This window comes from Nocardioides scoriae (genome assembly GCF_900104965.1).
Classification (GTDB): Bacteria; Actinomycetota; Actinomycetes; order Propionibacteriales; family Nocardioidaceae; genus Marmoricola; species Marmoricola scoriae.
The window spans coordinates 3,742,113-3,795,793 of record NZ_LT629757.1 but is presented as its reverse complement, the minus strand read 5'-3'; the positions used below and the strand labels follow the sequence as shown (position 1 = coordinate 3,795,793).

At 74.1% G+C, this 53,681-nt stretch carries 63 protein-coding genes (2 of these 63 cut by a window edge); 30 read left to right on the top strand and 33 right to left on the bottom strand.

The genetic code is table 11. The annotated features are described in order from the left end of the window. Together BLU55_RS18030 and BLU55_RS18025 are read right to left on the bottom strand one after the other, a co-directional pair. A protein-coding gene (locus BLU55_RS18030) for a fatty acid desaturase family protein (protein WP_091732602.1) crosses the window boundary here: on the bottom strand, positions 1-193 show its 5' end (the start). 926 nt of this gene lie to the left of the window's left edge; 193 of the gene's 1,119 nt are visible here — the first part of the coding sequence; it begins with the start codon at positions 191-193; its stop codon lies off the left edge, out of view. 50 nt (positions 194-243) lie between these two features. Then, positions 244-1,335 carry a flavin reductase family protein gene (locus BLU55_RS18025; protein WP_091732600.1) on the bottom strand — a complete coding sequence of 364 codons (1,092 nt, stop codon included), beginning with the start codon at positions 1,333-1,335 and terminating at the stop codon, positions 244-246. A 170-nt stretch (positions 1,336-1,505) separates the two neighbouring features. Here BLU55_RS18025 and BLU55_RS18020 point away from each other — a divergent pair, with 170 nt between their 5' ends. Beyond that, entirely contained in the window at positions 1,506-2,753 is a 1,248-nt protein-coding gene (locus BLU55_RS18020; RefSeq protein WP_091732596.1) for a metal-dependent hydrolase family protein, read from the top strand. An 11-nt stretch (positions 2,754-2,764) separates the two neighbouring features. Next, positions 2,765-3,493 carry a TetR family transcriptional regulator gene (locus BLU55_RS18015; protein WP_091732593.1) on the top strand — a complete coding sequence of 243 codons (729 nt, stop codon included), beginning with the start codon at positions 2,765-2,767 and terminating at the stop codon, positions 3,491-3,493. Here BLU55_RS18015 and BLU55_RS18010 read toward each other — a convergent pair. The 4 genes from BLU55_RS18010 to BLU55_RS17995 form a co-directional block, all read right to left on the bottom strand. After that, entirely contained in the window at positions 3,465-4,172 is a 708-nt protein-coding gene (locus tag BLU55_RS18010) for an SDR family oxidoreductase (protein ID WP_091732590.1), read from the bottom strand. The genes BLU55_RS18015 and BLU55_RS18010 overlap by 29 nt on opposite strands. Continuing rightward, on the bottom strand, positions 4,169-5,137 hold the full coding sequence (locus BLU55_RS18005) for a zinc-binding dehydrogenase (protein WP_091732588.1): 969 nt from the start codon (positions 5,135-5,137) through the stop codon (positions 4,169-4,171). Before BLU55_RS18005 ends, BLU55_RS18010 begins: the two co-directional genes overlap by 4 nt. A 20-nt stretch (positions 5,138-5,157) precedes the next feature. After that, positions 5,158-6,402: an NAD(P)-dependent malic enzyme gene (locus BLU55_RS18000; RefSeq protein ID WP_091732585.1), complete on the bottom strand. Its 1,245-nt coding sequence runs from the start codon at positions 6,400-6,402 to the stop codon at positions 5,158-5,160. A 158-nt stretch (positions 6,403-6,560) separates the two neighbouring features. Continuing rightward, on the bottom strand, positions 6,561-6,884 hold the full coding sequence (locus tag BLU55_RS17995) for a S24 family peptidase (protein WP_231916946.1): 324 nt from the start codon (positions 6,882-6,884) through the stop codon (positions 6,561-6,563). Positions 6,885-7,007: 123 nt separating this feature from the next. On the opposite strand from BLU55_RS17995, the gene sodN reads away from it, so the two are divergent. The 3 genes from sodN to BLU55_RS17980 all read left to right on the top strand — a co-directional run bounded on the left by sodN (position 7,008) and on the right by BLU55_RS17980 (position 8,831). Beyond that, on the top strand, positions 7,008-7,409 hold the full coding sequence (sodN, locus tag BLU55_RS17990) for a superoxide dismutase, Ni (RefSeq protein ID WP_091732579.1): 402 nt from the start codon (positions 7,008-7,010) through the stop codon (positions 7,407-7,409). 222 nt (positions 7,410-7,631) lie between these two features. Then, positions 7,632-8,012: an ATP-binding protein gene (locus BLU55_RS17985; RefSeq protein WP_091734222.1), complete on the top strand. Its 381-nt coding sequence runs from the start codon at positions 7,632-7,634 to the stop codon at positions 8,010-8,012. Positions 8,013-8,015: 3 nt separating this feature from the next. After that, positions 8,016-8,831 carry an RNA polymerase sigma factor SigF gene (locus tag BLU55_RS17980; RefSeq protein WP_231916945.1) on the top strand — a complete coding sequence of 272 codons (816 nt, stop codon included), beginning with the start codon at positions 8,016-8,018 and terminating at the stop codon, positions 8,829-8,831. A 58-nt stretch (positions 8,832-8,889) separates the two neighbouring features. Here the strand turns inward: BLU55_RS17980 and BLU55_RS17975 are convergent, their stop codons facing one another. Then, the gene (locus BLU55_RS17975) at positions 8,890-9,297 is read right to left on the bottom strand and encodes a hypothetical protein (RefSeq protein WP_091732577.1); all 408 of its coding nucleotides are present in this window, start codon (positions 9,295-9,297) and stop codon (positions 8,890-8,892) included. Between the two features lie 198 nt (positions 9,298-9,495). On the opposite strand from BLU55_RS17975, the gene BLU55_RS17970 reads away from it, so the two are divergent. Beyond that, positions 9,496-9,747, top strand: a complete 252-nt coding sequence (locus tag BLU55_RS17970; protein ID WP_091732574.1) for a WhiB family transcriptional regulator — start codon at positions 9,496-9,498, stop codon at positions 9,745-9,747. 34 nt (positions 9,748-9,781) lie between these two features. Here BLU55_RS17970 and BLU55_RS17965 read toward each other — a convergent pair whose 3' ends face one another. Next, positions 9,782-11,287: a sensor histidine kinase gene (locus tag BLU55_RS17965; protein ID WP_091734218.1), complete on the bottom strand. Its 1,506-nt coding sequence runs from the start codon at positions 11,285-11,287 to the stop codon at positions 9,782-9,784. Between the two features lie 55 nt (positions 11,288-11,342). Between BLU55_RS17965 and BLU55_RS17960 the strand changes: the two genes are divergently transcribed. Both BLU55_RS17960 and BLU55_RS17955 read left to right on the top strand, forming a co-directional pair. Further along, a complete protein-coding gene (locus tag BLU55_RS17960) occupies positions 11,343-13,043 on the top strand; it encodes an acetolactate synthase (RefSeq protein ID WP_091732572.1) in 1,701 nt (566 codons plus the stop codon). Between the two features lie 12 nt (positions 13,044-13,055). Further along, a complete protein-coding gene (locus BLU55_RS17955; protein ID WP_091732570.1) occupies positions 13,056-13,550 on the top strand; it encodes a GNAT family N-acetyltransferase in 495 nt (164 codons plus the stop codon). 94 nt (positions 13,551-13,644) lie between these two features. Here the strand turns inward: BLU55_RS17955 and BLU55_RS17950 are convergent, their stop codons facing one another. The 7 genes from BLU55_RS17950 to BLU55_RS17925 form a co-directional block, all read right to left on the bottom strand. Further along, positions 13,645-14,022, bottom strand: a complete 378-nt coding sequence (locus tag BLU55_RS17950; protein WP_091732567.1) for a thioesterase family protein — start codon at positions 14,020-14,022, stop codon at positions 13,645-13,647. Next, entirely contained in the window at positions 14,019-14,528 is a 510-nt protein-coding gene (locus BLU55_RS17945) for a DUF6882 domain-containing protein (RefSeq protein ID WP_091732564.1), read from the bottom strand. The genes BLU55_RS17950 and BLU55_RS17945 overlap by 4 nt, the downstream gene beginning before the upstream one ends. Positions 14,529-14,609: 81 nt before the next feature. Continuing rightward, the gene (locus tag BLU55_RS20170; RefSeq protein WP_369759046.1) at positions 14,610-14,684 is read right to left on the bottom strand and encodes a 50S ribosomal protein bL37; all 75 of its coding nucleotides are present in this window, start codon (positions 14,682-14,684) and stop codon (positions 14,610-14,612) included. 83 nt (positions 14,685-14,767) lie between these two features. After that, positions 14,768-15,076 (bottom strand): mycothiol system anti-sigma-R factor, encoded by a 309-nt coding sequence (rsrA, locus tag BLU55_RS17940; RefSeq protein ID WP_091732562.1) that lies wholly within the window; start codon positions 15,074-15,076, stop codon positions 14,768-14,770. Continuing rightward, entirely contained in the window at positions 15,073-15,756 is a 684-nt protein-coding gene (locus BLU55_RS17935) for a sigma-70 family RNA polymerase sigma factor (protein ID WP_091732559.1), read from the bottom strand. The genes rsrA and BLU55_RS17935 overlap by 4 nt, the downstream gene beginning before the upstream one ends. Before the next feature lie 141 nt (positions 15,757-15,897). Continuing rightward, complete coding sequence (locus BLU55_RS17930; RefSeq protein ID WP_091732556.1) at positions 15,898-16,539, bottom strand: alpha/beta hydrolase family protein; 642 nt, start codon at positions 16,537-16,539, stop codon at positions 15,898-15,900. After that, positions 16,539-17,336: an SOS response-associated peptidase gene (locus tag BLU55_RS17925; protein WP_091732554.1), complete on the bottom strand. Its 798-nt coding sequence runs from the start codon at positions 17,334-17,336 to the stop codon at positions 16,539-16,541. Before BLU55_RS17925 ends, BLU55_RS17930 begins: the two co-directional genes overlap by 1 nt. Positions 17,337-17,560: 224 nt before the next feature. On the opposite strand from BLU55_RS17925, the gene BLU55_RS17920 reads away from it, so the two are divergent. From BLU55_RS17920 to BLU55_RS17895, 6 genes are all read left to right on the top strand, one after another. Beyond that, positions 17,561-19,138, top strand: a complete 1,578-nt coding sequence (locus BLU55_RS17920) for a sigma-70 family RNA polymerase sigma factor (RefSeq protein ID WP_091732551.1) — start codon at positions 17,561-17,563, stop codon at positions 19,136-19,138. Positions 19,139-19,185: 47 nt separating this feature from the next. Further along, positions 19,186-19,719 carry a DoxX family membrane protein gene (locus tag BLU55_RS17915; RefSeq protein ID WP_091732549.1) on the top strand — a complete coding sequence of 178 codons (534 nt, stop codon included), beginning with the start codon at positions 19,186-19,188 and terminating at the stop codon, positions 19,717-19,719. Positions 19,720-19,738: 19 nt separating this feature from the next. Beyond that, a complete protein-coding gene (gene aroA, locus BLU55_RS17910; RefSeq protein WP_231916944.1) occupies positions 19,739-21,058 on the top strand; it encodes a 3-phosphoshikimate 1-carboxyvinyltransferase in 1,320 nt (439 codons plus the stop codon). Next, positions 21,055-22,065, top strand: coding sequence for a ribosome small subunit-dependent GTPase A (gene rsgA, locus BLU55_RS17905; RefSeq protein WP_091732546.1), 1,011 nt, complete (start codon positions 21,055-21,057; stop codon positions 22,063-22,065). Before aroA ends, rsgA begins: the two co-directional genes overlap by 4 nt. Positions 22,066-22,104: 39 nt before the next feature. Beyond that, the gene (gene hisN / locus BLU55_RS17900; RefSeq protein ID WP_091732544.1) at positions 22,105-22,974 is read left to right on the top strand and encodes a histidinol-phosphatase; all 870 of its coding nucleotides are present in this window, start codon (positions 22,105-22,107) and stop codon (positions 22,972-22,974) included. Between the two features lie 96 nt (positions 22,975-23,070). Continuing rightward, complete coding sequence (locus BLU55_RS17895; protein WP_091732542.1) at positions 23,071-23,502, top strand: CBS domain-containing protein; 432 nt, start codon at positions 23,071-23,073, stop codon at positions 23,500-23,502. A 7-nt stretch (positions 23,503-23,509) separates the two neighbouring features. Here BLU55_RS17895 and BLU55_RS17890 read toward each other — a convergent pair whose 3' ends face one another. Then, positions 23,510-23,914 carry a VOC family protein gene (locus tag BLU55_RS17890; protein ID WP_091732539.1) on the bottom strand — a complete coding sequence of 135 codons (405 nt, stop codon included), beginning with the start codon at positions 23,912-23,914 and terminating at the stop codon, positions 23,510-23,512. Positions 23,915-23,969: 55 nt separating this feature from the next. Here BLU55_RS17890 and BLU55_RS17885 point away from each other — a divergent pair, with 55 nt between their 5' ends. Further along, entirely contained in the window at positions 23,970-24,344 is a 375-nt protein-coding gene (locus BLU55_RS17885; protein WP_091732537.1) for an FKBP-type peptidyl-prolyl cis-trans isomerase, read from the top strand. Positions 24,345-24,375: 31 nt separating this feature from the next. On the opposite strand, the gene BLU55_RS17880 is transcribed toward BLU55_RS17885, so the two are convergent. Then, positions 24,376-24,597 (bottom strand): RNA-binding S4 domain-containing protein, encoded by a 222-nt coding sequence (locus BLU55_RS17880; protein ID WP_269457962.1) that lies wholly within the window; start codon positions 24,595-24,597, stop codon positions 24,376-24,378. Positions 24,598-24,659: 62 nt separating this feature from the next. Continuing rightward, entirely contained in the window at positions 24,660-25,916 is a 1,257-nt protein-coding gene (locus BLU55_RS17875; RefSeq protein ID WP_091732534.1) for a DUF445 domain-containing protein, read from the bottom strand. Positions 25,917-26,035: 119 nt separating this feature from the next. Between BLU55_RS17875 and BLU55_RS17870 the strand changes: the two genes are divergently transcribed. From BLU55_RS17870 to BLU55_RS17860, 3 genes are all read left to right on the top strand, one after another. After that, complete coding sequence (locus BLU55_RS17870; protein ID WP_091732531.1) at positions 26,036-26,518, top strand: glutathione peroxidase; 483 nt, start codon at positions 26,036-26,038, stop codon at positions 26,516-26,518. A gap of 71 nt (positions 26,519-26,589) precedes the next feature. Continuing rightward, positions 26,590-27,747, top strand: a complete 1,158-nt coding sequence (locus tag BLU55_RS17865; RefSeq protein ID WP_091732529.1) for an acyl-CoA dehydrogenase family protein — start codon at positions 26,590-26,592, stop codon at positions 27,745-27,747. A gap of 18 nt (positions 27,748-27,765) precedes the next feature. Then, on the top strand, positions 27,766-28,893 hold the full coding sequence (locus tag BLU55_RS17860) for an acyl-CoA dehydrogenase family protein (RefSeq protein WP_091732526.1): 1,128 nt from the start codon (positions 27,766-27,768) through the stop codon (positions 28,891-28,893). 103 nt (positions 28,894-28,996) lie between these two features. Here the strand turns inward: BLU55_RS17860 and BLU55_RS17855 are convergent, their stop codons facing one another. From BLU55_RS17855 to BLU55_RS17845, 3 genes are read right to left on the bottom strand one after another with little or no spacing between them, the layout of a single operon-like run. Next, positions 28,997-31,114 carry a vWA domain-containing protein gene (locus tag BLU55_RS17855; protein WP_172833934.1) on the bottom strand — a complete coding sequence of 706 codons (2,118 nt, stop codon included), beginning with the start codon at positions 31,112-31,114 and terminating at the stop codon, positions 28,997-28,999. Continuing rightward, entirely contained in the window at positions 31,107-31,502 is a 396-nt protein-coding gene (locus BLU55_RS17850) for an OsmC family protein (protein ID WP_091732523.1), read from the bottom strand. Before BLU55_RS17850 ends, BLU55_RS17855 begins: the two co-directional genes overlap by 8 nt. Next, the gene (locus BLU55_RS17845; protein ID WP_091734209.1) at positions 31,495-32,847 is read right to left on the bottom strand and encodes a magnesium chelatase; all 1,353 of its coding nucleotides are present in this window, start codon (positions 32,845-32,847) and stop codon (positions 31,495-31,497) included. Before BLU55_RS17845 ends, BLU55_RS17850 begins: the two co-directional genes overlap by 8 nt. A 165-nt stretch (positions 32,848-33,012) precedes the next feature. On the opposite strand from BLU55_RS17845, the gene BLU55_RS17840 reads away from it, so the two are divergent. The 5 genes from BLU55_RS17840 (at position 33,013) to BLU55_RS17820 (ending at position 35,588) form a co-directional block, all read left to right on the top strand. Beyond that, positions 33,013-33,399 carry a YchJ family protein gene (locus tag BLU55_RS17840; protein WP_231916943.1) on the top strand — a complete coding sequence of 129 codons (387 nt, stop codon included), beginning with the start codon at positions 33,013-33,015 and terminating at the stop codon, positions 33,397-33,399. Continuing rightward, entirely contained in the window at positions 33,396-33,920 is a 525-nt protein-coding gene (locus BLU55_RS17835) for a GNAT family N-acetyltransferase (RefSeq protein ID WP_197681039.1), read from the top strand. Before BLU55_RS17840 ends, BLU55_RS17835 begins: the two co-directional genes overlap by 4 nt. A 68-nt stretch (positions 33,921-33,988) precedes the next feature. Beyond that, positions 33,989-34,831: an adenylate/guanylate cyclase domain-containing protein gene (locus tag BLU55_RS17830; protein ID WP_091732520.1), complete on the top strand. Its 843-nt coding sequence runs from the start codon at positions 33,989-33,991 to the stop codon at positions 34,829-34,831. Continuing rightward, on the top strand, positions 34,828-35,217 hold the full coding sequence (locus tag BLU55_RS17825; protein WP_091732518.1) for an ankyrin repeat domain-containing protein: 390 nt from the start codon (positions 34,828-34,830) through the stop codon (positions 35,215-35,217). The genes BLU55_RS17830 and BLU55_RS17825 overlap by 4 nt, the downstream gene beginning before the upstream one ends. After that, positions 35,214-35,588: an NYN domain-containing protein gene (locus BLU55_RS17820; RefSeq protein WP_091732515.1), complete on the top strand. Its 375-nt coding sequence runs from the start codon at positions 35,214-35,216 to the stop codon at positions 35,586-35,588. The genes BLU55_RS17825 and BLU55_RS17820 overlap by 4 nt, the downstream gene beginning before the upstream one ends. A gap of 12 nt (positions 35,589-35,600) precedes the next feature. On the opposite strand, the gene BLU55_RS17815 is transcribed toward BLU55_RS17820, so the two are convergent. From BLU55_RS17815 to boxC, 8 genes are all read right to left on the bottom strand, one after another. Beyond that, entirely contained in the window at positions 35,601-36,188 is a 588-nt protein-coding gene (locus tag BLU55_RS17815; protein ID WP_091732512.1) for a dual specificity protein phosphatase family protein, read from the bottom strand. A 49-nt stretch (positions 36,189-36,237) separates the two neighbouring features. Beyond that, on the bottom strand, positions 36,238-38,184 hold the full coding sequence (locus tag BLU55_RS17810; RefSeq protein ID WP_091732511.1) for a hypothetical protein: 1,947 nt from the start codon (positions 38,182-38,184) through the stop codon (positions 36,238-36,240). Further along, positions 38,181-38,723, bottom strand: a complete 543-nt coding sequence (locus BLU55_RS17805) for an RNA polymerase sigma factor (RefSeq protein ID WP_091732508.1) — start codon at positions 38,721-38,723, stop codon at positions 38,181-38,183. The genes BLU55_RS17810 and BLU55_RS17805 overlap by 4 nt, the downstream gene beginning before the upstream one ends. 406 nt (positions 38,724-39,129) lie before the next feature. Then, on the bottom strand, positions 39,130-39,594 hold the full coding sequence (locus tag BLU55_RS17800; RefSeq protein ID WP_091732505.1) for a hypothetical protein: 465 nt from the start codon (positions 39,592-39,594) through the stop codon (positions 39,130-39,132). 123 nt (positions 39,595-39,717) lie between these two features. Then, positions 39,718-40,584 carry an amidohydrolase family protein gene (locus BLU55_RS17795; RefSeq protein WP_091732502.1) on the bottom strand — a complete coding sequence of 289 codons (867 nt, stop codon included), beginning with the start codon at positions 40,582-40,584 and terminating at the stop codon, positions 39,718-39,720. Positions 40,585-40,597: 13 nt separating this feature from the next. After that, positions 40,598-40,930, bottom strand: a complete 333-nt coding sequence (gene fdxA, locus BLU55_RS17790; RefSeq protein WP_091732500.1) for a ferredoxin — start codon at positions 40,928-40,930, stop codon at positions 40,598-40,600. Positions 40,931-40,997: 67 nt separating this feature from the next. Next, complete coding sequence (locus tag BLU55_RS17785) at positions 40,998-42,686, bottom strand: benzoate-CoA ligase family protein (protein ID WP_091734203.1); 1,689 nt, start codon at positions 42,684-42,686, stop codon at positions 40,998-41,000. A 10-nt stretch (positions 42,687-42,696) separates the two neighbouring features. Further along, positions 42,697-44,376, bottom strand: coding sequence for a 2,3-epoxybenzoyl-CoA dihydrolase (gene boxC, locus BLU55_RS17780; RefSeq protein WP_091732497.1), 1,680 nt, complete (start codon positions 44,374-44,376; stop codon positions 42,697-42,699). A gap of 101 nt (positions 44,377-44,477) precedes the next feature. Between boxC and BLU55_RS17775 the strand changes: the two genes are divergently transcribed. The 5 genes from BLU55_RS17775 (at position 44,478) to BLU55_RS17755 (ending at position 48,028) form a co-directional block, all read left to right on the top strand. Further along, a complete protein-coding gene (locus BLU55_RS17775; protein ID WP_091732494.1) occupies positions 44,478-45,332 on the top strand; it encodes a PaaX family transcriptional regulator in 855 nt (284 codons plus the stop codon). A gap of 91 nt (positions 45,333-45,423) precedes the next feature. Beyond that, the gene (locus tag BLU55_RS17770; protein ID WP_197681038.1) at positions 45,424-45,867 is read left to right on the top strand and encodes a potassium channel family protein; all 444 of its coding nucleotides are present in this window, start codon (positions 45,424-45,426) and stop codon (positions 45,865-45,867) included. Further along, a complete protein-coding gene (locus tag BLU55_RS17765; protein WP_091732491.1) occupies positions 45,864-46,274 on the top strand; it encodes a hypothetical protein in 411 nt (136 codons plus the stop codon). Before BLU55_RS17770 ends, BLU55_RS17765 begins: the two co-directional genes overlap by 4 nt. Positions 46,275-46,287: 13 nt before the next feature. Further along, positions 46,288-46,728, top strand: coding sequence for a DUF350 domain-containing protein (locus BLU55_RS17760; protein WP_091732488.1), 441 nt, complete (start codon positions 46,288-46,290; stop codon positions 46,726-46,728). A 13-nt stretch (positions 46,729-46,741) separates the two neighbouring features. Beyond that, positions 46,742-48,028 (top strand): glutathionylspermidine synthase family protein, encoded by a 1,287-nt coding sequence (locus tag BLU55_RS17755; protein WP_091732485.1) that lies wholly within the window; start codon positions 46,742-46,744, stop codon positions 48,026-48,028. Positions 48,029-48,106: 78 nt separating this feature from the next. On the opposite strand, the gene BLU55_RS17750 is transcribed toward BLU55_RS17755, so the two are convergent. Together BLU55_RS17750 and boxB are read right to left on the bottom strand one after the other, a co-directional pair. Beyond that, the gene (locus tag BLU55_RS17750) at positions 48,107-48,754 is read right to left on the bottom strand and encodes a GNAT family N-acetyltransferase (protein ID WP_157682936.1); all 648 of its coding nucleotides are present in this window, start codon (positions 48,752-48,754) and stop codon (positions 48,107-48,109) included. Then, on the bottom strand, positions 48,751-50,232 hold the full coding sequence (gene boxB, locus BLU55_RS17745; protein WP_091732482.1) for a benzoyl-CoA 2,3-epoxidase subunit BoxB: 1,482 nt from the start codon (positions 50,230-50,232) through the stop codon (positions 48,751-48,753). The genes BLU55_RS17750 and boxB overlap by 4 nt, the downstream gene beginning before the upstream one ends. A gap of 142 nt (positions 50,233-50,374) precedes the next feature. Between boxB and BLU55_RS17740 the strand changes: the two genes are divergently transcribed. Next, positions 50,375-51,241, top strand: coding sequence for an aldo/keto reductase (locus BLU55_RS17740; RefSeq protein WP_231916942.1), 867 nt, complete (start codon positions 50,375-50,377; stop codon positions 51,239-51,241). Positions 51,242-51,368: 127 nt separating this feature from the next. On the opposite strand, the gene BLU55_RS17735 is transcribed toward BLU55_RS17740, so the two are convergent. Then, positions 51,369-51,806: a PaaI family thioesterase gene (locus BLU55_RS17735; protein WP_091734198.1), complete on the bottom strand. Its 438-nt coding sequence runs from the start codon at positions 51,804-51,806 to the stop codon at positions 51,369-51,371. Between the two features lie 60 nt (positions 51,807-51,866). Here BLU55_RS17735 and BLU55_RS17730 point away from each other — a divergent pair, with 60 nt between their 5' ends. After that, positions 51,867-52,373: a 2'-5' RNA ligase family protein gene (locus tag BLU55_RS17730; RefSeq protein ID WP_091732476.1), complete on the top strand. Its 507-nt coding sequence runs from the start codon at positions 51,867-51,869 to the stop codon at positions 52,371-52,373. Positions 52,374-52,536: 163 nt separating this feature from the next. Here BLU55_RS17730 and BLU55_RS17725 read toward each other — a convergent pair whose 3' ends face one another. Then, positions 52,537-53,681, bottom strand: the 3' portion of a protein-coding gene (locus BLU55_RS17725) for an L-lactate permease (RefSeq protein ID WP_091732473.1). 601 nt of this gene lie beyond the right edge of the window; only the last 1,145 of its 1,746 coding nucleotides appear in the window; its start codon lies off the right edge, out of view — the gene reads right to left on this strand; it ends in the stop codon at positions 52,537-52,539.

Sequence of the window (53,681 nt, the reverse complement as noted above, 5' to 3'; positions counted from 1 at the left end):
GCGGGAGGTACATCAGCGCGCGGCCGGCGACCTCGAACTGGCGCTGCTTCTTCACGATGCCGCGGATGTACGCCGCGTCCTCCTCGCCGAGGTCGGCGATGACGCGCTGGCGGATGGCGTCGAGCTCCTCGCCGAACGCCTCCAGCTGCTCGGGGGTCAGCTTGTCCCTGGTCTGGGTGCGGTCCTGGGTCATGTCGTTGGTCCTTCCGCTCGTGGTGTCGCGGGTGTGGTGGTCGGGGTGGCTCAGAGGTCGACGACGACGTCGCCGACGGGGGCGGAGACGCACACGCGGATCTCCTCGTCGGGCAGCGAGGACTCCTCGCCGGTCAGCACGTTGCGCACGGTGCCCTCGCACTTGCGGGCGGTGCAGGAGAAGCAGATGCCCATCCGGCAGCCGAACTCCGGGGTGAGGCCGGCGGCCTCCGCCTGCTCGAGGATCGAGTCGCCGGTGTTGGCGGCCTGGGCGCCGGAGCGCTCGAAGACGACCTCGCCCCCGGCGGTCCCGCTGGCACCGCGCGCACCGAGCTTGAAGAACTCGGTCCGCAGCCGCGGGGACCCGTCGTACGCCGCGGAGACCAGCTCCATCATCGGCGCCGGGCCGCAGGCCCAGGTGTCGGTGCGCTCGAAGTCGGGGACCAGGCGGCGCAGCGCCGCCTCGGTGAAGGTGTCCTCGCCGTAGCGCAGGTGCACCGAGACGTGGTTGTCGCCCCAGGCGATGCGCTGCAGCTCCTCGGCGAAGATCTGGTCCTCGGCGCTGCGGGCGTAGTGCAGGAACGTCACCTTGCGGTTGGCGCGGCCGTCGTACCCGTCGCGCAGCAGCGTCCGCACGTGCGACATCGCGGGCGTGATGCCCGAGCCGCCGGTGATGTAGAGCAGGTGGTTGTTGCTCGGCGTCGCCGGGCTCTCGTGGAGGGTGAACTCGCCCTCCGCCTGGCTCAGGTGGACCGTGAGGCCGGGCTGCGCCTCGTGGACGAGGTACTTGCTGACCAGGCCCTCGGCGTGGGCGCGCACGGTGATCGTGAACTCCTCCCCCGGGCCGGACTCGGCCGAGGAGATGGAGAAGATGCGGGTGGTGCGTCGGGCGCCGGGGACCTCGATGCCGACCTGGACGTACTGGCCGGCGCGGTGGCCGCGCCAGGTGCGGGTGGGCTGGAGCCGCACGGTGGCGACCGGGTGCTCGCCGGAGGTCTCGCGGACCACCTCGACGACCCGGGCGCGGACCTCGGTGGCGGCCCACATCGGGTTCACCAGCTCCAGGTAGCGGTCGACCCCGTGCGGCGAGGTGAGCGCGCCGAGGATCTTGGAGCCGAGCACGCGTTCGGTCAGCGGTGCCATGGGTTCTCCTCCTCTTGGGTGAACATCTGTGCACTCAATGCTGGTGGGTGGCTCCCGGAGGGTCAAGGAGATCGACGGGTGACGCCGGACACGACCGCCGTGTGGCGGGCTCCCGCAAGCGGGACGCGCGAGCAGCGTCACACCGCCGCGGTGGGGCTAGGGTCGACCGGGTGACACGCATCCTCTTCTCGGGCGGACAGGTGTACGACGGGACGACCGCGCCGGCAGCCCCCGGTGACGTGGTCGTCGAGGACGGCCGCGTCGTGGAGGTCGGCACCGACCTGGACGGCGACGAGGTCGTCGACTGCACGGGCGGCTTCGTCTCCCCCGGCTTCTTCGACTGCCACGTCCACGTGACCCTCGACGCCCCCAGCGTCATGCAGATCATCGAGACGCCCTTCAGCCTGCAGTTCTACGCCGCGGCCGCCAACCTGGCGGCGACCCTCGCGACCGGCGTCACCACGGTGCGCGACGCCGGCGGGGCCGACCTCGGGATCCGGACGGCGGTCGAGCGCGGCCTGGTCGCCGGGCCGCGGATGCAGCTGTCGATCATCATGCTCAGCCAGACCGGCGGCCACGGCGACGACTGGGGCGTGTGCGGCGGCGACGTGCCGTTCTTCGTGCCGCACCCCGGCCGCCCCAGCGGTGTCGTCGACGGTCCCGACGAGGTGCGGCGCCGGGTCCGCGAGATCATCCGGGCCGGCGCCGACGTCATCAAGGTGGCCACGACCGGCGGGGTGCTCTCCCCCCACGACGACCCCCGCCACGCCCACTTCCGCGACGACGAGATCGCCGTCATGGTGGCCGAGGCCACGGCCGCCGGGATCAGCGTGATGGCCCACGCCCAGGGCGCGGAGGGCATCAAGGCGGCCGTGCGCAACGGCGTCCGGTCGATCGAGCACGGCATCTTCCTCGACGACGAGGCCATCGACCTGATGCTCGAGCGCGACGCCTGGCTGGTGCCCACGCTGCACGCCCCCCGGGCCGTCATCCGCGCCGCGGAGGCCGGCCTGCCGCTGCCCGCCGCGGTGGTGGCCAAGGCGCACGACGTGTCGCTCGCCCACGCCGACAGCGTCCGCCGCGCCCACGAGGCCGGGGTCCGGATCGCCATGGGCACCGACTGCGGCGTCGGCCCCCACGGCACCAACCTCGAGGAGCTCGGCCTCATGGTCGACGCGGGCCTGTCCCCGCTCGCGGCGCTGCACGCCACGACCGGGTCGGCGGCCGAGCTGCTCGGCGTACGACGGGACCGCGGGACGCTCGAGCCGGGCGCGCGGGCCGACCTCGTCGTGGTCGACGGCGACCCCGGCGACGTGTCCGGCCTGCGCGAGCGGGTGCGCTCGGTGCACCTCGACGGACGCCGGGTCGACGACCGGATGCCCCCGCGCGACGTCCGGCCCGCCGCCCCGGACGAGTAGGCTGCTGGCCCATGGAACCGCCCGCCACCGCTCCGGTCTCGGGGAGCGCGCGCCCGGGGGGCAGGGACGTCCCCGCCCAGACGCGCGGCGAGCGCAAGGAGCGCACCCGCCGGGCCATCATGGACGCCGCCCTGGTGCTCTGCGAGGACAGCAGCCTGGTCGCCCTCTCGCTGCGGCAGGTGGCCAAGGAGGTCGGCATCGTGCCGACCGCGTTCTACCGCCACTTCGCCTCGATCGAGGACCTCGGGCTGGCGCTGGTCGAGGACTCGTTCGCCTCGCTGCGCGCGATGCTGCGCGACGTGCGCCGCACCGACCCCGACTACACCGACATCATCGACAGCTCGATCACGGTGCTGGTCGAGCACTGCCGCTCGCGGCGCGCCCACTTCGCCTTCATCGCCCGCGAGCGCAGCGCCGGGCCGCCCGCGGTGCGCTCGGCGATCCTGCACCAGATCGAGCTGGTCGAGCGCGAGCTGGCCACCGACCTGGCCCGCCTCACCGACCCCGACTTCTGGTCGACCGAGGACCTCGGCGTGCTGGCCAACCTCATCGTCACGCTGCTGGTGGGCACGACCGAGGCGATCCTCGGCGCCCGTCCGGACGCCGAGGAGGTGATCGCCGAGCGTGCCCGCACGCAGCTGCGGATGCTGCTGGTCGGCTCGCTGCGCTGGCGGTCCTCCGAGCACGAGGAGAGCCGCCGGCACGCCGCGGTCACCCCGATGCGGCCGGGCCGGGGCTGACGGTCACGTCGGGGATGGTGGCGTCGGCCGGCAGGTCGAGCGCGTGCACGACCGCCGCCGCCACGGTCGCGGGCTGGATCCACGCGGACGGGTCGTAGTCGCGCCCCTCCTGGGCGTGCACCTGCTCCTGCATCGGCGTCGCCGTCCGGCCGGGGTAGACCGTGGTCACCCGGACGCCGTGCGCGGCCTCCTCCTGGCGCAGCGCGTCGGCGAGCGCCCGCAGGCCGAACTTCGACGCGGCGTACGCCGCCCAGTCGGGGTTGGCGCGCAGGCCGGCCCCGGAGTTGACGAACACCACGGTGCCGCGGGCCGCGCGCAGGGCCGGCAGCGCCACCCGGGTGAGCTCGGCGGGGGCGAGCAGGTTGACGTCGAGCTGGGAGCGCCAGGCACCGGCGGAGAGGTGCCCGACCGGACCGAGCTCGACCACCCCGGCGGCGTGCACCACCGAGTCGAGAGGGCCGGTCAGGTCGAGCGTGGCCAGCGAGGCCACGTCGGCGAGGTCGGCCACCAGGGTCCGGGCGCCCGGGAAGTCGGTGGCGAGGTCCTCGGCCCGGGAGGCGTCGCGGGCCAGCAGCACCAGCTCGTCGCCGCGCTCCAGGAGCACCCGCGCGACGGCGCCGCCGATCCCGGAGCCGGCGCCCGTCACCAGGTGGGTGCGCCGGTCCTCGGCCGCCTTCATCGGGTGAAGACGACCTTGCCGAACAGGTCGCCGCCGGCCATGGCGGCGAAGCCGTCGGCGGCCTGCTCCATGGGCAGCACGCGGTCGACGAGCGGCACCGTGCCGGTGGAGTCGAGCAGCGAGACCAGGCTGGCCAGCTCGGTGCGGGTGCCCATGGTCGAGCCGACGACGCGCAGCTGAAGGAAGAAGATGCGGGTCAGCTCGGCGTCGTCGAGCTGGGGGCCCGAGGTGGTGCCGGAGGTGACCAGGGTGCCCCCGGGCCGCAGCGCGCGGATGGAGTGCGACCACGTGGCGCGGCCGACGGTCTCGATGACGCCGTCGACCTTGACGGGCAGCCGGGCGCCGGACTCGAAGACCTCGTGGGCGCCGAGCTCGAGCGCCTTGGCCCGCTTGGCCTCGTCGCGGCTGGTGGCGAGCACGCGCAGGCCACCGGCCCGGGCGAGCACGATCGCGGCGGTGGCCACGCCACCGCCCGCGCCCTGGACGAGCACGGTGTCGCCGGCACGGAAGCCGCCCTGGGTGAAGAGCATCCGGTAGGCCGTGAGCCACGCGGTCGGCAGGCAGGCGGCCTGCTCGAACGACAGCGAAGCCGGCTTGGGCACCACGTTGCGCCGCGGCACGGCGACCTTGTCGGCGAAGGTGCCCTGGTGGCGCTCGCTCAGCAGCGACCGCTTCGGGTCGAAGGTCTCGTCACCGCTCCACGACGGGTCGCTGATGACGGCGTGGACGACCACGTCGTTGCCGTCCTCGTCGACCCCGGCCGCGTCGCAGCCCAGGATCATGGGCAGCGCCTCCTCGCGCAGGCCGACGCCGCGCAGCGACCACAGGTCGTGGTGGTTGAGCGAGGCGGCCTTCACGGTGACCGTGGTCCACCCGTCGGGGACCTCGGGATCGGGTCGCTCCCCGACCACCAGGCCGGACAGCGGGTCGTCGGAGGAGAAGGACTCGGCGTAGACGGCGAACATGGCCCGACCCTAGCGGCCGGTCACCGACGCGCCACCCCGTCCGCCCGGGCCGCGGCGGCGACCGCGGCGGCGACGGCCGGACCCACGCGCGGGTCGAAGGGCGAGGGGATGACGAGGTCCTCGCGGGCCTCGTCGGCCACCAGCGCCGCCAGCGCGTCGGCCGCGGCCAGCTTCATGCCCTCGGTGATCGCGGTGGCCCGCGCGTCGAAGGCGCCGCGGAAGATGCCGGGGAACGCCAGCACGTTGTTGATCTGGTTGGGGAAGTCCGAGCGGCCGGTCGCCACCACCCGGGCGTGGCGGTGCGCGACGTCGGGGTGGACCTCCGGGGTGGGGTTGGCCAGGCCGAAGACGATGGCGTCGGCGGCCATCGTGGCGACGACCTCCTCGGGGACCGTGCCGCCCGACAGGCCGATGAAGACGTCGGCACCGTCCATGACGTCGGCCAGCGCGCCGGTGCGGCCGGTGCGGTCGGCCGTCAGCTGGGCCAGCGCCCGCTTGGAGTCGTTGAGGTCCTCGCGGTCGCCGTGCAGCACGCCCTTGCGGTCGGTGACGGCGATGTCGGACAGGCCGGCGGCGAGCAGGATCTTGGTGACCGCGACTCCGGCCGCGCCGGCCCCGGAGACCACCACCCGGGTGGTCTCGGCCAGGCGACCGGTCAGCCGCAGCGCGTTCTCGAGCGCCGCCAGCACCACCACGGCCGTGCCGTGCTGGTCGTCGTGGAAGACCGGGATCGAGAGGCGCTGCTTGAGCCGGTCCTCGATCTCGAAGCAGCGGGGGGCGGAGATGTCCTCGAGGTTGATGCCGCCGAAGCTCGGCGCCATCCGCACCACGGTCTCGACGATCTCGTCGACGTCGACGGTGTCGAGGCAGATCGGGACGCCGTCCACGCCCCCGAACTGCTTGAACAGCACGGCCTTGCCCTCCATCACGGGCATCGCGGCCCGGGGTCCGATGTCGCCCAGGCCCAGCACCGCGGTGCCGTCGGTGACGATCGCGACCGTGTTCGGCACCCAGGTGTAGTCGTCGGCCAGGGCGGCGTCCTCGGCGATGGCCTGGCAGACCCGGGCCACGCCGGGCGTGTAGGCCATCGACAGCTCGTCGGGACCGTCGAGCGCGACCCGCGAGGTGATCTCCATCTTGCCGCCGACGTGGAGCGCGAAGACGGGGTCGGCCGCGCGGGCCGAGGCGCCGGCGTCGGCGGGCGCCGGCTCGGGGGCCGGGGCGGTGCCGGGGGTCACGGTGGTGGGGGTGGAGTCGGGAGCCATGGGAGACAGAACCGTCCTGGGAGGGTCGGGAGAGAGGGGCGGCTCGACGCCGGCCGGTGTGAGGCCGCGGAGCCGCTGGGCGTGGGGGGTGACCCGTCGACATCCTCACACAGGGGCGTCCGGGGAGGAACGCCCACCGCGACGATGTGACCCGCGCCTCAGCGGCCGGCGGCGGGATCCGACAGGCGGCCGGGCCGGGGCCACAGGCGCAGCCGCACGGTGGCGAGGACCGCGTCGTCGGCGACCGCGCCTGCCGACCACGAGTCCCGTCCCTCGACCGGGTTGTCGCGGCCCACCCACCAGCCGTCGTGGTCGTGGTGCTCGAGGCGCTTGACCGCCACCACGCCGTCGGCGAAGCGCACCATGGCGACGTCGCCGCGACGCGGGGGCGCGGCGTACCGCACCAGGAGGCGGTCGCCCTCGTGCAGCGTCGGCTCCATCGAGCGACCCCTCACCAGGGCCATGCCCCAGCGACGATTCAAAGCCTTCTCCTCCGGGTACCTCGTGCCTCGACGCCCGCCGTCCGGAGTAGTGTCGCAAGCCAGGCCGCCGACGCCGTCACGGCGCCCCGGCCCACCACGTCCCACGTGAGAGGAACACACCGCATGCTGAAGCACCTGTTCGCCCCGACCATCGAGGTCTCCGCCCACTGCGATCTCCCCTGCGGCGTGTACGACCCCGCCCAGGCCCGCATCGAGGCCGAGTCGATCAAGGCCGTCATCAAGAAGGTCGCCGACAACGACGACCCCGACTTCCGCACCCGCGCGATCCTCATCAAGGAGCAGCGCTCCGAGCTGGTCAAGCACCACCTGTGGGTGCTGTGGACCGACTACTTCAAGCCCCCGCACTTCGAGAAGTACCCCCAGCTGCACCAGCTCGTGAACGAGGCCACCAAGCTGGCCGGCGCGAGCGGCACCAAGGGCGAGCTCGACGAGGCCGTGGCCGACCAGCTGCTGGCCAAGATCGACGAGATCGCCGAGATCTTCTGGGAGACGAAGAAGGCCTGAGCGCAGCGAAGGGCTTCTCGTCCCGAGGAAGCGCTGAGCCCGCGAAGCGCTGACGCACGGAAGGCCCGAGCAGCTCGTCCACGGCCCCCGGTCCACCGACCGGGGGCCGTGGTGCGTCCGGGGTCCCCTGGGCCACGCCCGGACATTTCGAACCCCGCACGTCTCGGTTCGTCTCGGACTAGGGTGACGAGCACCAGCGTCGTCACCCCGGAGGGCCCCACCGTGAGCAACCGTCCCGACGTCGAGCTCCGCCTCCCGGCCGAGAGCGCCTACGTCGCTGTGCTCCGCATGACCACGGCCGGCCTCGCCGCCCGTCTGGACTTCACCCTCGACGACATCGAGGACCTGCGGATGGCCGTGGGCGAGGCCTGCGCGCTGGTCCTCGAGCACGCCTCGGCCCGCGGCGACCTGCGGGCGAGCTTCGACCTCAGCGACGGCTCGATCCGGGTCTCGATCTCGGCCGACTCCGAGCCCGGGTCCGAGCCCGACTCCGATAGCTTCGGGTGGCAGGTGCTCACCGCGCTCACCAGCGACGTGCGCACGCACCGCGAGGGTGCCCTGCTGTGGGTGTCGTTCACCGTCCGCTCGAGCATCACGGCCTGAGGCGTGTCATCGCTCGGGGGGCGCTCCGGTGGCACCTGGCGTCTCCCCCAGCTCTCCAGCGCCGAGACCAAGGTCCGCAGCCACGCCCTGTTCGCCCGGATGCACGCCGACGGCGTGGAGGCGCTCGACCAGCGCCGCTGCCGCGAGGACCTGGTCCGGCTGCACCTGCCGCTCGTCGAGCACTGCGCCCGGCGCTTCCTCAACCGCGGCGAGCCGCTCGAGGACCTCGTGCAGGTCGGCACCATCGGGCTGATCAAGGCCGTCGACCGCTTCGACGACGACCGCGGGGTCGAGTTCTCGACGTACGCCACCCCGACGATCATCGGCGAAATCAAGCGCCACTTCCGTGACAAGGGGTGGGCGATCCGGGTGCCGCGGCGGCTCCAGGAGCTGCGGATGTCGATCAGCAGCGCCACCGCCCAGCTGTCCCAGGACCTCGGCCGCTCCCCCACGCCCGGCGAGATCGCCGAGAAGCTCGGGGTCGAGGTCGAGGACGTCCTCGAGGGCCTGGAGTCGGCCAACGCCTACGCCACCATCTCGCTCGACGCGGGCGAGGAGGGCGAGGACTCGGCCGGCAGCATGCTCGCCCAGCTCGGCGAGGACGACGAGGCGCTGGCCCACGTCGAGATCCGCGAGTCCATCAAGCCCCTCATCGAGACCCTGCCGGCCCGCGAGCGCCGCATCCTGCTGCTGCGCTTCTTCGGCGGCATGACCCAGTCGCAGATCGCCCAGGAGATCGGGGTCTCCCAGATGCACGTCTCCCGCCTGCTCAACCGCACCCTGGAGCAGCTGCGCACCGAGATGCGCGAGGTCGGCTAGCCGCTGGACGGGCGCCCGACCCCCGCGCGTCCAGCCCCTGCGCGTCCAGCCCGCGCGCTCAGCCCTCGCGCTCGGCGCGGGCGGTCTCCAGCGCGTCGATCGAGCGCGGGTGCAGCAGCCCGGCGAGCACCACGGCGGCGGTGACCACCAGGGCCACGCTCAGCGGCCAGGTCTCGCGCAGGTTCCACGCCAGGCCGAGCCAGACCAGCTGCGCCAGCAGCACGGGTCCGCGCGACCACGGCCGGACCTGCCGCATGCCCCAGGCGCACGCCACCAGGGTCAGGCCGTACGCCGCGAAGAACAGCGTGGTGGTCAGCCCCAGCACCACCCGCTCGCGGTCGAGCGAGAACAGCTCGACCACGGCTCCCAGGGTGACCAGCAGGCCCTGGACGAAGGTCATCCCCGCAGCCGCGACGAGCGGCGTGGGAGCAGCCGGGACGCGCGGGTCCTGGGGGTCGGAGCTCATGGGTCGAGCCTATTCCTCGGCCTCCTGTGACCCACGCGACCAGGGTGGGGGGTTGTGCTGGGGCAACGAAGTTGCAACGATCTTGCTTGTGCGTCCGTTCACGACCTGACCGACGTGCCGCCCCCGACCTCCCCATCACCGTTGGCCGGGACATCTGAGTGGGCTCGTTCCACTAGTACCCGGAGGATTCCCTCACCCATGGATTGGCGTCACCGTTCCGCGTGCCTCGAAGAGGACCCGGAACTGTTCTTCCCGATCGGCAACACCGGCCCCGCGATCATGCAGATCGAGGAGGCCAAGCAGGTGTGCCGTCGCTGCGACGTGCGCGAGCAGTGCCTCGCGTGGGCGCTCGAGGCGGGGCAGGACCACGGCGTGTGGGGCGGCCTCAGCGAGGACGAGCGCCGCGCGCTCAAGCGTCGCAACGCCCGGTCGCGGGTCCGCACCGCCTGACGGGCCCGGCCCGGCCTGACCGCCACCTGATCGCCTAGCGCACCGCCACCGGCTCCACCGACGGCACGTCGACGACCACCCGCGTGCCCGGTCCGTCGACCCGCGAGCCGAGCTCGATGGTCCCGCCGAGCTCCCCGACCAGCGTCGCCACGATCGACAGGCCGAGGCTGGCCGACGACTCGAGCGCGAACCCCTCCGGCAGGCCCACGCCGTCGTCCTCGACGACCAGGCGCAGGGCCGCGCCCTCGCGGCGGCACGCCACCTCGACCCGGCCGGCCGCGCTGGGCCCGGGGCCCGGGGAGGCACCTCCGCCGAAGGCGTGCTCGACGGCGTTCTGGAGCAGCTCGGTGAACACCATGGCCAGCGGGGTCGCGGCCTCGGAGCCGATCGGGCCGAACGAGCCCGTCCGCCGCGTCGAGATCGCGGCTCCCGCGGAGCCGACGTCGGTGACCAGCCGCGTCAGCCGGTCGGCGACGTCGTCGAAGTCGACCGACTCGTCGAAGCCCTGGCTCAGGGTCTCGTGGACGACCGCGATCGCACCGACGCGACGCACGGCCTCCTCGAGCGCCACCCGGCCCTCGGGCACCCGGATGCGTCGCGCCTGGAGCCGCAGCAGGGCGGCCACCGTCTGCAGGTTGTTCTTCACCCGGTGGTGGATCTCGCGGATCGTGGCGTCCTTGGTGACCAGCTCGCGGTCGCGGCGGCGCAGCTCGGTCACGTCGCGCAGCAGCACCAGCGCCCCCGTCGGCTCGCCCTCGGGACGCAGCGGGATCGAGCGCGCGATCACCGTCGCCTGACCGTTGCCCAGCTCGGTGTCGCGGGGCCGGCGGCCGCCCAGCACCGCGCTGATGCTCTCCTCGTCGGGCCGCATCGCTGGCGGCACCAGCTCGCGGGTCACCCCCGCCAGCGACTTGCCGGCGAGGTCGCCGGTCAGCCCCAGCCGGCGGTAGACCGAGAGCGCGTTGGGGCTGGCGTAGGTCACCGCGCCGGCGACGTCGACCCGGATGAAGCCGTCGCCCACCCGTGGGGTGTCGGCGTGGTCGGAGCGGTCGCCGGGGAAGGGGAAGCCCCCGCGGGCGATCATCTGCGACAGCTCGCTGGCCGTCTGGAGGTAGGACAGCTCGAGCCGGCTCGGGGTGCGGACCCCCTGCAGGTTGGTGTGGCGACCGACCACGGCGATCAGGCGCTCCCCGCGTCGCACCGGGATCGCCTCGGTCCGGACCGGCACGTCGTCGCGCCACTCGGGGTCGCCCTCGCGGGCGATCCGGCCGTCGCGCAGGGCCGCGTCGACCAGCGGCCGGCGGCCGGCGGCGAGGAAGGACCCGACCACGTCGTCGACGTACGCCGTGGGACCGGTGGTGGGCCGCATCTGGGCGCCCGCCCAGAAGCCCGAGCCGTCGGCGGCCGGGAGCCACAGCACGAGGTCGGCGAAGCTCAGGTCGGCGATGATCTGCCAGTCGGCGACGAGCAGCGAGAGCCACTCGACGTCGGCGTCCGACAACGAGGTGTGCTCCCGGGCGAGCACCTGCAGCGACGGCACCGGACCAGGGTAGGACGGCCCCGCGGCGTCGGCTGCGAGGGCTACCCTCACCCGCATGACCCAGGCTCCCGAGCAGTCCGACACCTCGCCCACCGCCGGCGACGACGGCGCCGTCGAGGCCCACTCCGGCGCCCACGCGGTCGAGGTGGCCCGCTCCCACGGCGTCGAGACGATGTTCACGCTCTCGGGCGCCCACGTGTTCCCGATGTACGACGGCGCCGTGAAGGCCGACCCGCCGATGCGGCTGCTCGACGTGCGCCACGAGCAGACGGCCGCCTTCGCCGCCGAGGCCACGGGCAAGCTGACCCGGGTGCCCGGCCTGGCGGTGCTCACCGCCGGACCGGGCGTCACCAACGGCGTCAGCGCCATCGCCCAGGCGCAGTTCAACGGCTCGCCGCTGGTGGTCGTGGGCGGCCGCGCCCCCGCCAACCGCTGGGGCAGCGGCTCGCTCCAGGAGCTCGACCAGCCCCCGATCCTGGCCCCGGTCTCGAAGTCGGCGCGCACCCTGCACACCGCGGCCGAGGTGCCCGGCGGGATCGACGAGGCGTTCACGCTGGCCGGCTCCTCCCACCGCGGCCCGGTCTTCGTCGACGTGCCGATGGACGCCTTCTTCGACACCACCTCGGCCGTGCGGCCGGCGGTCGGCCCCCGCGCCCGCCAGGAGCCGGAGGCCGAGGCGCTGACCCGGATCGCCCGGCTGCTGGGCGAGGCCCGGCGCCCGGTGCTGGTGCTCGGCACCGACGTGTGGGCCGACGGCGCCGAGGAGGCGGCGCTGCGGCTGGTCGAGGAGGTCGGCCTGCCCTGCATCACCAACGGCATGGGCCGCGGCGTGGTCCCCGGCGGCCACCCGCTGCTCGTGACCAAGGCCCGCGGCGCCGCCTTCACCGGCGCCGACCTGGTCGTGGTGGTCGGCACGCCGCTGGACTTCCGGCTCGGCTACGGCGTCTTCGGCGGCAAGGACGGCGCCACCCCCGCCCGGGTGGTGCACGTCGCCGACTCGCAGGCCCAGCTGAGCGGCCACGCCGAGCTCGCCGACGCGGCGCACGGCGACCTGACGCTGGCGCTCGACGGCCTGCGCGAGGGTGTCGCGGCGCTGCCCCACCGGCCCGACTGGTCGGGCTGGGTCACCGACCTGCAGGGCACCGTCAAGGCGGCCGCCGAGCGCGACGCCGCGCTGCTCTCCGCCGAGGCCGACCCGATCCACCCGGCCCGCATCTACGGCGAGCTGGTGCCGCGCCTGGCCGAGGACTCCGTGGTCATCGGCGACGGCGGCGACTTCGTCTCCTTCGCCGGCAAGTACGTCGAGCCGAAGCGGCCCGGCGGCTGGCTGGACCCCGGGCCCTACGGCTGCCTCGGCGCCGGCCTCGGCTCGGCCATCGCGGCCCGGCTGGCCCGGCCCTCGGCGCAGGTCGTGCTGCTGCTCGGCGACGGCGCCGCCGGGATGTCGCTGATGGACGTCGACACCCTGGTCCGCCACGACCTGCCGGTCGTCATGGTCTGCGGCAACAACTCCGCCTGGGGCCTGGAGAAGGGCCCGATGCAGATGCTCTACGGCTACGACGTGGTGGCCGACCTGGCGCCGCGGACCCGCTACGACCAGGTGGTCACGGCGCTGGGCGGCGGGGGCGAGACCGTCACCGACCCGCGTCAGATCGGCCCGGCCCTCGACCGGGCCTTCGCCTCGGGCATCCCCTACCTGGTCAACGTGATCACCGACGTCGACGCGGCGTACCCCCGCGCCACGTTCGGCATCTGACGTCGGCGACCGGTGGCGGGGACCGAGGTCGGGCGCGCGCGGGCCGACGAGCTGGCGGCGGTCGGCCGGCTCACGGTCGCGGCGTACACCGACGGGTTCGTCGACGCGGACGACCCCTACGTCGACCGGCTGGCCGACACGGCCGGCCGCGCCGCGGGCGCCGAGCTGTGGGTGGCCCGCGCCGACGGCGAGGTGCTGGGCTCGGTGACCTACTGCCCGGCCGGCTCGGCGTACCGCGAGATCGCCCGGGAGGGCGAGGGCGAGTTCCGGATGCTCGCGGTCGCGGCGGCGGCTCGCGGGCGCGGCGTCGCCCGGCTGCTGGTCGAGCGCTGCGTCGAGCGGACCCGCGAGGAGGGCTGCACCGGCCTGCGGATCTCCACGATGGCCACCATGCACGACGCCCACCGCCTCTACGAGCGCCTGGGCTTCACCCGCAGCCCCGCCGACGACTGGTCCCCCGTGCCCGGCGTCCGGTTGCTGGCCTACGCGCTCGAGCTGGCCCGCTGATCACCCGGACGTCCGGGTAATCGTCTGCTGGACGTCTGTTGCAACAGCCGTCAGGTGACCGGAAAGGACGTCCAGTCGCCCGCCGGCCGGCGTGTCAGCCGAGTCGCGCGAGGAACTTCTGGGCGTCGACGACCACCCGGGTGACCTCGCCGGAGGCCACCAGCCGCTGCCCCTCGCGGGCGGCGACGCTGAGCCGGACGAGCCGGCCGTCGACGTGCACCACGGTGGCGCTCAGCTCGATCGCCGCCCCCACCGCGGAGGGCCGCTGGTGCTCCAGGGCGACCCGGGTGCCGACGCTGGTCTCCCCGGCGTCCAGGGCCGGCTCCAGGGCCGCACAGGTGGCCGCCTCGCACCACGCCAGCAGCACCGGGGTGCCGAGCACCGGCAGGCTGCCGGACCCGACCGCGGCGGCGGTGTCGGCCTCGCCGACGGTGCGCTCCAGGACGGCCCGCAGGTCGGTGGTGAGCCTCACGGGAGCCGGACCTCGAAGTCCTCGACGACGCCGTCGGCGAACTCGATGCGGACCTCGCCAAAGACGACGTAGCTGGTCAGCGGGCCCTCGGTCGGGTGGAAGAAGCCGGTGCAGCCGCCGACCCGGTAGGCCAGCGCGACCAGGTCGCGCACGCGGGTCTCGTCGAGCCGCAGCGGGGAGGCAGTGAGGGCGAAGACGTCGTGCTCCGCGCCGTACGCCCGCACCCGCTCGGCGACCTCGCACAGCGGCGCCAGGATCGACTCGTTGTCCCAGGCCCACACGAAGCTGCCTGCCTCGCTGTTCCACGACCCGAGGATCTGGGCGTCGGCGGAGACGGTGTGCTGCTCGAACGTCCACACGAGGCGGCCCTCGCGCTGGTCCAGCGACCAGCCGGTGGCGCTGCTCATGCCCCAGCGGGCGTCGTGCACCGCGATGCTCTCGGCGATCATGTCGTGCCCCTGCAGCAGCGCGGTGCCGAGGTCGAGGGTGGGGTCCGGGGGCGTCATGGGTCCATCATCTCGGCAACGCAAGAGCCCCGGACCGACGGGTCCGGGGCTCGAGGGTGGCGCTCGGTGACTGAGCGGTGCTCAGGCGTTGGGGCGCTTGCCGTGGTTCGCGCCCTTCTTCTTGCGAGCGCGGCGCTTGCGGCCGGTCTTGCCCATGGGTCCTCCTGTTGGTCAGTCCCGTGAGGTGCCGGGAACGGCGTACATCCTCGCAGGCCGGGGCCGTCGAGGCGAATCGGCCCTCACTCGCTGCGGGTGATCTCCACCTGGACCTCGCGGATCGAGAACATCACGCGCTGGCGCAGGCCCTCGGGCGCCTGCTCGGAGCAGGACCGCGCGACCAGGGTCTTGACGGTGCGCTCGAGGTCGTAGCGCGCCAGGCACGGTCCGCACTCCTCGAGGTGGTGCTCGATCTGGGCGCAGTCGGCCTGGTCGAGCTCGTTGTCGAGGAAGAAGAAGACGCGGCCGAGGACCTCGGAGCAGTCCTTGCCGTCCACACCCTCGAGGGAGGAGGCGCCGGTCGTGCCCTCACGGGGCTGCTGGGTGCTCATCGCGCGCCTCCCGTGGCCTCGACCTTGGCGTCCACCGTGGCGTCGGGCAGCAGGTCGTTCTCGCGGACGTACTCGGTCAGCATCTGGCGCAGCTGACGACGGCCTCGGTGCAGCCGCGACATCACGGTGCCGATGGGGGTCTGCATGATCTCCGCGATCTCCTTGTAGGGGAACCCCTCCACGTCGGCGAGGTAGACCGCCAACCGGAAGTCCTCGGGGAGGTTCTGCAGGGCCGTCTTGACGTCGGAGTCGGGCAGGTGCTCCAGCGCCTCCATCTCGGCCGACTTCAGGCCGGAGGAGGAGTGGGACTCGGCCCGGGCCAGCTGCCAGTCCTCGACGTCCTCGGTCATGGACTGCTGCGGCTGGCGCTGCTTCTTGCGGTAGGTGTTGATGAAGGTGTTGGTGAGGATCCGGTAGAGCCACGCCTTCAGGTTGGTGCCCGGGCGGAACTGGTGGAAGTTGCCGTAGGCCTTGGCGAAGGTCTCCTGCACCAGGTCCTCGGCGTCGGCGGGGTTGCGCGTCATGCGCATCGCCGCGGAGTAGAGCTGGTCGAGGAACGGCAGCGCGTCGGTCTCGAAGCGCAGCTGGCGGGCGGCCTCGGACTCGGTCGCGACGTCGACGGGCTCGGGAGCCTCGTCGAGGTCGACGAGCGAGGAGGGGGTGGTCTCAGGGGTGGTCATCGCGTTCCAGCCTACCGGGACGGCGCGGAACGGGGACGGCTCGACGGATCGCTCCAGATCGGGCCACTCGAGTGCCTGCAGCACGTGGACCCTCCCCTCTCGGTCAGGTGTGAAGTCTCGGACGAGGGGTACAACCGCGGGCTAGTGCTGAGGATTCCCGACCACGTCACGCACGATCCACTCCAGCGTCGCCTCCAGGACCAGGTCGAGGGCGTCGGCCTGGCTGAGCGGCGCCGAGCGGCGCACCTTCAGCGAGTGGTCGCCGTCGGGGACGGTCACCAGGGCGACGTCGTCGGGGAACTCCTCGGGGGTCCCGAACGGGTCCCGCTCGCCCTGGACGACCAGGGTCCGGACCCGCGCCCCGAGCAGCTCGTCGAGGCGCGACTTCTCGGGCCGGCCCGGTGGGTGCAGCGGGAAGGCCAGGGCCAGCACGGCCCGGGCGCCGACCTCGCGCCCGATGCGGCAGGCCGAGCGGGCACCCGCGCTGCGGCCACCGAGGACCAGCGGCGAACGGGTGCGCAGGCCGTCGAGCACCGCGCGGTAGCACTCGTCGATCGCGGGCGGCGGCGGCGCCATCCGACCCGCGGCCCGCCAGGGCATCTCCACGAGCGTCACCGACACGTCCTGCTGCGGCAGCGTGCGGGCCAGCCGCACCAGGTCGGGCGCGTCGATCCCGCCGCCCGCCCCGTGGGTGAGCACGAGCGTCGCCAGCGGTCGCTTCGCGCGGCGCACGACCAGCCGGGCGTCGCCCCGGGGGGTCGGGACGAGCCGCTCGGTCGGCATCAGCCGTGCTCGCGGGGGTAGAGCGGGGCGTCGTCGGGCAGGTCCTCCAGCGGGAGCGGCTCCACCAGCTCCGGGCCGTTGTTGCGCACCGAGGAGACCATCGTGGAGACCGGGAACGCCTCGAGCCGGCCGGGCGCCGCGGGCTCCAGGAGGCCGAGCAGCTCGTCGCGGTCGTGGCGGCGGGGGTCGAGCCACGCGTCGAACCGGTCGGGGGTCAGCATCAGCGGCATCCGGTCGTGGATCCGGCCCAGCGAGTCCTCGGCGGCCGTCGTCAGCACCGTGCAGGTCCAGCGGAACCGGGCCGGGTCGTCGTCGGGCAGGTCGGGGTCGCGCCAGATCTCGTAGAGACCGGCCATGGCCAGGACGCCGCCGTCCGCCGGCCGGATGAAGTAGGGCTGCTTGCGCGGCTTGCCGGCCTTGGTCAGCGCCTGGGTGGCGTACCACTCGTAGTAGCCGTCGGCCGGGACCAGCGCCCGGCGCCGCTCGAAGGCCCGCCGGAAGGCCGGCTTCTCGGCCACGGTCTCGACCCGCGCGTTGATCATGCGGCTGCCGATCGAGGGGTCCTTGGCCCAGAACGGCACCAGCCCCCAGGTCAGCGCCCGCAGCTGCCGCTCGGGGACCGCTGCCTCGTCCTTCTCGCCGTCGGCGTCGCGCGGCGGCCGGTCCACGACGGCGTACACCTCCTTGGTGGGGGCGACGTTCCAGTCGGGCTCGAGCCGCGGCACCTCGGTCGCGGTGACGTCGAACTCCTCGACCAGGTCCTCGGGTCGTCGGCTGGAGGCGTAGCGACCACACATGCGTGCACGGTATCGCCCCGGACGCCGCACGGCCCTCCCCCGGACCGACGGCCGCCGGTGGGGCGCACCGGCGGCCGTCGACCCTCCCTCCGCGTGCCGAACCCAGGTCGGCACACGTGCAGGAGACGTCACCGGCGCCCGTCCGTGACGCGGTTCGGGGCGGCTGCCCGACGCGGCCGGGACCGGCTGGGTTGGAGCCCCCCGCGGCGGGGCACTGTGCACCCATGGCCACCGCGGACGGCAGGACGAGGGAGCGGGCGGACGCCGACCTGGCGGACCGCGAGCTCGTGGGCCGGGTCCGGGCCGGCGACACCGAGGCCTTCGGCGTGCTCTTCGCCCGCCACGTCGACGCCGCCCGCCGGCTCGCCGGCGTGCTGGTGCCGGGGCCCGACGCGGACGACCTGGTCTCCGAGGCGTTCACCAGGACGCTGGCCGCGACGTCGTCGGGCGGGGGTCCGGACGAGGCGTTCCGCGCCTACCTGCTCACGGCCGTGCGGCGCCTCCACGTCGACCGGATCCGCCGGCAGCGCCGCCTCACCACCAGCCCCGACATGACCGAGCACGACCCGGGGGTCCCGTTCGTCGACCCGGCGGTCGCCGACTTCGAGGGCGGCACGGCGGCACGCGCCTTCGCCTCGCTGCCCGAGCGCTGGCAGCTGGTGCTGTGGCACCTGGAGGTGGAGAACAGCAAGCCGGCGGAGGTGGCCCCGCTGCTCGGCGTCAGCCCCAACACGGTCTCGGCCATCGCCTACCGGGCGCGCGAGGGCCTGCGCCAGGCGTTCGTGACGATGCACGGCCACGACGACGAGGAGGTGCCCGAGGGCTGCCGCACGGCCCGCGACCTGCTGGGCGGCTACGTGCGGGGCGGGCTGTCGCGGCGCGACACCCGCAAGGTCGAGGACCACCTGCCGACGTGCCGGCCCTGCACCGCGGTGTGGCTCGAGCTCGACGAGGTCAACTCCTCGCTGTCGGGGTTGCTGGCACCGGTCGTGCTCGGCGCGGCCGCTCCGGCGTACGCCGCGGCGGTGGGGGGCGCGAGCGCCGCTGCCGCCACGGCGACCGCGGGCCCGGGCCTGGGCCTGGGCCGGGCGCGGGACGCCGTGACCTCCCACCTGGGGACGGCCGTCGTCGCGTCGGCACTGGTCGTGGGCTGCGTCGCCGTCGTCGTCACCCGCCACCACGACCCGTCCGGCCCGGACGCCGGGGCCACGGCCGCCACCAGCTCCCCGCAGGCCGGCCCCACCGCGCGGCCCTCGCCGAGCCGGGCGGTGCCGGGGACCCCGCAGGGGCCGCGCGGCGCTGCCTCCGGCGCGCCCACGACCACCGCTCCCTCCTCCCCAGCCGCGCCGACCGCTCCCGCACCGACGTCGGACCGCGACCCGGCCGCCGGCACCCGACAGGAGGGCTCCGCGGGTGCGGGCGGCGGCCGGGACGCGGCGTCCGGGACGACCGGCTCCGCAGGCTCGTCGCGGACCCGCGAGGCCGACCTGGGCGTCACCGCGCGGCTGGTCGCGTCGACCACCCCGGGGCGGGCCCGGCTGACGGCGTCGGTGTCGGGCGTGCCGTCGGGCCGGCGCGCGACGGTCACGGTCCGCACCAGCGCCGGTGACCTGAGCCCGGCCGGCCCCGGCTGCACCGGCGGCGGCACCTCGCTGACCTGCTCGGTCACCTCCGCCGGGACGGCCGTGGCCGCGGACGTCGTGGCCGAGGTCGGCGCGGTGGTCACGGTCGCGGTCGCGCCCCCCAGCGGCTGGACCGACCCCGTGGCCGCCGGAAACAGCGTCGAGCTGCGGGTCCCCTGACCCGGACACCGCTGCGTGAGTCGCCGGGGTTGGGGTAAGGATGGGGCATGACTGTCATCCGCCTGATCGCCCGTCCCCTCCTCGCCTCGACCTTCGCGGTCGGCGCGGTCGCCGCGCTCAAGAACGCGCCCGCCCTGGCCGAGAAGTCCAAGCCGGTGATCGACCGGATCGTCCCCGCCATCGACAAGGCCGCCCCCCAGCTGCCGGTCCCGCACGACGCCCTCACCCTGGTGCGGCTCAACGCGGCGGTGCAGCTCGTCGCCGCGCTGCAGCTGGCCCGCGGGCGCGCCCCCCGCGTCTCCTCCGCCGTGCTGGCCGCCTCACTGGCGCCGACCACGGTCGCCGGCCACCCGTTCTGGGAGGAGAAGGACCCGCAGGCCCGCCAGGCCCAGCAGCTGCACTTCTTCAAGAACCTCTCGGTCCTGGGCGGCCTGATCCTCGCCGCGGTCGACACCGAGGGCCAGCCGGGCGTCGCCTACCGCGCCCAGGCCGTGGGCCGCACCGCCCGGCGCGAGGCCAAGCACCTGGCCCGCGAGTCGAAGCTGTCGGCGAAGCTCGCCGCCAAGAGCGTCACGTCCTGACCTCGATAGTCTCGTGGGCGTGACCGCCCCCGAGACTGCTCCGCAGGCGTCTGCGCCGACCTCGCACGACCTGCTCTGGCCCGCCCCCGTCGCCCGGGGTCCGGTCGACGCGTCGCTGGTGCTGCCCGGCTCCAAGTCCCTGACCAACCGGGCCCTGGTGCTCGCGGCTCTCGCCGACGGGCCGAGCGTCGTGCGACGGGCACTGCGCTCGCGTGACACCGAGCTGATGGCGGTCGCCCTCACCACCCTGGGGGCGGCCGTCGACACGTCCGGCCCCGACTGGACCGTCACGCCGGGGCCGCTGGGCGGCGGCACGGTCGACTGCGGGCTGGCCGGCACCGTGATGCGCTTCGTGCCCCCGGTCGCGGCGATCGCCGACGGCGAGGTCGCCTTCGACGGTGACCCGCACGCCCGCACCCGCCCGATGGCCGGGGTGCTCGACGCCCTGCGCAGCCTCGGCGTGGCCGTGGACGACGACGGCCGCGGGGCCCTCCCCTTCACCGTGACCGGCAGCGGCCACCTCCGCGGCGGCACCGTGGTCGTCGACGCCTCGGCCTCGAGCCAGTTCGTCTCCGGCCTGCTGATGGCGGGGGCGCGCTACGACGAGGGCCTCGACGTGCAGCACCGCGGCGCGCCCGTCCCGTCGCTGCCCCACATCGAGATGACCCTCGCCTGCCTGCGCGAGCACGGCGTCGAGGTCGACGACAGCGAGCCCGACCGCTGGCGGGTCGCGCCGCAGCCGGTCCGGGCCACCGACGTCACCATCGAGGCCGACCTCTCCAGCGCCGCCCCCTTCCTCATGCTCGCGCTCACCAGCGGCGGCTCGGTGACCGTCCCGGGGTGGCCGGCCGCCACCACCCAGGCCGGTGACGCCCTGCGCGACCTGCTGGCCCGGATGGGCGCCGAGGTGACGCTCGACGACGCCGGCCTGACCGTGCGCGGCTCCGGCGCGATCGCCGGCCTCGACGTCGACCTGCACGACGTCGGTGAGCTGACCCCCTCCCTGGCCGCGCTGTGCGCGCTGGCCGACTCGCCCTCGCGGCTGCGCGGCGTGTCCCACATCCGGGGCCACGAGACCGACCGCCTCACGGCCCTGGCCGTCGAGCTGCGGGGGCTCGGCGCCTCCGTCGTCGAGCACGACGACGGACTGGCCATCTCGCCCGCCCCGCTGCACGGCGGCGAGTTCAAGACGTACGCCGACCACCGGATGGCCCACGCCGCCGTCGTCCTGGGCTCGCGCGTCGAGGGCGTCCTGGTCGAGGACGTCGACACCACCTCCAAGACGTTCCCCGGGTTCGCCGACGTCTGGGCCGGTCTCCTCGGGCAGGCCGCTCGGTGACGACGGGGCGCTACGGCGCGGACGACCCGGAGAGCTACGAGCGCCCGCGCCGGCGCACCCGCCCGCGCACCAAGGACCGGCCCAGCTTCGACGACGCCGTGCCCGGCGTGGTCGTCACCGTCGACCGGGGCCGCTACACCTGCCGGCTCACCGAGGACGGCGCCCCCGAGGACGACCCGACCGTCGTCACCTCGATGAAGTCGCGGGCGCTGGGCCGCAAGGGCGTCGTGGTCGGCGACCACGTCCGGATCGTCGGCGACGTCTCCGGCGACCCCGGCAGCCTGGCCCGGATCGTGCTCGTCGACGAGCGCCGCACGGTGCTGCGGCGCACGGCCGACGACGACGACCCCGTCGAGCGGGTGGTGGTCGCCAACGCCGACCAGCTCGTGGTGGTGACCGCCCTGGCCGACCCCGAGCCGCGCCAGGGACTGGTCGACCGGGCGCTGGTGGCGGCGTACGACGCGGGGATGGACCCGCTGCTGTGCCTCACCAAGGCCGACCTCGCCGACCCGGAGCCGGTGCTGGCCGGCTACCGCCCGCTCGGGGTGCCGTACGTCGTGACGCAGCGCGGCGCCGACGTCAGCGAGGTGCTCGAGCGGCTGACGGGGCGCACCAGCGTGCTGCTCGGCCACAGCGGCGTCGGCAAGTCGACCCTGGTCAACGCCCTGGTCCCCGACGCCTTCCGCGAGGTCGGCGTGGTCAACGCCCACACCGGCCGCGGCCGCCACACCTCGGTCAGCGCGCTGATGCTGGCGCTGCCCGGCGGCGGCTGGATCGTCGACACCCCCGGCATCCGCTCCTTCGGCCTCAACCACGTCGACGTCGCCCAGCTGATCGAGGCCTTCCCCGACCTGCACGAGCTCACCGAGACCTGCCCGCGCGCCTGCTCCCACGGCGAGGGCGAGCCGGAGTGCGGGCTCGACGACGCCGAGGGCACCGAGGTGGACCGGGTGCGGTCGTTCCGGAGGCTGCTGGCCAGCCGCGAGGCGGGCGAGCAGCACTACTAGGCGGGCCGGGCCGCGCGCGGGTACGCATACCCTGTGCCCATGCCGTCCGACTTCACCGACGATCTCCGCCTCGCCCACGTGCTGGCCGACGACGCGGACTCCACGTCGGAGAGCCGCTACAAGGCGCTCGACCTGCACGTGATGACCAAGCCCGACCTGACGCCGGTGACCGACGCGGACCGCTCGGTCGAGGAGAACATCCGCCGCACCCTGTCGCGCGCCCGGCCGCGCGACGCCGTGCTCGGCGAGGAGCAGGGCTCCGCCGGCCACAGCCAGCGGCGCTGGGTGGTCGACCCCATCGACGGCACCAAGAACTTCGTGCGCGGCGTGCCGGTGTGGGCGACGCTGATCTCGCTCATGGTCGACGACGAGGTCGTGGTCGGCGTGGTCTCGGCGCCCATGCTCAACCGCCGCTGGTGGGCGATGAAGGGCGGCGGCGCCTGGACCGGCAAGTCGCTGCTGCGGGCCAGCCAGTGCCAGGTGAGCGACGTGTCGCGGATCGAGGACGCCTCGCTGTCCTACTCCTCGCTGTCCGGCTGGGACGAGCGCGGCCGGCTCGAGGACTTCCTCTCGCTGTCGCGCCGGGTCTGGCGCACGCGGGCGTACGGCGACTTCTGGTCCTACATGCTGGTGGCCGAGGGCGCCGTCGACATCGCGACCGAGCCCGAGCTGGAGATCTACGACATGGCGGCGCTCGACGTGATCGTGCGCGAGGCCGGCGGGTCGTTCACCTCCCTCGACGGCGAGGCCGGCCCGACGGGCGGCAGCGCGCTGGCGACCAACGGCAAGCTGCACGACCAGGCGCTGGCCTTCCTCGGCTCGGTGCCCGACCACGACGAGCCGCACCGCGGCGGCACGGTCCACGACCTCAGCGCCCGCCGCGGGGAGCCCGCCGGCGACCGCGACTAGCGACCTCACCTCTTCGGGTGGTCCGCCCCTGTCGCTGAGCGCCCGGGAGCGCTACCTTCGACGGACCGCAGCGCCGACCTCGAGGAGGTCCTGGTCGTGAAGATCAAGGACGTGATCAGGGACAAGCCGAGCCACGACGTCATCACGATCGTGCCGGACGCGACCGTGCAGGAGCTCGTGGCCCTGCTCGCCGAGCACAACGTCGGCGCCGTGGTCGTCAGCAGCGACCGCTCGACCGTCGAGGGCATCGTCAGCGAGCGCGACGTGGTGCGCCGGCTGCACGACCGCGACGACGTGCTGGGCGCCACCGTCGCGGAGATCATGACCGCGCGGGTGCGCACCTGCGAGCCCGAGCACGACCTCGACGCCCTGATGGCGCTGATGACCGAGCACCGGATCCGCCACGTCCCGGTCGTGGAGGACGCCCGGCTGGTCGGCGTCGTCAGCATCGGCGACGTGGTCAAGAGCCGGATGACGCAGCTGGAGTTCGAGCGCGACCAGCTCGACTCCTACGTCCACCAGACCTGAGCCGGGCTCAGGCGGGGTCACCGCCCGCGGGGTCCTCCCCCGAGGGGTCGACCCACAGGCAGAACGGGTGCCCGGCCGGGTCGAGGCACACCCGCACGTCCTCCTGCGGCTGGTGGGCCGCCAGCCGCGCCCCGCAGGCCAGCGCGTGCTCGAGCGCCCCGTCGAGGTCGTCGACCTGGACCTCGAGGTGCACCTGGGTGGTCGGTCGGCCCGGCTCGCTGGGCCACACCGGCGGCGCGTGGTGCTCGTCGAGCTCGAAGGCGAGCGGCACCACGGCGCCCCGCAGCACCGCCCACGTCGGGTCCGCGACGACCGGGTCCTCCAGGCCCAGCAGGTCGGCGTAGAACCGCGCCAGCGCACGTGGGTCCGACGAGCTGAGGTTGACCGTGGAGACGCGGATGCCGTGCACCATCGCTCCACCCAACCACGCTGCACGGCCCCCGGGAAGGCGTGGCAGGCTGGGAGCCATGACTGCAGACAAGCCCGAGATCGACGCCCCCGACGGCCCGCCCCCCACCGACCTCGAGGTCGTGGACCTCACCGAGGGCGACGGCAAGGAGGCCACCGCCGGCAGCACCGTGTCGGTGCACTACGTGGGCGTGGCCCACTCCACCGGCGAGGAGTTCGACGCGTCGTACAACCGCGGCGCCCCGCTCGACTTCCGCCTCGGCGTCGGCCAGGTCATCAGCGGCTGGGACACCGGTGTCCAGGGCATGAAGGTCGGCGGCCGTCGCCGCCTCACCATCCCCTCGCACCTGGCCTACGGCGACCGCGGCGCCGGCGGCGTCATCGCCCCCGGCGAGACGCTCATCTTCGTGGTGGACCTCGTCGACGTCCGCTGATCGTCGTACGCCGGGGGGCCGGCCGGTCGCACTACCAGTCGACGACCGGCTCGGCCTCGCCCGTCGCCACCCGGGCGGAGACCCCGCCCAGGGTGACCACGTCGCCCACGACGAGCTGGCGGCCGCGCCGGGTCTCGACCTCGCCGTTGACGCTGACCAGGCCCTCGGCCGTGACCGTCTTGGCCTCGGAGCCGTGCTCGATGAGGTTGGCGAGCTTGAGGAACTGGCCCAGCCGGATCATCTCGTCGCGGATCGGCACCTCGTCGACCTGCGGCGCGGCGTCGGCGCGCTCGCGCTGTCTCCTGCGGAAGGGGTTCACAGCACCAGTGTGACGGCGTGGATCACGACGCCCACCAGGCCACCCACGATGGTGCCGTTGATCCGGATGAACTGCAGGTCGCGGCCGACGTGCAGCTCGATCTTGCGGGCCGCCTCCTCGCCGTCCCAGCGGGCGATGGTCGCGGTGATGACCGAGGTCAGCTCCTGGCCGTAGCGGCCCACCGCCCACACCACGACGTCCGCGCCCCAGCCCTCGAGCCGGTCGTGCAGCGCGCGGTCGGTGCCGATCCGGCCGCCGAAGGCAGCCAGCTCCTGGGAGGCGCGGCGGCGCAGCGGACCGTCGTCGGTCTCCAGCGCGTCGAGCAGCGCCGTGCGGAAGGCCGCCCACAGCGACATCCCGGTGGTCACCATCTGGGGCTGCTCCAGCAGCCGCTGCTTGAGGTTCTCGGCCCGCTCCTGGGTCTCGGGGTCGTTCAGGAGGTCGTCGGCGAGCTGCGCGAGGAAGGAGTCGAGCGCCTGGCGGGCCGAGTGGTCGGGGTCGCTGCGGATGTCGGCCACCCAGCGGATCGCCTCGAGGTGCAGCCGGGTGACGATCACCTCGTTGAGCCGGTCGGGGGCCCACCAGGGGGCGCGCTCGCCGATCACCTGGGTGAAGCGCTCCTGGTGCTGCACCAGCCAGTCGTGGGCCTCGGTGAGGGCGAGGTCCACCAGCCCGTGGTGGGCGCCGTCGCGGACCACCTCGGCCAGGAAGCCGCCCGCCACCGGCGAGATCGGCTCGGAGACGAAGCGCGGGATGATCACCTCGCGCACCACGGCGGCGACGTCCTCGTCCTTGAGCCGGCGCAGGCCCACCGCCAGCGCGACCGAGCTCTCCGCGACCACGCGGTCGGCGTGGGCGGGGTCGGTCAGCCAGGTGCCGAGCCGGCCGACCACGTCGGCCGAGGAGAGCCGCTCGCGGATCACCTGCTCCTGGAGGAAGTTCTCGGCGAAGAACTCCTCGAGGCTGGTGCCGAAGGTGTCCTTCCGCTCGGGGATCAGCGCGGTGTGCGGGATCGGCAGGCCGAGCGGGTGGCGGAACAGCGCGGTCACGGCGAACCAGTCGGCGATCGCGCCCACCATGCTCGCCTCGGCACCGGCGTTGACGAAGCCCCAGACGCCGGTGCGCCCGATCGTCGCGACGTACACCACCGCCGCCAGGACCAGCAGCCCCAGCGCCACCGCCTGCATCCGGCGCAGCCGCCGCAGGCGCTCCGCGTCCGCGGAGGGGTCGGACGCGATCAGGGGGGTGGCCATGTCGGCAGAAACTACCGGGCCGCACCCGCTTCCTGGACGGTCCGTCCCCATCCGTGGGGGAATGGGCTCCGAACCCCCGTCGTTCCCCCCACCCGCACGCCGACCCCAGGAGAGCACCCGTGACCACGCTGAGCGACTTCACCGCCACCACCATCGACGGCCAGGAGCAGCCGCTCAGCGCCTACCAGGGCCAGGTGGCCCTGGTGGTCAACACCGCCTCCGCCTGCGGCTTCACCCCCCAGTTCGAGGGCCTGGAGAAGCTGCACCAGCAGTACGCCGACCAGGGCCTGGCCGTGCTGGGCTTCCCCTGCAACCAGTTCGGCGAGCAGGACTCCGGCACCAACGAGGAGATCGGCGCGTTCTGCCAGCGCAACTACGGCGTCTCCTTCCCCATGTTCGAGAAGGTCGACGTCAACGGCGACGCCGCCCACCCGGTCTTCAAGTGGCTGCGCGAGGAGAAGAAGGGGCTGCTCGGCGAGAAGATCAAGTGGAACTTCACCAAGTTCCTCGTCGGGCGCGACGGCCAGGTCCTCAAGCGCTACGGCTCGACGACCAAGCCCGAGAAGATCGCCTCCGACATCGAGAAGGCGCTCGCCTCCTGAGGGCGCGAGCGGTTCGTACCGCGCGGTAACCTGACGGGGATCCCACCGCCTGCCACACCAGGAGCTCCCCCATGCAGCTGGCCCTCACCGAGGAGGAGACCGCGTTCCGCGAGGAGATGCGGACCTTCTTCACCACCAAGATCCCGCAGGAGCTGCGCGACACGATCGCCGCCGGCCGACACGTCGGCAAGGAAGGCATCGTCACCGCCCAGCGGATCATGAACGAGGCCGGGTACGCCGTGCCCAACTGGCCCGTGGAGTGGGGCGGCCAGGACTGGACGCCGATGCAGCGCCACATCTGGCACGAGGAGCTCGAGCTGGCCTGCGTGCCGCCGCCGCTCGCCTTCAACGCCAGCATGATCGGGCCGGTCATCGCGCAGTTCGGCAGCCAGGAGATGAAGGAGAAGTTCCTCCCGGCCACCGCCAACCTCGACATCTGGTGGTGCCAGGGCTTCTCCGAGCCCAACGCCGGCTCCGACCTGGCCTCGCTCACCACCAAGGCGGTGCGCGACGGCGACGACTGGGTGATCAACGGCCAGAAGACGTGGACCACGCTGGGCCAGCACGCCGACTGGATCTTCTGCCTGTGCCGCACCGACCCCGAGGTCAAGAAGCAGGCCGGCATCTCGATGATCCTGGTCCCGATGGACACCGAGGGCGTCACGCTGCGCCCGATCGAGCTCATCGACGGCGGCTTCGAGGTCAACGAGGTGTTCTTCGAGGACGTCCGCGTCCCGGGCGAGAACCTCGTCGGCGAGGAGAACCAGGGCTGGACGATGGCCAAGTTCCTGCTCGGCAACGAGCGCGTCGGCGTCGCCCCGGTCGCGCAGACCAAGCGCCGCCTGGCCAGCCTCAAGCAGGTCGCCGCCGAGCGCGGACTGCTCGACGACGCGCTGCTCGCGGCCAAGGTCGTCGAGCTCGAGAACGAGCTGCTGGCGCTGGAGCTGACCGCGCTGCGCGTGGTCGCGCACTCCTCCGACGGCAAGCCGCACCCGGCCTCCTCGGTGCTCAAGCTCAAGGGCACCGAGCTGCAGCAGGCCGTGACCGAGCTGTGGGTCGACGTCGCCGGGCCGCTGGCCCTGGCCTCCGGGGCCGGCAAGGACTCCGACGTGCCCGACTGGGCCCGCGTCAGCGCCCCCAACTACCTCAACTTCCGCAAGGCGTCGATCTACGGCGGGTCCAACGAGATCCAGCGCCAGATCATCGCCGGCACGATCCTCGGCCTCTGAGCCGACGAAGGAGCTGACATGGACTTCACCCTGGACGACGAGCAGACCGCCCTGCGCGACGCCGTGCGCGGCCTGCTCAAGGGCTTCGACAACGAGCAGCGCCGCGCCGCGACGTCGGAGGACCCCGGGTTCTCCGAGGCGCAGTGGGGCCGCCTGGCCGAGATGGGCCTGCTGGGCCTGCCCTACAGCGAGGACGACGGCGGCATGGGCGCCGGTCCGGTCGAGCTGGCCGTGGTCGCCGAGGAGCTCGGGCGCGTCAACGCCCCCGAGCCGTACGTCGACACGGTCGTGCTGGCCGGTGGCCTGGTCGCCGCGCTCGGCACCACCGAGCAGAAGCAGGACGTGCTGGGCGCGATCTCGGCCGGCGAGCGCGTCGTCGCCGCGGCCCTGCTCGAGCCCGGCACCCGCTGGGACCTGGCCGGCGAGGGCGTCGTGGAGAAGGACGGCCGCCTCACCGGCGTCAAGGAGCCGGTGGTCGCCGGCGGCCGGGCCGACCTGCTCGTGGTCTCGGCGCGGACCGACGACGGCCTCGGGCTGTTCCTCGTCGAGCCCGGCGAGGGCGTCGAGGTCGCGACGTACGCCACCTTCGACGGCGGCCGCGCGTCCCGGATCACCTTCGACGCCGCCCCGGCCACCCGGCTCGGCGACGGCTCGGTCGACCCCATGGCGGCGCTGGAGCGCGTCGTCGCCGCGGCCAAGATCGCCTACTGCCACGAGGCGCTGGGGCTGATGGAGTCGGCGCTGAAGCTGACCACCGACTACCTCACCACCCGCAAGCAGTTCGGGATGACGCTCAACCGGTTCCAGGCGCTGACCTTCCGGGCGGCCGACATGTACACCTCCCTAGAGCTCACCCGCAGCGTCGTCACCTGGGCCACCATGGTCATCGCCGACCACGGCTCCAGCCCCGAGCTGGTCACCGAGGCCGCCCGCCGCGCCAAGCTGCAGGTCAGCAAGGCCGGGCGCCACGTCGGCCAGGAGGCGATCCAGCTCCACGGCGGCATCGGCATGACCGCGGAGTACGCCGTGGGCCACATGACCTCGCGCCTGACCGCGATCGACCACCTGCTCGGTGACGGCCGCGAGCAGACCACGCACCTCGCCGCCACGCTGACCGACCACGAGGTCGTCGAGCCGGTGCGCTAGGAGCCGAGCGCCACCGCGTGCGACGCTCCGTCGCCGTCGGTGGGTGCCCCCTGGGACAGGGGTGCGCCACCGGTGACGGAGCGTTGCACGGGTCCGGGGTGGCTCAGCCGCCGAACCACGACCCCCGGCCGCCGAACCAGCCCCCGGGCTCGCCGCGGCCCCGGCCGCCCCGGCTGTCGCGGTCGCCGAGGTAGCTGCCGACGACGGCGGCGCCGAGGTCGTCGAGCTCGGGGCTGACGACCTTGCCGTCCACGCGGGTGGCCAGCTGGTCGAGGAAGCGCGCCAGGCCCGGGTCGTCGCCCAGCCGGAAGAAGGTGGTCTGGGCGCCGAGGCGCATCGCGTTGTCGAGCTCGCGGACCGACCAGGCCACGGTGAGCGGGTGCGGCGGGTAGGAGAAGAAGACCTCGCCGTCGGGCTCGAGGTGGCTGGTGGGCTCGCCGTCGGTGACGACCAGCAGCACCGGCTGCGCGCCCGGGTGCTTGCGGAAGTGGCGGTTGGCCAGCAGCAGGGCGTGGTGCAGGTTGGTGCCCTTGTCCCACTGCGCGTCGAGCGCGGTCAGCTGCTCGATGTCCATCACCTGGGCGGAGCGGCCGAACGCCACCACCTGCAGCGCGTCCCCGCGGAAGCGGGTGCTGATCAGCTGGTGCAACGCCAGCGCGGTGCGCTTCATCGGCACCCACCGGTTGGCCATCGCCATCGAGAAGGACGTGTCCACCAGCAGCGCCACCGCCGCCTGGGTGCGGGCCTCGGTCTCCTGGACCTCGACGTCCCCGATCTGCAGGCGTACGCCGGCCCGCGCGTCGCCGCCCTCGCCCGCGGTGCGGATCACCGCGTTGGTGACCGTGCGGGTGACGTCCCACGGCTCGGTGTCGCCGAACGCCCACTCGCGGCTGGCGCCGGACAGCTCGCCCGCGGCGCCGGCCTGGCGCACGTCGCGCTGGCCCTGGCGCCCCGACATCCGCTGGGCGACGTCCTTGAGCAGCGCCTTGCCGAGCTGGCGCATCGCCTTGGGCGAGAGCGTCAGCTGGCCGTCGGAGCTGCGCTTGAGGTAGCCCGTCTCGTTGAGGGCGCGCTCGAGCTCGGCCAGGGTGCGCGCGTCGACGCCCGCCTGCTGGCCCAGCTGCCGCTCGAGCTTGTCCACGTCGACGTCGTCCATCCGGGCGCCGCCGTAGGACTGCGAGAGCTGCTCGGCGAGCTCGTCGAGGTCGGCGAGGTCCTGCAGCACACCGGTCCCGTCGCCGAGCCCGAGCCCCTCGGAGCCCTCGAAGTCCTCCGAGCCCGACCAGTCCTCGCCGGGTCGCAGCGCCTGGAGGTGGTCGTCGAGCTGGCTCAGCGACTCCATCAGCTCCGGGGAGCCGAACGCCTGCCCGGCCAGCGCGTCGAGCTCGGCGCGCTGCTCGGGCGTCATCGAGTTGCGCATCCGCTGGGCGGCCGCGGCCCGCTGGGCCAGGGCGTCCATCAGCTCGTCGATGTCGCGGGGGTTCTCGGGGAAGAAGTCGCCGTGCCGGTCCATGAAGTCGGCGAAGTCCTCGGGGGTGTCCTCCCCGAGCCGGTGCTTCTCCAGCAGGCCGTTGAGGTCCTGCAGCATCTCGTTGACGCGCGCGCGGTCCTCGTCGGTGGCGTTCTCGAGGGCCTGCTTCATGCCGGCGAAGCGCTGGTCGAGCAGCTCGCGGCCCAGCAGGTCCTTGATCTTCTCGAAGTCCTGGCGAGCCTGGCTGCTCGTCCAGTCGTACGCCGCGAGCTCGCTCACCGCGGCGGCCGGGCTGGCCGGCAGGTTGGCCAGCTGCATCTCGCGCAGCGCCCGGTCGCCGTCGTCGAGGTCGACGTCGCGGGCCAGCTGGCCGCGCTCGGCCAGCACCGCCCGGTCGAGCAGCTCCTTGACCTCCTGCAGGGTGCCGTCGAGGCCGTGCTCGGAGAGCAGCTGGCGCTTCCTGTCGGCCACCCGGCGCGCGAGGTCGTCCAGGCCGTCCTGGTCGCGGCCCCCGCGGCGCAGGAACTCCCGCATCGCCCGCTCGGGGCTGTAGCCCGCCATCACGTCCTCGCCGATGGCGTCCAGCGCCTCGGCCAGGTCGACCGGCGGCGCGAGCGGGTCGGGCCCGCCGGCGTAGCGGCCGTAGCGCGCCCTCAGGCCCGGGCGTCGTCGCCGACCGCCGGGCGCCCGGGGTCGCCGCCGACCGCCGTCGCCGTCCGCGAGGTCGGACGCTCCCGGCAGCTCAGGCATGGCCGACCCGACGCACGTCGATGCCGGCGCGCAGCGCCTTCGGCACCTCGGCGACCTCGTCGACCTGCAGCAGCAGCTCCTGGACCTGCTCGGGGAGCAGGGAGGAGTCGAGCGCGACGGAGTACTCGACGCCCGTGGAGGCGCCGGTGACGATGTCGAAGCCACCCTCGGCACTGACGTGCACCCCGGCCAGGGGCACCCCACGGTCCCGGGCCTCGCGGTAGAGGTCGTTGAGCACGCAGGTGGCGACGGCCAGGTGCAGCACGTGGGCGCCGGTGAGCCGCCCGCGCACGCTGACGCCCTCCTCGGTCCACTCGTGGGGCAGGGTCACGCCGTCGTCCTCGCGCAGCGAGCCCGTCGCCACGGCCACCGTGTAGCGCTCAGCCATACACCGTCTCCCCGTCGCCGCTGTCCTTGCTGATCCGCTGGGCGAGGAACAGGCCCTCGAGCGCCAGCTCGACCGCCCCGGCGCGGCTGCCGTCGTCGGTCGCGCCCAGCCGCTCGCAGACCTGGTCGTAGAGGTCGGACTCGCCCAGCACCGGGAGCCCGGCCAGCACGTCGCGGCCGGTCACCTGGGCGCCCGTCACGACCAGGGCGCCGTCCTCGATGGCCTGCACCAGCAGGCCGAGGTCGAGCCCGGCGAAGTGGGCCCGCACGGTCTCGGCGGTGGCGCGGCGCAGCAGGTGCTCGAGGATCTGCTCCTCGCGCCCCTCCTCGCCGGTCTCGAACTCGATCTTGCCGCCGAGCACCTCGACCGCCGTCTCGAGGTCGACCACGCGGGCGACGGGTTGGTCCTCGCCCTGGGAGACCGCGCGGTGCAGGGCGGCGGCCGCGATCGTCTCGGCGCCGGCGATCGAGAACCGCGCGGAGACGCCGGAGCGCTGGTCGACCGAGCTGGACTCGCGCAGGGCGCGGGTGAAGCGCGCCAGGATCTCGACGAGGTGGTCCGGCACGGCGGCGACCAGGTCGGCCTCCTGGCGGATCACCGCGACCTCGTCCTCGAGCGCGATCGGGTAGTGGGTGCGGATCTCGGCGCCGAAGCGGTCCTTGAGCGGGGTGATGATGCGCCCGCGGTTGGTGTAGTCCTCGGGGTTGGCGCTGGCCACGACCAGGGTGTCGAGCGGCAGCCGCAGCACGTAGCCGCGGATCTGGATGTCGCGCTCCTCCATCACGTTGAGCATCGCCACCTGGATCCGCTCGGCCAGGTCGGGCAGCTCGTTGATGGCCACGATGCCGCGGTGCGAGCGCGGGATCAGGCCGAAGTGGATGGTCTCCGGGTCGCCCAGGCTGCGGCCCTCGGCCACCTTCATCGGGTCGACGTCGCCGATCAGGTCGGCGACCGAGGTGTCGGGGGTGGCCAGCTTCTCGGCGTACCGCTCGTCGCGGTGGCGCCACTCGACGGCCAGGTCGTCCCCCTCCTCGGCGGCCCGGCGCTTCGAGGCGTGGGTGATGGGGTCGAAGGGGTGCTCCCCCAGCTCGGAGCCCGCGATCACCGGCGACCACTCGTCGAGCAGGCCGACCAGGGTGCGCAGCAGCCGGGTCTTGCCCTGGCCGCGCTCGCCCAGCAGCACCACGTCGTGACCGGCCAGGATCGCGCGCTCGAGCTGCGGGATCACGGTGCTCTCGAAGCCGTGGAGGCCCGGCCAGGGGTCACGGCCCTCGCGGAGCGCGGCGACCAGGTTGGCGCGCAGCTCCTCGCGCAGGGAGGTGAGCCGGTGGCCGCTCTCGCGCAGCTGGCCGACGGTGCGAGGCGTGGGGCGAGGCGTGGGGCGGGACGCGGGGTCCTCCGCCTGGCTCTGCGTCGCGCTCGGGGTGGGGCTCTGGGGGGACGTCGTCACCTCTCCCACGCTAACGCGGTGCCGCAACGCCGGGGAGTCCCCGTGGGCGAGACTGGCCCGGTGGTGCCACTCCCCTCCTCCCCGCTCCCCAGCGCCTCCGCCCCCTGCCCGTGCGGGTCCGGGCGGCCGCTGGACGGCTGCTGCGGTCCGCTGCTGCGCTCCGAGCGCCAGGCGGCGACGCCGGAGGAGCTGATGCGCTCGCGCTACACGGCGTACGCCGTCGGCGACATCGACCACGTCTGGCGCACCTGGCACCCGCGGACCCGGCCCCCGCAGGTGACCCACGACCCGAGCACCACCTGGACCCGCCTGGAGGTGCTCGAGGCGGTCGACGACGTGGTGGAGTTCGTGGCGTCGTGGCGCGACGACGGGGGCGCGGGGCGGCTCCACGAGCGCAGCCTGTTCGCCCGGCGCGCGGGCCGGTGGTTCTACCTCGAGGCGCTGTGAGGGCGCCGGTCGGGCTGCGGCGGCGGACCCCCGACGACCTGCCGGCCCTGGTCGCGCTGGTCGCGGCGCAGCAGCCGCTGACGGCGTACCCCCTGCGCTGGCCGCTGCCCTTCCCGGTCGAGGACTTCCTGGTGCGCCCCACCGAGCGGGCCGCGTGGATCGCCGAGCTCGACGACGTCGTGATCGGCCACGTGGCGGTCGCGACGCCCGGCGAGGACCTGCGCCCGGTGCTGGACGACGTCGTCGGCCGCGGCACGGCGCTGGTGGTCTCGGTGCTGGTCGTGGCCCACGACCACGCGGGCCGGGGCGTGGGCGGGCTCCTGCTCGACCACGCGGTGGCCTGGATCCGGGAGCAGGGCCGGGTGCCGGCGCTCGACGTGGTCCCGACCCACGACCGGGCCGTCGGCCTCTACCGCTCCCGCGGCTGGCGCGAGGTCGGCCGCCTGCACCCCGAGTGGCTCCCCGACGGCCGGCCCGACCTGCTGGTGATGGTGCTCGGGGGTGCGGGCCCGGGAGTGTGACCGAGGTGACGGACCGGACCGCGAGCACCGTCCCCGCCCGACATGTCCGGTGTGCCACGCTGGCGGGCGTGTCCGCCGCCACCCTCGTCGCCGTCGCCCTGGGCGTGCTGCTGGTGGCCTCCGGGGCCGGGCTGGTCGTCCTCGCGGCCCGGGTCCGACAGCTGCGCGAGCGCGTCGCCGAGCTCGAGGAGCGCGAGGCGGGCGTGGTCGTGGAGGAGGCGCGCAGCCCCCGTGCCGTGCAGGCCGCCGGGCTGGCCGTGCGGACCGCGGTGCAGACGGTCAGCCGGGTGCGCGAGCACGGCGTGCGCGGCATGCTGCTGTCCTCGATCGAGGAGTTCACCGGGTGGGCCCTGGAGGCGCGCAGCGAGATCATCCGCGTGGCCGACGAGGACGGCAACGTCACCGTCTTCTTCTCCGACATCGAGGGCTCGACCGCCCTCAACAGCGAGGTCGGCGACCAGGTGTGGGTCGAGGTGCTCGAGGCCCACGACCGGGTGCTCGAGCAGGTCGTCGACCGCCACCACGGGCACGTCGTGAAGAGCAACGGCGACGGCCACATGGTCGTCTTCTCCTCCCCCACCCTCGCGCTCTCGGCCGCGCTCGAGCTGCAGGAGCGGCTGTCCCACCCCCGCCCGCGGGCGCTGCGCCAGCACCCGGTCAAGGTGCGGATCGGGCTGCACACCGGCACCGCCGTGGAGCGCGGCGGCGACTGGTTCGGCCGCAACGTGGCCAAGGCGGCCCGCGTCGCGTCGCTGGCCGAGGGCGGCGAGGTGCTGGTCAGCACCGAGCTCGCGGCCCGGCTGCGCGAGCAGGTGGGAGAATCGGCGGACTGGACGCTGCGCCCCACGGAGACCGTCACCCTCAAGGGCCTCCCGGGCGAGCACACGCTGTGGCTGGTGGAGGCCCGATGACGCAGGACCGCCCGCTCACCCCGGACGAGACGGCCCGGGTGGTCGAGCTCGCCCACCACTTCGCCCGCGAGGGCATGACCGACGAGCTGACCGGGTTCGTCGACCACGGGCTGCCCGCCGACGTGCCCGACCCGGACGGCAACACCCCGCTCATGCTCGCGGCGTACCACGGCCACGCCGCGACGGTGGCCGCCCTGCTCGCCCGCGGCGCCGACCCCGACGCCCGCAACCACCGCGACCAGTCGCCGGTGGCCGGCGCGCTGTTCAAGGGCGAGGACGACGTCGTGCGGCTGCTGGTCGGGGCCGGGGCCGACCTCGACGCCGGCACCCCGAGCGGCCGGGCGACGGCCGCGATGTTCGACCGGCTCGAGCTGCTGGGCCCGTGAAGCACGTCCTGGTCGTCGACGGCGCCAACGTCGTGGGCTCGCGCCCCGACGGGTGGTGGCGCGACCGCGCCGGCGCCGCGGCCCGGCTGCACGGCCGGCTGGCCGTGGCCGACACGACGTACGACGAGATCGTGCTGGTGCTCGAGGGCCAGGCCAAGGGCGGCGTGCCGCGCGGTCGCGACGCGCACCTGCGCACCGTCCACGCCAGCAAGGACGGTGACGCCGACATCGCCCGCGAGACCGCGGCCGCCCGCGCGCAGGGCCACACCGTCGTCGTCATCACCGCCGACCGCGCCCTGCAGATGCGGGTCGAGGGCCTCGGCGCCCGCACCATGAGCCCCGGCTGGCTGCTCGACCTGCTCGGCTCCTGAGCCGGCCCCGGCTCACCAGCCCTGGGCGCGCTTGCGGCGGATGACGCCGGCCAGGTCGAGCTGGTGCTCGGCCCGCCAGCGCTCGAGGCGGCGCACGTCGTCGCGCAGGGCCACCCGGCCCGAGCCCCGTCGCCGGTGGTGCCACCGCAGCGCGTCCTCGGCGTAGGCCACCCACGCGATCGGCCGCGCCGCCCGGATCCGGTCGAGCGCCTCGACGGGGTCCCACCCCTGCGCGAGCATCACGGCGTAGCCCAGGGACGGTCCGCGGTTGATGCCCATGTGGCAGTGGGTCAGCACCACGCCGCCGCCGTCGATCGCCCCCTGGGCCCACGCCACGCCCGTGTCGAACCAGGCTCCGGGCACGCGCTGGCCGGCGTCGTCCATGCCGTGGTGGAGGTAGCCGACCTGCGGGGCCAGCTCGCGCACCCACTCCTGGTCGCTCCACTCCACCCGGGCGTCCACGACGTGGGTCAGGCCCGCCTCGAGCAGCTCGCGCAGCTGGATCGCGGCCCGCTGGTGGTCCCGGGTGTCGAGGTCGCCTCCGACCAGCAGCTGGTCGGTGACGAACGCCGCGTCGGCGACGTGGAGGGGGGTGCTCATGATGGGTCCGAACCTACGGCCCGCCACCGACAGCGCGGTGGCGCGGCGGCTAGGGCGTGACGTCCTCGGCGGTGGCGGACGCGGGCTCGGCAGCGGTCGCGGGCCCGGCCCCGGGCTCCGGGTCGGGTGCTGCGGCCGGGGTCTCGGCAGGAGTCTCGGCGGGCGGCGCAGCGGGGATCTCGGCGGGAGTCTCGGCGGGCGTCGCAGCGGGGGTCTCGGCGGGCGCCTGGTCAGGTGCGGCGACGGCCGTCTCGGGGGCCGGCGTCTCGGGGACCGTCTGGGCAGGCGTCTCGGCAGTCGTCTCGGCAGGGGTCTCGGGGGTCTCGGCGGCCGAGAGCGCGAGCGGGGCGGCGGGTCCGGCGTCCTGGGCGCGCTCCCCGGAGGACGCCGACTGGCCGGACTGGTTGGACAGGCCCGACTGGTTGGACTGGCCCGACTGGTTGGACTGGCCGTTCGGGCCCGGCGGGGTCGCGCCGTTGCCCGCACCGTCGGACGGCGAGGGGGTCGAGGGCGACGGGTCGCTCGCGCCGGGGGACGGCGTCGCGGTGGGGTCGGGCGCGGGCAGCTGGGGCAGCACCGGGACCGACGGGACGACGGGCGACACAGGGGCGGGGACCACGGTGGTCGTGCCCGGCGCCGCGGTGCCGGGGGCGGTGCTGCCGGGAGCGGGCACCTCGAGCGGCGGCACCACCAGCGGGGAGCTGCCGGCGGGCTCGCCCGCACCTGCGGGCAGGCCGCCGATCGCCGTGACGGGGCTGGACGGGCCCACCGGACCGGCCTGGGTCCACGGCAGCGTCACCGTCACCGCGCCGGGGATCCAGGACGCCGGGGCGGCCGAGGCCGGCGGGGCGTCGAGGACCGGGGGCCGCAGCTGCGAGGCCACGACGCCGGTCTCCCCGGTGGAGGGCTGCGCGTCGGGCGGGGTCGAGGCCTCGGGCAGGCTCGCCGCCGCGCCCCACGCGGAGCCGTCGGACGCCTCCCCGGTGGTGGCCGGGCCGGCGTCGGGACCGGCCTCGGTGGTCGGGTCGGACGCGTCGGGGGTCGGGGCGGTGCTGTCGAGGGCTCCGGGCGGGAGCTCGCGCTCGGGGCCGTCGCGGTCGCCCCCGGGCAGCAGGGTCCCGGGCTCGTCACGCGGCACCAGCAGCGGGAAGGCCTGGAGCGCGGGGCTGAGGAAGGCCGCGAAGCCGTGGGAGGACGGGCTGGGGGCCGCCAGGGCCGCCGGGCCGTCGGACGGGACGTCCGCGGCGCCGGCGTCCGGGCCCTGCGACGACGAGGCCCCGACCTTCGGCGACAGCGGGGTCACCGGACCCGACGCCGTGGCGGGAGCGTCCGAGGTGCCGTCCGGGGTGCCGTCGGGGGTGCCGTCGGGGGTGCCGGACGCGGACCCGCTCGTCGAGCCGGACCCGGACCCGACTGGGCGAGGATCGGCGGAGCCGCCAGCACCGCCGGACCCGCTGGTCGACCCCGGAGCGGACCCGGTCGCGGACCCGCCCGTCGAGGAGCCGGTGCCGCCGGTCGCAGAGCCCGCGTCCACGCCCGGGGCGTCGCCGCCGTCCGCCGAGGCGGAGGCGGGGCCGGGACGGCGGGGCAGCAGCAGGGTGGGCGGCGCGAGGGGGAGGTCGGGCGCCGAGGTGCCCCACGGGTGCAGCGGGGCGGGCGCGTCCCAGGGCAGGTACTGGCGCGAGAAGTCGGACACGTGGCGCTGGAGCGGGGCCGGCAGCGTGTTGGCCGCCGCCGAGAGGCCGGTGGCGCCGACGGTCGAGATGGCGAGCACGACGGCGCTCGCGACCGCTCCGGGACGACGGGCGCGTCGGGCCAGCGAGCGGTGCGGGTGCCCGGCGAGCAGGCGCGCGAGCTGCGCGGAGGGCTCGGGGGCCTGGTCGGCCAGGCCCAGCAGCGGCGCCAGCTCGCGCCCCAGGGCGTGCAGGTCGGGGGTGTCGAGGTCGAGGTCGGCGCCGTGCTCGCGCAGCATGGCCTCGAGCTGGGAGGGCCTCACCGTGCCCCCTCCGCGGTCATCAGCCGGCGCAGGTGCTCCAGGCCCCGGCGCTGCAGCTGCTTGACGGCCGGCACGGTCTTGCCCATGACGCCGGCGGTCTCCTCGAGCGTCAGGTCACCGATGATGCGCAGCATCACGGCCGCGCGCTGGTCCTCTCCGAGCCTGTCCATCAGCGCCAGCGCCCGTCCGGCCTCGAGGGACTCCACCGCGTGGTGCTCGGCCGACGCGACGACCCGGTCGTCGTGGTCGGGCTCGTAGGGATAGCTGACGGGGTGGCGCTGTCGGCGGCGCACGTCGTCGACCGCGCGTGCGTGCGCGACCGAGAACACGAGGGTCCGCAAGCCGGCGGCACCACCCTCGAGACGGGGCAGCCGGGGGAAGACGGCGAGGAAGACCTCGGAGGTGAGGCCTTCGGGGTCGTCGACCCCGCGGGCCCGGAGGTAGGCGAGGACGCGGGGAGCCACGGCGTCGTAGAGCAGCCGGAACGCGTGCGGGTCACCGGCCGCTGCGTCGCGGACGACCTCGTCGCGCAGGTCCACGAGCTCGCACTCCTCTGCTCCGGGAGAACCCGAGTAACCTGCCGGCCACCAACGGGGGGTAGGGGTGGCCGACAGGTTACGTCATCGGGCGGGCTCTCAGGGTCAGGTCGAGCGATGACCGGAGGCACCCGGAGCGGGAGCGGCTGGGCCGTCCCCGCGGTGGCGGTGCTCGTCACGACACTCCTCGATCCGCAGGGGGCTGGATGGATGGGTCTCATGGGCGTGCCGCATCTCGTCCCCCCTCGGTCTGAGCGCTTTCCGAGCTCTGCAATGAGGTAATCGCCCGACCTGGGCCGAGGTTCCGCACGGATCCGAAGTTTCTGCAGAACTCTCCGCGGACGCCCACCGGTCTGGTCCACCTGCGGCGGGCGCGGGCCTCCGCACGGGCCCGGGCGGGTGGCTCCGATCAGCGCCGGAAGCGCTCGTCGCGGGCCTCGGCGTTGAGGTCGGCGCGATTCTGGTAGGCCATCACGACGTCCATGAACGTCGACCACTCGACCTCGCGGGCCTCCACGATCACCCAGTTGTCGCGGTAGTGGCCGAAGGCGACCGAGCCGTCGCGCACCAGCATGTCGACCCCGGGGTCCTCCAGGTCGAAGCGGTGGTTCTCCCCCGCCCGCCGGATCACGATGTGCGACCCGGTGATGGTGATCCGCTGGGGCACCGACATCAGCAGCGTCATCCAGCACAGCACCACCAGCACGGCCAGGCCCACGGCCAGCGCGCCGCTCGCGGCGTCGGTCTGCTGCCAGGCGCGCCACACGGCGTACGCCAGGCCGGCCAGGCTCGCGACGAGCACGACCTGGAACACGCGGCGGACGAGGCTGGGGGCGACGAAGACGTGGTCGGGCGCACGGGTGGGGGTGGGCACGGCGTCCTCCTGACGGCTGGCTCGGGGCGGCCTCGCGGGCCGTGACCGAGCGTCCCACGCAGCGCGGGTCGCGGGGGGCGAATCCGGTGAAACCGTCCGGCGCTCGGCGCGGCCGTCGACCGGTCAGCCGGCCAGGTGGTCGAGCCCGGCGTACACCGCCCGCGCGTTGCCGCCCAGCACCAGCCCGGCCGTCTCGTCGTCGAGGCCGAGCGCCACGACCGCGCGGGCGTTGCGGGCCGTGCCCGGGACCCCGGGCCAGTCGGTGCCGAAGATGAACCGCCGGGCCAGCCGGGCCAGGTCGAAGCGGGCGTAGTAGTCGGGCAGCCGGCGCGGCGGCAGGCCCGAGAGCTCGATCCAGACCGTCGGGTGGCTCAGCGCGAGGTGGGCGGCGGCGTCGTACCACCAGCCGCGACCGCCGTGGGCCAGCACGACGTCGAGCTCGGGGAAGTCGCGGACCACGGGCAGCAGGATCTCGGGGTGGGCCAGCTCGTTCATCGAGCCGGGGAAGCTGCTCGTGCCGCAGTGCACGACCAGGGGGACGCCCCGCTCGGCCAGCACGGCGTACGCCGGCCACAGCGCGCGGTCGTCGCACCGGAAGCCTCCGTGCACCGGGTGGAGCTTGAGCGCGGCCGCCCCGTGGTCGAGCTGGCGCTCCAGCTCGCGGGCGATCGGGAAGTGCAGGTGGGGGTTGACGTTGGCCACCGGGCGGAACCGCTGCGGGTGGTGCTCGACGATCGGCAGCAGGTCGTCGAAGCGCTGGTAGCCGGTGGCCTTGGGGCTGTACTCGCAGAACAGCAGGGCGGCGTCGACGCCCTCGGCCTCGAAGAGGTCGTCGAGCACCTCGGGCCGCGGCCGTCCCTCGTCGTCCCACGCCCGCTCGAGCAGGCCCGCCGGACCGAAGTCGCGGGCCCACTGCAGCCAGGCGGGCGCCAGCGAGCCCAGCACCGGCACGTGCACGTGGGCGTCGACGAACAGGTGGCCGTCCAGCATCAAGCGCCGCCGCTCAGGACCAGTCCCGCACCAGGGCGGTGTCGGCGCCGAGGTCGCCGATCTTCGCCGCCCCGCCGGGGACGCCGAGCGGCTCGTCGCGGCCCGGCAGCACCTCGGTGAAGAAGGCAGCGTTGTCGGCCACGAAGCCCTCGTCGCCGTCGGCCGTGCGTCGGTCCTGGGTGATCGCGTCCACCGGGCACACCGGCTCGCACGCGCCGCAGTCGATGCACTCCCGGGGGTGGATGTAGCTCTTGCGCTCCCCCTCGTAGATGCAGTCGACGGGGCACTCGTCGACGCAGGCCTTGTCGTTGACGTCGATGCAGCCGCTGGCGATCACGTAGGGCACGGGGACTCCTGGTGGGTCGTCTGGTCGGTCGAGGGGTCGGGCGAGGGGTGGGAGGCGCCGGGTCCGCTCACGAGGTCGCCTCGAGGGCCTCGCGGACGGTGGTGGTGGCCGGCTGGGCCTGCGGGTCGCCGGCGACCATGCCGCGCACCTTGAAGCGCTGCAGCTTGCCGGTCGCCGTCTTGGGCAGGTCGTCGACGAACACGACCTGCCGCGGGGCCTTGAAGTGGGCGAGCCCGTCGCGGCACCAGGCGATCAGCTCGGCCTCCGTGACGCCCGGGTCGGCCTCGACCACGCCGACCGGCTTGTCGAGGCCGTCGGCGTCGGCGACCCCGACCACGGCGGCCTGGCGGACCGCGGGGTGCTCGAGCAGGCGGCTCTCGACCTCGGCCGGGGAGACCCAGATGCCGCCGGCCTTGAGCATGTCGCTGTTGCGGCCCAGGCAGGTGAACCACCCGTCGCCGGAGCGGACGTAGGTGTCGCCGGTGGAGAGCCACTCGCCCTGGAAGACGGCCCGGGTGGCGTCGGTGCGGTGCCAGTAGCCGAGCGCGATCGACTCGCCCCGCACGAACAGCGCGCCCGGCTCGTCGTCGCCGACGACCCGGCCGGTCGCGTCGCGCACCTCGACGTCGTACCCCGGGACGGGGACGCCGGTGGTGCCCGGCCGCACCTCGCCCGGACGGTTGGACAAGAAGATGTGCAGCGCCTCGGTGGAGCCGATGCCGTCGAGGACCTCCACGCCGAACCGGTCGGTGAAGCGGCGCTGCAGGGGCGCGGGCAGCGGCTCCCCCGCCGAGGCGCACAGCCGCACCGACGCGAAGGAGTCGTCGGCCAGCTCGCTGCCGACCAGGGCGGCGTAGAAGGTGGGGACGCCGAAGAAGAGCGTGGGCCGGGCCTGCTGGAGCCGCTCGCGCACCACCTCGGGGCTGGGACGGCGGGGCTCGAGCACGGTGCTGGCGCCGACGGAGAGCGGGAAGAACACCGTGTTGCCGATGCCGTAGGCGAAGAACATCTTGGCCACCGAGAAGGTGACGTCGTCCGCGGTGATGCCGAGCACGCGGGCGGCGTACGTCTCGCAGACGTGGCGGACGTTGGCGTGGCGGTGCATCGCGGCCTTGGGCTGCCCGGTGGTGCCGGAGGTGTAGAGCCACAGCGCCCACGAGTCGTCGACGGTGTCGGCCGTCGTGGTGTCGCCCTGCGCGCCGGCGTGCAGCAGCTCCTCCCACCGCAGCAGGCGCACGCCGTCGCGCAGGTCGAGCTCGACCTCGTGGTCCTCGTCGCCGGCCAGCACCACGTCGGCCACCTCGGGGGACGCCGCGACGGCCTCGGTCACCGCAGTCGTGAACTCCGGGGTGACGAGCACGGCCCGCGCCCCGGAGTCGGCCACCACCGTGGCCAGCTCGCGACCGGTGAACATCGTGGAGACCGGCACCGCCACCATCCCGGCCCGGAAGGCGCCGAGCAGCCCGGTCAGCATCGGCACCTCGTCGGACATCACCAGCACCACGCGGTCGTCGCGACGCAGGCCCAGCGCGCGCAGTCCGGCGGCCACCACGCCGACCCGGCGGTCGAGCTCGGCGTAGGTCAGGGTCTGCGACGCCAGCACCGCGGTCCGCTCCCCCGCGCCGGCCTCGACCTGGCGGGTGACCAGGTAGTCGGCGGCGTTGAAGCGGCCCGGCGCGGCGGTCGCCAGGTCGGTCGGCGTGGTCGGCACGGTCGGCACGGTCGGCACGGTCGGCACGGTCGGCACGGTCGGCATGGTCACGTCGTCACACCCGCTCGTGGTCGTAGGACCCGCGCTGACCCGACCCGTAGCGCCGCAGGGCGCCGTCGGGACCCGAGGCGTTGGGCCGGTTGAAGATCCAGTTCTGCCAGGCGGTGAGGCGCCCGAAGATCTTGGTCTCGAGCGTCTCGGGCCCCACGAACCGGTGGTTGGCCTCCATGCCGGTGAGCGCGTCGGGGCTCAGCGCCGCCCGCTCCTCGAGCACGATCCGCAGCTCGTCCTCGAGGTCGAGGTCGTCGAGCGCCATCGTCACCAGGCCGAGACCGTCGGCCGCCCGGGCGTCGAGGCGCTCCCCGAGCCGGCCCCGCACCGCCTCGAGCTGGTCGTCGTGGCCCCAGAAGCGCGACCCCAGCCGGGTCAGCCCGTTGCCCATCGGCAGCGGGCCGTCGTTGCTGGGGGTGAGCACCAGCACCGCCGGGTCGGCGTCGGGGTCGACGTCCTCGTAGACGCCGTCGAGCATGTACTGCCGGTCGCAGGCGAGCGCCAGCTCGGCCAGGAAGCCGCCGAAGCAGCTGCCCGGCTCCACCACCGCGACCAGGCTGCGGCTGGTCACGTCGAGCCGCTTGACCGTGCGCTTGAGCAGCTGCTGGGTCTCGTGGGCCAGCCAGTCGCCGGCGTCCACCAGCTCGCGCAGCCGCTCGTCGTGGGCCAGCACCGCGTCCAGCTCGCCCTCCGAGCGCAGCACCCAGGTGCCGAGGTCCTGCTCGTTGGTGCGCAGCCGCAGCACCAGGTCGTCCAGCTCGCGGGCGACGGCGAGGGGGTACCAGCCGGTGCCCTGCTCGAGGGCGGCCGCGGCGTCGGCGGGCGGCGCGGCGTCGGGCCCCAGGACGGTGATCTCGACGCGGCGGCCGGCCCGGTCCAGGCGGGCCCGCAGGTGGGGGTAGGTGAGCCCCTCGGCGTCCTCGCGGCGCTCCAGCGCCACCAGCTCGACACCGCGGGCCGCGGGACCGCCCGCGCGGGTCGAGCGCGCGACCGCGTCGGCCGTGCGGCGGGCGAGCTCGTCGTCCCACCGCGCCCGCGGGACGGTCGCGTCGACCAGGCCCCACTCCACGGCCGTGGAGCCGCGGTAGCCCTCGGCCCGGGTCGCGAACAGGTCGGCGCGGTCCTTGCGCACGTGGCGCTTGTCGACCACGCGGGTGAGGCCCCCGGTTCCGGGCAGCACGCCCAGCAGGGGCACCTCCGGCAGGCTCACGGTCGAGGAGCCGTCGTCGATGAGCACGATCTCGTCGCAGGCCAGGGCCAGCTCGTAGCCGCCGCCGGCCGCGGTGCCGTTGAGGGCGGCGATCCAGGTCTGGCCGCTGGAGGCGGACGCGTCCTCGACGGCGTTGCGGGTCTCGTTGGTGAACTTGCAGAAGTTCACCTTCCAGGCGTGGCTGGACTGCGCCAGCATCCGGATGTTGGCGCCGGCGCAGAACATCCGGTCGAGCCCGCCGGTCATCACCACGGCGCGGACGCCCGGGTGCTCGAACCGCAGCCGCTCGACGGCGTCGTGGAGCTCGATGTCGACGCCGAGGTCGTAGGAGTTCATCTTCAGCTCGTAGCCCTCGACCAGGCCGCCGTGCTCGTCGACGGCGAGCGTGAGGGTCGCGACCGCGCCGTCGACCTCGAGGCGCCAGTGGCGGTAGCGGTCGGGACGGGTGTCGAAGTCGACCACGGGGACGGTCATGCAGCACCTCTCAGCTCCGGGTGAGACGCCGGTCACTCTACGCTCGCCTGGCGACCCGTCAAGATGTTGTCGCACGTCGCGCGCGCCGCCATGATGGGCCCGTGACCGACCTGCCCCCCGGCCCTGCGCCCGCGGCCTCGCGCCGCCGCGAGGTCGGCTCGGCGAGCGCCCGGTCGCTGCTGCTCACCGTGCTCGGCGAGTTCGTCCACCCCCGCGCGGTGCCGGTCTGGACGACCACGCTGCTCGCCGCGCTCGGCGCGCTCGGCGTCGAGGAGAAGTCGGCGCGGCAGGCGCTGACCCGCACCGCCCACGAGGGCGTCCTGGCCTCGACGCGCCACGGCCGCCGGGTCCAGTGGGAGCTGACCGAGGCCGGGGCCACGCTCCTGGAGGAGGGCACCCGTCGGATCTACGGCTTCATGCGCTCCCCCCACCCCTGGGACGGCCGCTGGCTGGTGCTGAGCGTGCCGATCCCCGAGACCCAGCGGCAGCTGCGGCACCGGCTGCGCACCCGCCTGACCTGGCTCGGCCTCGGCTCCCCGACCTCGGGTCTGTGGGTCACCCCGGACGCCGAGCAGGAGCCGGCCGTGCACGCCGTCGTCGACGACCTCGGGCTGAGGCCACGGTCGTTCGCGTGGACCGGCCGGGCGACCCCCCTGGGCGACCAGCAGCGGCTGCTGGCCCAGGCGTGGGACCTCGACGACGTGGAGCGGCGCTACCTGGACTTCCTCGACGGCGCCGCGCGGCGTGCGCCGAGCACCCCGGCCGAGGCGTTCGTGGCCCAGGTCGAGCTGGTCCAGGAGTGGCGCCGCTTCCCCTTCCTCGACCCCGACCTGCCGGCCGAGCTGCTCGACCACGACTGGCCCGGGCCCCGCGCGGCCGCCGCCTTCCACGAGCGCCACGCCGCCTGGCACGCCGCCGCCCAGGCCGAGTGGGAGCGGATGCTCGCGGCCGGCTGACGCGGTCCTGCTCCCGCGGAGCGGCTCGGTGCCCTACCGTGTGGCGCGGCGCGGACGTCGGGGACCGCGCCGGGAGCGAGGGGGAGCGGTCGTGGCACGTGTGAAGGCGTGGGCCCACCTGGTGGTCAACACCCCCCGGCTGCTCGTGCTGGTCCTCTTCGGCGACTTCCTGCTCTGCTCGGGCCTGTTCTGGGCGATCGAGGGAACCGGGCCGATCGCCTCGATGTGGTGGGCCGTGGTCACCGGCACCACGACCGGCTACGGCGACTACTCCCCCGTCACCACGGCGGGGCGTGGCGTCGCGGTCTTCTTCATGCTCTCGATGCTGCTGCTAGTGCTGTGCGCCGGCGCCCACTTCACCCGGGCCGTGCTGCACGACCCCGACGCCTTCACCGACGCCGAGCAGCGCGAGATGCTCGCGCTGCTGCGGGAGAACAACGTCCTGCTGCGCCACCAGGTCGCCGAGCAGCACGGGCCCGCCGTTCTCGACGACCTCCTCGCCTCGACCCGCCCCCACGAACAGGAGCAGCCATGAGCAGCATCCGTCGCGCCAGCCGCGCGGTCCCCCTGGGCCTGACCGTGATCGCCGCCTCCTCGCTGAGCGGGTGCGGCGGCGACCCCGACGTCGCCGCGGTCTGCGTCGACCCGCAGACCCAGGAGCGCGTCGACGACGGCCAGTGCGACGACTCGGACGACCCGGACGACTACAACGGGTCCGGCGTCGGCAGCGGCTTCTTCTGGTACTACCTCGGCACCCAGTCGGCCCGGTCGATCCCCGCCGTGGGCTCGCCCGTGTCGGGCGGCACCTGGAACGGCTCCGGCCTGGTCGGCTCCGGCCGGAGCGTGCAGCGAGGCGGCCTGCCCGCCGACGGGGCGTCGTCGTTCAAGTCCTACTCCAAGTCCGGGGGCTTCGGCTCCTCCAAGGGCGTCTCCTCCTCCTGAAAGGCCGTCACCCATGTTCGACCTCTGGACCGCGCTCTACCACGGCGTGATCTACGCCCTGCTCGCCGGCGCCGTGCTGGTGCTGGCCTACCTGGTGCTCGACCTGCTCACGCCGGGCCACCTCGGACGACACCTGCTCGGCGGCGAGGACCACGAGGCGTCGTACTCCGCCGCCACGGTCACCGCCGCGTGGATGGTCGGCAACGCGGCCGTCATCTTCACCGCGATCTGGACCAACGGCGACACCGACCTGGGCTACGCCCTGCTGTGGACCCTCGTGTTCGGCCTGGTCGGCTGCGCCCTCAACTCGGTGATGCTGGTCGCGGTCGACCTCGTCACCCCGGGCAACCTGCGCGCGGTGGTCTGCACGCCGGGCCGCGTGGTGCCGCTGGCCGTGGTGAGCGCCGCGGCGACGCTGGCGATCTCCGCCATCGTCTGCGCCTCGATCGCCTGAGGCGACCGCAGCCGTGTGGCGCCACAGCAGCATCCCCCGCGAGGACCACCTGCGCACCGTCCAGCAGCAGGGCCTGATCTTCCCCGAGACCGACCTCCCCGACGGCGGCACGGCGCCGTACTGGAACGAGGCCGCGTGGTACGAGTTCACCGGCGACGAGGTCGAGGTGATGGAGAAGGCCACCGAGCAGCTGTGGCAGATGTGCCTGGAGGCCGTGCCGAAGCTGCTGCGCGACTTCGACGACGCCGACCTGCGGCTCCCGACCGGCACCCTGGCGCACGTGCGCGAGTCGGTCCGGCTCGAGCAGCCGAGCGTCTACGGCCGCTTCGACCTGCGCTACGACGGCGTCGACCTCGCCATGATGGAGCTCAACGGCGACACCCCGACGGGCCTGGTCGAGACGGCCGTCGCGCAGTGGCACTGGAAGGAGGACATGGCCTTCTCCGCCGACACGGACCAGTGGAACAGCCTCCACGAGCGGCTCGTCGACCGCTGGCGTGACCTGGCCCGCCGGGGCGGCGTGCCGGGCGAGCGGCTGCACCTGTTCCACAGCCGGGCCGACACCTCGGGCGAGGAGGAGATGACGGTCCACTACATGGCCGACGTCGCCTCCCAGGCCGGGCTGACCGTCTCGGTCCAGCCCATCGAGCTGATCCAGTGGAACGAGCACGCGGTCGAGCCCGGACGGGGCCGCTTCCTCGACGTCAACGGCGAGGAGATCCGCGCCGCCTTCAAGCTCTACCCCTGGGAGTCGATGCTCAGCGAGGACCCGGTCGGGCGGCTGCTGCTCTCCGGCGCCGAGATGACGCCGGTGCGCTGGGTCGAGCCCGCCTGGAAGGTGCTGCTCTCGACCAAGGCGCTGCTGCCGGTGCTGTGGGAGATGTGGCCCGACTGCCCCTACCTGCTGCCGGCGTACTTCGACGAGCCGCACGACCTCGACGAGTGGATCGCCAAGCCGCTGCAGGGCCGCGAGGGCGACAACATCGTCGTGCACCGCTCCGACGGCACCGAGGTGGTCAACGACGGGGCGTACGCCGGCGACCGGATGGTCTACCAGCGCTACGTCGAGCTGCCCAACTTCGGCACCGCGGCCGACGGCGACAACTACGCGATGGTCGGGTCGTGGATCGTCGACGGGGAGGCCGCCGGCGCGATCGTGCGCGAGTCCGACGGCCCGGTCACCGACTACTACAGCCGGGTGGTGCCGCACGTGATCAGCGACGCCCTCGAGCCGGCGTACGGCCAGCAGCTGCTGTGGCGCACCCAGCGGGTCAACGACACCGTGCCGCGGCTCGACTAGCCCTTCGAGGCAAGACGCCCTCCTTCCCCAGGGACCGGGGCACCGGCGCCCTGCCCTGCCGACCGTCTCGAGGGGGCGTCAGTACTGGTGCTCGTCGACGTCGACGTAGCCGCCGGACTCCTCGTGGCCGGGTCCGCGGTCCCCGGTGGACGAGCCGGTGGGCGAGCCGGTGGACGAGCCGGCGGACGTATCTGCGGCGGTCGCGTCGTCGTGCCCGACCGACCGCGAGGGGCCCGGACGGGCCCGGCTCGAGCCGCCGGGTGCCGCCCGGCCGGCGTCGGCGAGGACCCGCTTGCGGAGGTCGCCGTCGGCGCTGCCGCGGAAGCCGCGCACGACGAGCCAGTCGTGGACCTGCTCGCGCTGGTCGTGCTCGCGGATGGTGTTGTAGACGTAGTTGAGGCCGCGCGCGGACGCCTCCTCCTCGAGGGAGGCGAGCACGAAGCTGCCGACGCCACCGCGCTGCCGGGCGGGGTCGACGGCCAGCAGGACCTCGGCGTCGCCGCCCCAGGAGACGTCGAGGCGGCCGTAGCCGAGCACCTCGCCGTGGGTCCCGCCCTCGCGCGCCGACCACCACTCCCCGGGCAGGGCGTCGCCGTCCTGGAACGGCAGCACGAACGCACCCGCCGGGGCGCCACCGATGACGCGCCGCTTGTCGGCGTCCCAGACCGGCTCGGGCTCGCGGACCCAGGCGAGGCCGTCCGGCTCCCCCGTGCCCGGCTGGGTCACGCCAGGCCCTCGTCGGCCAGGTGGACGTAGTCGAACTCGACGGGCTGGTCGTTGATGCCGACGCTGGGCGGCGCGATCCAGCCCGCGAACCTCCCGGGCTCGTACTCCGGCACCATCAGCGCGGCCACGTCGGCGCGGTCCTGGGCGCTCGGCAGCCAGCCGTCGACCCGGGACTCCCAGGCCGCGTCGTCGAGCACGTCGCCCTGCGGGCCGACGTGGTGCTGGGCGTAGGCGCCGACGCGGCGGTTGAACCCCTCGTGCGGCAGGTAGAGACGCTGGTCGAGGCCGGCGTCCTCGAGCGCCTGGTTCCAGCGGCGGACGCCGTTGGCGCAGTCGGCGACGTACTCGTCGCGCAGGTCGAGGTTGAGCGCCGAGAGCATCGGCACCGTCTTGGTCGTGATGACGCCGTCCTGGACGTGCTGCATCTCGCGGGTGTCGTCGAGCAGCACGTGGTCGTCCTTGCGCCGGGTCTCCTGCCAGCGGCCCTTGAGGCCCGAGCTGTAGTAGTTGCCGGCGTTGGTCGACTGCTCGGAGCCGAAGAGGTCCATCGAGACCGAGAACTGGAAGTTGAGGTACTTCTGGATGACGTCGAGCGGGATCACGCCCTCGGCGAAGCCGGCCTCGCCGCCGTGCTCCTGCATCACCTCGGCGGTGCGCTCCACCACGCGCTGCACGCCGGTGGTGCCGACGAACATGTGGTGGGCCTCCTCCTTGAGCATGAACTCGCAGGTGCGCGCGAGCGGGTCGAAGGCCGACTCCTTGAGGGTGCCGAGCTGGTACTTCCCGTCGCGGTCGGTGAAGTAGGTGAACATGAAGAACTGCAGCCAGTCGGTCGTCTCCTCGTTGAAGGCGCCGAGGATGCGCGGGGCGTCGAGGTCGCCCGAGTTGCGCTTGAGCAGCTGCTCGGCCTCCTCGCGGCCCTCGCGGCCGAAGTAGGCGTGCAGCAGGTAGACCATCGCCCACAGGTGCCGCCCCTCCTCGACGTTGACCTGGAACAGGTTGCGCAGGTCGTAGATCGAGGGCGCGGTGTTGCCCAGCACGCGCTGCTGCTCGACCGAGGCCGGCTCGGTGTCGCCCTGGATGACGATCAGGCGCATCAGGTCGGCGCGGTGCTCGCCGGGCACCTCCTGCCAGGCCGGCTCGCCCTTGTGCTTGCCGAAGGCGACCTTCTTCTCCGGGTCGCGCTCGGCCAGGAAGATGCCCCAGCGGTACTCCTCCATCGGCACGTGGTCGAAGTGCGCCCAACCGTCGCGACCGACGGCGACGGCGGTGCGCAGGTAGACGTCCTTGGTGGGCAGCGCTGGGCCGAGCGTGCGCCACCAGTCGAGGAACTGCGGCTGCCACCCCTCGAGCGCCCGCTGCAGCCGCCGGTCCTCGTTGAGGTTGACGTTGTTGGGGATCTTCTCGGAGTAGTCGATGCGGCTCAGCGGCCCGGTGGGGGTGGGCGCGGCACCGGTGCGGTCGTCGGTCTGGGTCATCACGGCTCCTGGGGTGGGCGACCCCTTCGTTCTACACTCCGCTCGCGGAAATGCCAAGAGAGTGTCGAACGTCGGGGAACATCCCGTGCGCTCGGACCCTTGGACCAGGGGTACGCCCACCCACCCGCTTGAGGAGACACACGTGACCGAGAACCTCGCCGCACCGTCCGGGACCTTCCAGCTCGGCGGCGACCTGCCCGTCGTACGCCTGGGCTACGGCACCATGCAGCTGCCCGGCGAGGGCGTGTGGGGACCGCCGCGCGACCACGACGAGGCCATCAAGGTCCTGCGGCGCGCGGTCGAGATCGGCGTGACGCTGTTCGACACCGCCGACTCCTACGGCCCCTTCGTCGCCGAGGACCTGCTCCGCGAGGCGCTGCACCCGTACGCCGACGACGTGGTCGTCGCGACCAAGGCCGGCCTGACCCGCCAGGGCCCGGGCGTGTGGACCCCGCTCGGCCAGCCGGCGTACCTGCGCCAGGCGGTCGAGATGAGCCTGCGCCGCCTCGGCCTCGAGCGCATCGACCTGTTCCAGCTCCACCGCATCGACCCGGCGTACCCCGTGGCCGACCAGGTGGGCGAGCTCAAGGCGCTCCAGGACGAGGGCAAGATCCGCCACATCGGCCTGTCCGAGATCAGCGTCGAGCAGCTCCAGGAGGCGCAGCAGACCGCCGAGATCGTGTCGGTCCAGAACCTCTACAACCTGGCCAACCGGTCCTCGGAGGCGCTGCTCGACCACTGCACCGAGCACGGCATCGGCTTCATCCCGTGGTTCCCGCTGGCCACCGGCGAGCTCTCCAAGGAGGACGGCCCGCTCGCGGCCGCCGCCCGCGAGCACGACGCCTCCCCCTCGCAGCTCGCCCTGGCCTGGCTGCTCAAGCGCTCCCCGGTGGTGCTCCCCATCCCCGGCACCAAGAGCGTCGACCACCTCGACGCCAACACCGCCGCCGCCTCCATCGAGCTCACCGACGACGAGTTCGAGGCGCTGGGGAAGGCTGCGGCGGCCTGAGGGCGAGGGGCAGTTTCCCCGGTCGACCGGGGAAACTGCCCGAGCGCGGGCGACATGTCGGACTCCGCGGGCAGGACTGCCCGTCAAGCAGTCCGGTTCGTCCCCCCGTCGGCCGACCGCACGCCGCTCAGCTGTCCGGGTAGAGGTTCTGCAGCCGCACCTGGCCCCGCGCCACGACCTTGCCCTCGGCGCTGACGGTCTCGACGAGCCACACCTGCTGCGACCGACCGCGGTGCAGCGGGGTGGCCGTCGAGGTCAGGGTGCCCTCGCGGACGGCGCGGTAGAAGTCGGTGTTGTTGTTGACGCCGACGACCTGGCCCCTGTCGCCGACCCAGTACGCCGCACCGATGCTGGCCAGCGTCTCCACCACGCTGCAGTGCACGCCGCCGTGGACGATCCCGTAGGGCTGGTGCAGCTTGGGCTGGGCCTCCCAGGTGGCCACCACCCGGTCGCCGGTCACCTCGGTGAACTCGATGCCGAGCCACGCGGCGAACTGGCCGGTGATGTCCTGGTCGGTGAGGTCGGGCACCGTCGGGCCGTCCTCGCGGGGGGTCTGGTCACTCATGGGGGCAGTCTGGCAGCGCCGCCCCCGGCGGCGCGCCCGGCGGGCGGTCATGATGGGCAGGTGACCGCCAACCCGCTGATCGTGAGCCTGCTGCTCGACGACGAGACGCAGGCGAGGTTCACCGCCCAGCGCCGCGCGTTCTTCCCCGCCGAGCGGCTCGTCGTCGACGCGCACCTGACGCTGTTCCACGCGCTGCCCGCGACCCTGCACGACGACGTGGCCGAGGCGCTCCGCGAGGCCGCCGACCGGCCGCCCCTCGACGTGCGCGTGCACGACGTCTACTCCCTGAACCGCGGGGTCGCCTACCGCCTGCTGTGCGAGGACCTCGACCGGCTGCACGCCGGCTGGCGGCGGCGCTGGTCGGAGCACCTGACCCGCCAGGACGCCCAGCCGCTGCACGCCCACGTGACGGTGCAGAACAAGGTCTCCTCCACCACCGCGCGCCACACGCTCGACGAGCTGCGGGCGGAGTTCCGCCCCTGGGTGGCCCACGGCACCGCCCTCGAGCTGTGGCGCTACGACGGCGGTCCGTGGACGCACCTGGAGCGCTTCGACCTCCGGACGTGACGACGCCGACCGGGCAGGAACTGCCCGGTCGGCGTCCAGGAGCGGGCTGGAAACGCCCGGTCGGCGTCCAGGAGCGGGCTGGAAACGCCCGCTCGCCGTGCTGGAGCGGGCTGGAAACGCCCGCTCGGCGTGCTGGGGCGGTCTGCGATCGCCCGCTCGTGTGCTAGCTCCCGGGGACCATCCAGCTGAGCACCGGGGTGGCCTGGAGGCCGACGATGACGCACATGAGGAACAGCAGGCCGAGGCTCCAGCCGATGACCTTGCGGAAGATGTCGCCCTCGCGACCGGCCATGCCGACCGCGGCGGCGGCGATGGCGAGGTTCTGCGGGCTGACCATCTTGCCGAGCACGCCGCCCGAGGTGTTGGCGGCGGCCATGAGGACCGGGTCGAGGCCGGCCTCGACGGCCGTCTGCACCTGGAGCGCACCGAAGAGCGCGTTGGCCGAGGTGTCCGAGCCGGTGACCGCGACCCCGATCCAGCCGAGGATCGGCGAGATGATCGCGAACGCCGCGCCGGCGCCGGCGAGCCAGGCCCCGAGCGAGCCGGTCTGGCCCGACAGGTTCATCACGTAGGCCAGGGCGAGCACCGCCATCACGGTGATGATGGCCGACTTCAGCTCGACGTAGGTCTCCAGGTAGGTCTTGAACGCCTTGGCGGGCGACAGCTTGAGGACCACCATCGTGATGAGCCCGGCGAGGATCATCAGGGTGCCGGCGGCCGGCAGCCAGTTGAAGGTGAACGTCGTGGTCGACACGGGGTCGCCGGCGGTGTTGAGGACCTCGAGGCCGGGCCACGCGAAGGCGAAGGTGAACGGCTTCTGGGCCAGGAACTCCTTGACCGCGGGGATGTTGGTGATCGAGAAGATCACGATGATGACGACGTACGGCGCGTAGGCGCGCACCACGTCGGCCCGGCTGTCCTGCGTCGCGGCGTCGCTGGTCGTGGTGGCGGCCCCGCGCCCGGTCGAGGAGGTGACCGAGGTCGAGATGCCCGAGGGCTGGCGGCGCGTGGACGGGGCCCGGCCACCGTCCTCGGCGGCGGTCTCGGCCTCGATGTCGGCCGCGGTCAGCTCGTGGGCGGGCTGCCACACCCGCAGCAGGCCCACGACGGCGGCGGCGGCGACCAGCGCGGCCAGGATGTCGGCCAGCGGCACGGAGATGTAGTTGGCCGCGACGAACTGCGCCAGCGCGAAGGCGACGCCGCACACGATGGAGGGCAGCCACATCTGACGCACGCCCCGCTTGCCGTCGACCACGAAGACGAGCACGAGCGGCACGATGACGGCCAGGATCGGGGTCTGGCGACCGA

Coding starts and splice junctions, on each gene's coding strand:
- BLU55_RS18025 (WP_091732600.1), bottom strand. CDS start 1,335: ATGGCACCGCTGACCGAACGCGTGCTCGGCTCCAAGATCCTCGGCGCG.
- BLU55_RS18015 (WP_091732593.1), top strand. CDS start 2,765: ATGGAACCGCCCGCCACCGCTCCGGTCTCGGGGAGCGCGCGCCCGGGG.
- BLU55_RS18010 (WP_091732590.1), bottom strand. CDS start 4,172: ATGAAGGCGGCCGAGGACCGGCGCACCCACCTGGTGACGGGCGCCGGC.
- BLU55_RS18005 (WP_091732588.1), bottom strand. CDS start 5,137: ATGTTCGCCGTCTACGCCGAGTCCTTCTCCTCCGACGACCCGCTGTCC.
- BLU55_RS18000 (WP_091732585.1), bottom strand. CDS start 6,402: ATGGCTCCCGACTCCACCCCCACCACCGTGACCCCCGGCACCGCCCCG.
- sodN (WP_091732579.1), top strand. CDS start 7,008: ATGCTGAAGCACCTGTTCGCCCCGACCATCGAGGTCTCCGCCCACTGC.
- BLU55_RS17975 (WP_091732577.1), bottom strand. CDS start 9,297: ATGAGCTCCGACCCCCAGGACCCGCGCGTCCCGGCTGCTCCCACGCCG.
- BLU55_RS17970 (WP_091732574.1), top strand. CDS start 9,496: ATGGATTGGCGTCACCGTTCCGCGTGCCTCGAAGAGGACCCGGAACTG.
- BLU55_RS17960 (WP_091732572.1), top strand. CDS start 11,343: ATGACCCAGGCTCCCGAGCAGTCCGACACCTCGCCCACCGCCGGCGAC.
- BLU55_RS17945 (WP_091732564.1), bottom strand. CDS start 14,528: ATGACGCCCCCGGACCCCACCCTCGACCTCGGCACCGCGCTGCTGCAG.
- rsrA (WP_091732562.1), bottom strand. CDS start 15,076: ATGAGCACCCAGCAGCCCCGTGAGGGCACGACCGGCGCCTCCTCCCTC.
- BLU55_RS17935 (WP_091732559.1), bottom strand. CDS start 15,756: ATGACCACCCCTGAGACCACCCCCTCCTCGCTCGTCGACCTCGACGAG.
- BLU55_RS17930 (WP_091732556.1), bottom strand. CDS start 16,539: ATGCCGACCGAGCGGCTCGTCCCGACCCCCCGGGGCGACGCCCGGCTG.
- BLU55_RS17925 (WP_091732554.1), bottom strand. CDS start 17,336: ATGTGTGGTCGCTACGCCTCCAGCCGACGACCCGAGGACCTGGTCGAG.
- BLU55_RS17920 (WP_091732551.1), top strand. CDS start 17,561: ATGGCCACCGCGGACGGCAGGACGAGGGAGCGGGCGGACGCCGACCTG.
- BLU55_RS17915 (WP_091732549.1), top strand. CDS start 19,186: ATGACTGTCATCCGCCTGATCGCCCGTCCCCTCCTCGCCTCGACCTTC.
- hisN (WP_091732544.1), top strand. CDS start 22,105: ATGCCGTCCGACTTCACCGACGATCTCCGCCTCGCCCACGTGCTGGCC.
- BLU55_RS17890 (WP_091732539.1), bottom strand. CDS start 23,914: ATGGTGCACGGCATCCGCGTCTCCACGGTCAACCTCAGCTCGTCGGAC.
- BLU55_RS17885 (WP_091732537.1), top strand. CDS start 23,970: ATGACTGCAGACAAGCCCGAGATCGACGCCCCCGACGGCCCGCCCCCC.
- BLU55_RS17875 (WP_091732534.1), bottom strand. CDS start 25,916: ATGGCCACCCCCCTGATCGCGTCCGACCCCTCCGCGGACGCGGAGCGC.
- BLU55_RS17865 (WP_091732529.1), top strand. CDS start 26,590: ATGCAGCTGGCCCTCACCGAGGAGGAGACCGCGTTCCGCGAGGAGATG.
- BLU55_RS17860 (WP_091732526.1), top strand. CDS start 27,766: ATGGACTTCACCCTGGACGACGAGCAGACCGCCCTGCGCGACGCCGTG.
- BLU55_RS17855 (WP_172833934.1), bottom strand. CDS start 31,114: ATGCCTGAGCTGCCGGGAGCGTCCGACCTCGCGGACGGCGACGGCGGT.
- BLU55_RS17850 (WP_091732523.1), bottom strand. CDS start 31,502: ATGGCTGAGCGCTACACGGTGGCCGTGGCGACGGGCTCGCTGCGCGAG.
- BLU55_RS17825 (WP_091732518.1), top strand. CDS start 34,828: ATGACGCAGGACCGCCCGCTCACCCCGGACGAGACGGCCCGGGTGGTC.
- BLU55_RS17815 (WP_091732512.1), bottom strand. CDS start 36,188: ATGAGCACCCCCCTCCACGTCGCCGACGCGGCGTTCGTCACCGACCAG.
- BLU55_RS17795 (WP_091732502.1), bottom strand. CDS start 40,584: ATGCTGGACGGCCACCTGTTCGTCGACGCCCACGTGCACGTGCCGGTG.
- BLU55_RS17785 (WP_091734203.1), bottom strand. CDS start 42,686: ATGCCGACCGTGCCGACCGTGCCGACCGTGCCGACCGTGCCGACCGTG.
- boxC (WP_091732497.1), bottom strand. CDS start 44,376: ATGACCGTCCCCGTGGTCGACTTCGACACCCGTCCCGACCGCTACCGC.
- BLU55_RS17765 (WP_091732491.1), top strand. CDS start 45,864: ATGAGCAGCATCCGTCGCGCCAGCCGCGCGGTCCCCCTGGGCCTGACC.
- BLU55_RS17760 (WP_091732488.1), top strand. CDS start 46,288: ATGTTCGACCTCTGGACCGCGCTCTACCACGGCGTGATCTACGCCCTG.
- boxB (WP_091732482.1), bottom strand. CDS start 50,232: ATGACCCAGACCGACGACCGCACCGGTGCCGCGCCCACCCCCACCGGG.
- BLU55_RS17735 (WP_091734198.1), bottom strand. CDS start 51,806: ATGAGTGACCAGACCCCCCGCGAGGACGGCCCGACGGTGCCCGACCTC.